Here is a 49,678-nt window from a genome sequence, read left to right on the forward strand (position 1 = left end):
TCGAGGGATCAAGACCGACCATCCTTACCTGTCCGCTCAGACAGTTGACGCCCATGCGCATGTCTGTCGGATGTTGGGACATCACTATACGGTTGTTTTCATTCAGATTGAACATAGCTTTTTTAACTGCAAAGTTTGCAATCAAAAATGCTATGGAAAAGTCGGCCGATTTCGGACGGATACCGTAAGCTGACGGGGGGCGATCACATAAAAAAGGGCGGGACCCTTCCGGATCTCGCCCCTTTCATATAGATGGTTCTTTATTAACCCAGGAATCCGAGCAAGATACCGGCAGCTACAGCGGAACCGATTACACCCGCTACGTTCGGGCCCATGGCGTGCATCAACAAGTAGTTGCTTGGATCGTATTCCAAACCTACGTTCTGGGAGATACGGGCAGCGTCTGGAACGGCGGATACACCGGAGTTGCCGATCAACGGATTGATCTTGTTGCCCTCTTTCAAGAACAGGTTGAAGAACTTAACGAATAATACGCCGGCACAAGTAGCGATAACGAATGACAACGCGCCCAGACCGAAAATCTTGATAGAGTTCAATGTTAAGAACTGGGTAGCTTGTGTAGAAGCACCTACCGTGATGCCCAACAAGATCGTGATAACATCGATCAGCGGGCCGCGGGCGGTCTCCGCCAAGCGGCGAGTCACGCCACTTTCCTTGATCAAGTTACCGAAGAACAACATTCCTAACAGTGGCAAACCGGACGGTACCAAGAAGGCTGTCAACAATAAACCCACGATCGGGAAAACGATTTTCTCCGTCTGTGAAACGGCTCTTGGAGGTTTCATTCGTATCAAACGTTCTTTCTTCGTTGTAAGCAATCTCATAAACGGAGGCTGGATAATAGGAACCAATGCCATATATGAGTATGCGGATACAGCGATAGCACCCATCAAGTTAGGAGCTAACTTGGATGACAAGAAGATCGCGGTTGGACCATCCGCTCCTCCGATAATACCGATAGCACCGGCTTGGCTCGGGTCAAATCCCATTTGCAAAGCAATGATATAAGCGCCGAAAATACCAAACTGGGCGGCGGCTCCGACTAGCATTAACTTGGGGTTGGATATCAAAGCGGAGAAGTCTGTCATGGCACCGATACCGAGGAATATCAAGGGGGGATACCAACCTTGTTTCACGCCTTGGTACAAAATGTTCAATACAGAACCCTCTTCGTATATACCTAATTGTAATCCGGCGTCCTTGAAGGGAATATTTCCGATCAAGATTCCGAAACCAATAGGGATCAGGAGCATCGGCTCGAATTCATATTTAATCGCCAGGAATATGAACAGCAAACCCACCAACAGCATCACGATATGCCCCGGAGTCGCGTTCGCAAATCCTGTATAGGAGAGAAATATTTGGATATTTTCTCCTAGGAATTGTAAGAAACTTTCTTGCATATCATTAACCGATTACAACGAGGTCTGCACCTTCCAATACAGAGTCGCCTTTGTTTACTTTAATTTCTACGATTTTACCGTCACGATCGGCATTGATGTTGTTTTCCATCTTCATGGCTTCCAATACCAAGATCTTTTGGCCTCTCTTAACTGCATCGCCGACTTTACAGTCTACACTTAAGATTACACCTGGCAGCGGAGATTTAACAGCGCCAGCCACGCTTGGAGCTGCTTGACGGGTGATGACGGGTTCACCACTGGCATTGGTCGGAGCTTGAGCCGGACGTTTCAATGTAACCAATTGCTTTTTCGCGGGTTTCTCCATTTTTACGTTATAAGGAGTTCCGTTTACCTCTACCTCTGCCACATCATCTACAACTGAGTTGATATGTACTTTATATGTATTACCGTTAATGGTATATTTAAAACTTTTCATTCGTCAATTGGATTTTAGGATGATTACTTTTTATTTGGAGTCTGACGCAGGGAATAAAGCTTGGAACTCCAGGGTGAATAGCTGCGTTGTACCTTGCGGATCGTTAATACCGTATGCTCGATGTCGTGATTGTCATCGCTCATCTCATAGAGAGCGGTAGCGATGGCGGCGAATATCTCACCGGATTCTTGTCCGGCATTAGCGGAGACAGCGATACCCTCGCCTGCGGCTCTCTGCGCGTTACGTTTGCTGGTACGAATCGCCGCGTTACCGATTTGCTTAAATACAAGGAACAAGATCATCAAGCCGATGAACACAACTGCCATCGCCGTGATAGTCATGCCGATACCGAGGGAGTCGTTCTTTTGGAAATTCTCGATCTTCTCGTTAGAGTCTAATGTTACATTATTCGTACTGGGGGTTACCTTGTCCAAGATCGCCCACTTCCCAATGCCATCTATATCCAATCCGTAGCTTACGTCTGCTCTTTGCCCGGCGGGGATCGTGATCTCGTCGATCAATGTCGTTCCGTCGGAATCATACAAAGCGAGGTAATTGTCTTTGTTCGGATCGAACGTGAAGTTTACGTGGAATGTTCCTTTCGTGGGAGCATTGTCCGCCCAAAAAAGTATATGTTGACGAGGGGGCACCTTTGTCAATACATCTCCCTTCGGGATCATATATTTCCTGGGGTCGCTTTTGTCGTTGGTCAAGAAACAGCCGCGCAAATCTACTGTACCTGCCGAGTTATTATACAACTCGAACCAAGGATGGTGTTTCCCGTAGTCATCAACGAAGTTATCCTCGTTGACAACCAATACTTCGTTTAATTTAACGGAGGTAGTCAACTGTGCTTGGGCTCCCATGCTGAAGAGAACCATGAGCAGTAGTAATACCCCTATCTTCTTATTTATCATATTCATCTCCTGTTTTACGGATTATAGAGGCAGGTTATCATGTTTCTTAGCAGGATTACTCAACTTCTTGGTCTGCAATTGCTGCAAAGCACGAATAATACGGAAACGTGTGTTACGCGGTTCGATAACATCGTCGATATAACCGTATTGAGCTGCGTTATAAGGATTGGCGAATGCTTTCTTATATTCAGCCTCTTTCTCTGCCGCACATGCTTTCGGATCTTCAGCGGCTGCTACTTCCTTGGCGAAGATAACCTCTACGGCGCCACTCGGACCCATAACGGCGATCTCGGCTGTCGGCCATGCGTAATTCATATCACCGCGTAAATGTTTAGAACTCATCACGCAATAAGCTCCACCATAAGACTTACGCAATGTAACGGTAATTTTAGGAACGGTAGCCTCGCCATAAGCATAAAGCAATTTAGCGCCATGAAGGATGACACCGTTGTATTCCTGACCTGTACCCGGAAGGAATCCCGGGACGTCGACCAACGTTACCAAAGGAATATTGAAAGCGTCGCAGAAACGAACGAAGCGACCTGCTTTACGAGATGCGTTGCTATCCAAGCATCCTGCCATAACCTTCGGCTGGTTCGCTACGATACCGACAGACTGTCCGTTGAAGCGTGCGAAACCCACGATGATATTCTTGGCGTAATCCGCGTGAACCTCGAGGAACTCATTGTTATCGACGATCGTACCGATAACCTCATACATGTCGTAAGATTGGTTAGCATTATCAGGAATGATCTCGTTCAAAACGTCGTCTAAACGATCAATCGGATCCTTGCATTCGATCAATGGAGTTTCCTCCAAGTTGTTCTGTGGCAAGAAGCTGAGCAATTTACGGATTAACTGCAAACCCTCTTCTTCCGTATCAACCGCGAAATGGGCTACACCCGACTTTGTCGTATGTACGCTGGCTCCACCCAACTGCTCTTGGGTTACATCCTCTCCTGTTACGGTTTTTACCACTTTCGGACCTGTCAAGAACATGTAGCTGGTACCACGTGTCATGATGTTGAAGTCTGTCAAAGCCGGAGAATAAACGGCTCCACCGGCGCAAGGACCGAAGATGCCGGAAATCTGGGGAACAACACCGGAAGCCAAGATGTTGCGTTGGAAAATCTCAGCGTATCCTGCCAAGGCATTTACTCCTTCCTGGATACGAGCTCCACCGGAGTCGTTCAAACCGATAACGGGAGCGCCCATCTTCATGGCTTGATCCATTACTTTACAGATCTTCATTGCCAAAGCCTCAGACAAGGCTCCACCGAATACGGTGAAATCTTGAGCGAAGATATATACCAAACGTCCATCGATCGTACCATAACCTGTCACGATACCATCGCCCAAGTATTTGGTTTTCTCGATACCGAAGTTTGTACAACGGTGTTGAACAAACATGTCGAATTCCTCGAAACTACCTTCGTCAAGCAACATGGCAATACGCTCACGAGCGGTATACTTGCCTTTTTTGTGCTGTGATTCGATTCTTTTCTCTCCTCCACCCAAGCGAGCTTGCTCACGAAGTGCGATGAGCTCTTTTACTTTTTCAAGCTGGTTACTCATTGTATTTTGATTTGTTGTTAAAAATGAACGGATTAATTATTTGTTGCCCGGCATGCAAAGTTCTGTCAATACGCTGCAAGTTGATTTCGGGTGAAGGAAAGCGATGCTCAAACCTTCCGCACCACCGCGGGGAGCTTTGTCGATTAATTTGACGCCTTTTTCCTCAGCCTCGTTCAATGCGGCCTGTACATCAGGTACCGCGAATGCGATATGATGGATACCTTCCCCTTTTTTCTCGATGAATTTCGCGATCGTGCTATCTTCGCTAGTCGGCTCTAGTAATTCAATCTTAGTCTGTCCTACCTTGAAAAACGCGGTTTTTACTTTTTGGTCCGCTACTTCTTCGATATTGTAGCATTTTAATCCAAGAACGCCTTCATAATAGGGTAGACAAGCCTCGATACTCTTCACTGCGATACCTAAATGTTCGATATGTGTAAGTTCCATGTCAATAATAATTTAAAGATTTAGTAAATGTTTGTTTCTATTCTCCGCAAATGTACACTACTTTTTACGAATGAGGAAATAAATCCTTATTTTTTGTTGAGGTAATTATGCCAAACTGCATTTCTATTTTTACCGCAATCCGCCTTGCGGGAAAAGGTCTTTAGTAGGTCTTGCTAGAAATCAACAATCAACCGCACGTTTAGCTGCCGTCCAGTCAGATAGTTTGGAACGGCGTATTGGACATTATACACGTCTGTTATCCAATAGTAGGAACTAACGTTTTTGATGTCTAATATGTTAAATACATCCAGACCCAGCCAAATGTTTCTCAAATGGCGGAAGAAGCCTCTGTCCATGATAGCGTCCGTACCTCCTGCCAATTGATAGGAGAGGCCGATATCCACACGTTTGTAGGCGGGCGTACGGAAATAGCCGGCTTCGTATCCTTTGCCCGGGATTGTCTGGGGAAGTCCTCCGGACAGAACTCCTTTCAGATTTAGCTTGACGCGTTTATAGCCCGGGAAATAATCTTGGAAGAAGAGTGAGATGTTGTAGCCTTGGCTATTGGCCATGGGTACGGTCGTCGTTTCTCGGATGGTTTGCTGGGCTTTCATCAAGGAGAAGCTGATCCAGGAGTCGGTACCCGGTACAAATTCACCGAAGAATTTGACATCGAGTCCCATGGCGTAACCCTTGGCGCAGTTCTCGCCGTAATAGCGGATCTTGACGTTATCTACGGTGTAGGGGTTCAGATTGTCCAGCTTTTTATAGTACATCTCGGCGGTTACCTTGAAATTCCGGTCTACGGCACGGAACGTATAATCTCCTCCCAAGATGAAATGGATGGAGCGTTGTGACGTTAGATCTTTGTTCAATACTGTGATGTTATTGCCGTTCTCATCTTTGCCTACTTTACGCAATTCCTTGTAGAAGGGCGATTGATAATACAGTCCGGTGGCGAAACGGAGCGTTAAATCTTGGTCGAAGTTCGGGATAAAGCCCAATGAGGCGCGGGGACTGAAAAGGAACTCTTTATTATAAGTCCAATAACTACCTCTAATTCCTGCGACTAACGTGAACAGACCTTGCTTAGTCCTGAATTTGAAAGCATCTTGCGCATAAGCGGAAAAGCGTGTGCTTTCTATCTGATTATCAGAAAAGAGGTTCGAATATACACTTACGTTATTACCAGTTTGAGGCAAAGAATAACCCGAGGAATCCCTTTTTTCCCACTCGCTGATCTTATCATTGATCTTCTCCATTTGTACCGTGGCTCCCCATTTCAACGTATTGTTTAAAAGGCGGGCCATCCCATAATGCCCGACATTCATGACTGTCGAGTTTAAGCGGTTTCGTGCGTGCTCGTGATAACGGCCTACGGACATGGCGGCTGACGCGTCGTCATCCGGATTTTCCGCTCCGTTCTCGCTCAACCAATATTCTCCGGCGATATCGTATCCCTCTTCTTCCTTGCTCTTGAAAGCGGAGGATTGAAGTCCCAACTCTGTGTTCTCATTGAGGTTGTGTTTCAATGTCAGCGCGCCGAATAAGGTTTGGAAACGATCTCTTTCCCTTCCGTCGAAATAGACTTTGAAGTTCTTGGGATGCTCGGCTGTACCGAAAGAGGTTTCCCTGCTATAAGGAGTGAATTTATAATTATTGTTAGCGAGGTTTCCCAAGAAATTGATTTCCCATCTAGGGGCCAATTGGTATGTGATGTAGGTTTGCAGATCGATAAATTTGGGGTCGTATTCAGCGTCTGTATCCATGGTACCCAAAATGGACCGACCGCTTTTAAAGCGTAAACCCGTTACTTGGGTAAATTTACCGATAGAACTGCCCACGTAAGCATTCGCTCCCAACAAACTTGCGGAAGCTGAGCCTTCGAACATCTTAGGTTTTTTATAGGTAATATCCAGCACGGAACTCATCTTGTCCCCGTAACGAGCCTCGAAGCCACCTGCGGCGAAATTGACCGCCTCTGTCAGATCCGGGTTGATAAAGCTAAGGCCCTCTTGTTGCCCCGAGCGAATCAGAAGCGGACGGAATACCTCGATTCCATTCACATATACGATATTTTCATCATAACTACCCCCCCGTACGGAATATTGGGAACTTAACTCGTTATTGGACGATACGCCGGCAAACGTAACGACCAAGCTTTCTATGCTACCTCCGGAGGGATCGGGTAATAATTTGATTTTATCCGCGTTTAAAGACTCCATGGTCGTAGTCTGCTTGCGGATGGCAGTAACAGATACTTCTCCTAGATCAAATGAGGTATAGTTCATCTGTACGTTCAAGCGCATGTCCGCTTGTGCCGAAGGAATGATACGCTCTGCCTTATTATATCCCAGACAAGAGTAAATTATGGAGATAGAATCCCCCGGCGATAGGGAAAATGAATAATATCCCTTCTCGTTGGTCATGGAGCCGATCAATGTGTTCTTAACCCGGACATTCACTAATTCCAGAGGGTTGCCGTCGGCGTCATGGACATAACCGGTGATTTTTATGTGGCCCTCGCCAAAGGCGCTCACGGAAATAAGTATAAATAGCAGCGCGGCTATCGCACGAATCTTCATAATCTATTGTTCAATTGTAAAAGTACTAACGAGAAAAAAGAATGATACGTATACATGGGTGCAAAAAAATATGTTTATATTTGCGAACCCTAATATTAAAGGAGTACAAAGAACGAAAAAAATGGAGAGTTTCGCAACACTTATACAAAATAGGAGAAGCACGCGTAAGTTTACCGAACAACTACTTTTACCCGAGCAGGTAGAGCTGATCTTGAAAGCGGCGTTGATGGCTCCGGCCTCAAAACGCAGTAATCCTTGGCAGTTCGTGGTCGTGGAAGATAAGGGAATGTTGAAGAAGCTTGCCGGGTGTAAGAAAAATGGTTCCGCCTTTCTGGAGGGGTGTGCCTTGGCCGTGGTTGTCTTGGCGAATGTGATGGAAAGCGATGTTTGGATCGAGGACGCTTCGGTCGCTTCCATTTATATGCAATTGCAAGCGGAGGATTTGGGATTGGGCAGTTGCTGGTGTCAGATCCGGAACCGGCTAACAGAAGACGAGGCGGATTCGAATGATTATGTTCGTTCGTTGCTGGATATCCCTTATCAACTGGATGTCTTGTCTATCATTGGTATCGGTTATAAGGATCAGGTTCGTAAGCCTTTTGATGAATCCCATTTACAATGGGAGAAGATACATATAGGAAAGTTCTCTCTTCCGGAAGAAAATAAAGAGGCGGGAGAATGAGAGTCGTATTTGTTGGTGCCGGAAACTTAGCTACCTGGCTTTCGTTGGAAATGCGTAAGTCAGGAATGAGTATCGGGCAAGTGTATAGTCACACAAGTGAGCATGCTAAGATTTTAGCTGATGAATTGGGATGTGGGTGGACTGTTGTCCCGGAAGAGATTGTGGAAGATGCCGACTTGTATGTTTTCTCTTTGAAAGATGCCGTGCTCCAAGATGTTATCGCCCGTGTAAAACCGAATAACGGTTTGTGGGTGCACACGGCGGGGAGTATGCCTATTTCTGTCTTTGAGGGCTTCACGGCTAGATATGGGGTGGTTTATCCGTTACAAACGTTTAGTAAGAGTCGGGAGGTGGATTTCAAGAATATACCGTTCTTTTTGGAGGCGAGTTCGTCTGAAGATGAGAAGGTGCTGGGAGAGGTGGCTAGGGCACTCTCCCGCGAGGTTCGCTTTCTCTCATCCGAGAAACGAAAGAGTTTACATCTAGCGGCCGTTTTCGCTTGCAATTTTACGAATCATATGTATGCGTTAGCTGAGAAAATCTTGGAAGAACAGCAAATACCGGGAGAGGTCTTGCTACCTTTGATAGACGAGACAGTTGCTAAGGTGCATGTGATGTCGCCGGTGCGAGCCCAAACGGGACCGGCTATACGATATGATGAAAATGTGATAGACAAACATATGGATATGCTTAAAGATCCGGATATGCGAGATCTGTATGAGCGGATTAGCCGAAATATACATAAGGAGGCTCGACATGAGTAGTATAAACTATGATTTGACAAAAATAAAGGCTTTTGTTTTTGATGTGGACGGGGTATTATCTTGTGATGTGATTTCACTTTACCCGAATGGAGATCCGATGCGTACCGTCAATATCAAGGATGGTTATGCCTTGCAACTGGCCGTGAAGAAAGGATATGAGGTCGCTATAATTACGGGCGGATATACGGAAGCCGTACAGATTCGCTTTTCTCGTTTGGGAATACAATATATTTATATGCGTAGCGCTGTAAAGGTGCATGACTTTAAGGATTTCATGGAAAAAACGGGCTTGTCTTCTGAGCAAATCATGTATGCGGGTGATGACATTCCTGATTATGAGGTAATGACGCAAGTCGGATTGCCGGTGGCACCAGCGGACGCGGCGCCGGAGATCAAGGAGATAGCGAAATATATCTCCTCCCGGCGAGGCGGTGAAGGCGTAGCTAGGGACGTGATCGAGCAAACGATGCGGGCGCAAGGACACTGGTTCGGTGAGGAGGCTTTTGGGTGGTAAAACTTTGGTGAATGTGTAATGCTTAATCGAATAGGTTATGTTAGAGAATTTAAAAAAGTACAAGATCGTCTTAGCTTCTAATTCTCCGAGACGGCGGGATTTGTTATCTGGTCTGGATATCGACTTCGAGGTGAGAATAATACCCGATATCGACGAGTCTTACCCAGATTCTATTGACTCCATGGAGATCCCATTATATATTGCCCGTTCGAAAGCTGAGGCCTATAAGTCGACTATGGCGGATGATGAATTGCTGATTACGGCGGACACGATCGTCTGGACGTTTGACGGGGTTATGGGGAAGCCTGCGAACCGAGAGGAAGCTTATGCCATGCTTCATGCTTTGTCGGATCACGTACATCAGGTAATAACCGGTGTTTGTATCATGACAAAGGATAAGAATGTCGGTTTTTCCGTAGAATCCGCGGTTTGTTTCGCTAAATTGGGTGACGAAGAGGTTAACTATTATTTGGATAAATATCAACCTTATGATAAAGCCGGAGGGTATGGTATTCAGGAATGGATCGGTTATGTCGGGGTAGAGGCTATTAATGGTAGCTTCTATAACGTGATGGGATTACCGGTGCGAAGGCTTTATCAGGAGTTGAAACATTTTTAATCTCAACCTAAGATAAAGCATTCCGCTATATGTGTCCCTCCTTGGCTGTAAATAGTAAGTTTCCTCGGAAATATGAAAATCAATTCATGTAGGAATTTACGGATTTTCGAGGATAGCCAATGTTTTTCTGTTAGGAAGGTATTCCAACATACCTTTTGAGTAGGTGACTTTCCGCTGTCCGTTGTTGTCCGCATAAATAATGAAATACTCTATCTGGGGGGTAGATTGTGCCAATAGCTTCGCTTTTTCGACTCCCAAAACCATGAAAGTCGTAGCGTAAGCGTCTGCTGTCATGCAGTCTTCCGCTACGATTGTCGCGCTAAGAATATTTTGTCCGGCGGGATAACCGGTCACTGGATTGATCGTATGGGCATATTTCTTACCATCCTTGATGTAGAAATTTCGGTAGTCACCGGAAGTGGCTATCCCTCCCCCCTTGCATAATTGTACGATCTCTTCCACATCATTTGTCACGTCGCTTGTCCCTGTTTCCGGTTTGTTGATTCCAACTCGCCAGCAGTCACCTTGTTGATTGACCCCTTTTAGGGCGACCTCACCTCCGATTTCTACCATGTAATTCTTTACGCCTTCCCTTTCTAGCAGGCGGGCGATAATATCACAAGCATAACCTTTTGCGATAGAGGAACAATTCAATAGAACCCGGGGATCTTCTTTGATGATTTTCTTTCTTTCCAGTCTTACTTTTTGATAACCGACGAAAGTCTTGATGCTATCGATCATTTGCGGAGTTACACTGTCCATCTTACTGAAACCGAATCCCCATAGGTTAATTAAGGGAGCGCAAGTAATGTCAAAAGCACCTCCTGATTTTTTGGAGATATCTTCTGCCTTATTGAATACTTCGGTAAACCATTCGTCTACCTCCACATCCTCATTATTATTGACTTTCGCGATCGTGGAGTTAGGGTTGAAAGGATTTAAGGAGAGGTTAAAGCGTTGCAGCTCGCTGTCGATCTTATCGGTTAGGATTTGCTTGGCCTTGTATTTTATGTGATAACTTGTATGAAAAACAGAACCACTTTCTTCGAAGTATGGATCCTTGTTCGAGCAAGCCGTAAGCGATAAGACCAGCAGGCTGACTAATAGGGTAATATTCTTGCGCATCTTTAAGAAAATTTGTATCGCGAACTTACATAAAAAATTCCATATATGTCCCCTTCATGGGGCAGACGCTATCGTGTGTATAAATATCTTCCACGCTTCTCCCGGATGGCTGTGTCCGTAACCACTTTCTACAATGATTTCCTAGCTAAAGAATACATGCTCTATCAAAATCTTTGTACCGATACCGATTAAGATCAAACCTCCGATGAGGTCCAGCTTCAAGTCGATTCTCTTACCGAACCGGTTTCCGAAATAGACACCGAAGGCAGAGATGGTGAAGGTGACAACACCGATCGTCGAGGCTTGTAACAAGAGCGGTGATTTCAAGATCGCCAGAGAGATTCCTACGGCGAGGGCATCGATACTTGTCGCTACTCCCAATCCGCATAATGTCCGGCTGCATAAAGGATCGAATTTCCTATCTTCTTCCTCTTCCGTCGTGCTGTCGTACATCATTTTTCCTCCTAAGTAAAGTAAGAGGGTAAATGCGATCCAATGGTCGAAGGCGCAAATGTATTTTTCGAATCCTAATCCCATCGTATAACCGATCACGGTCATTCCGGCTTGGAATATACCGAGCACGCCCGCTATCTTAATAATATTACCGGCGGTGCAGTTGTTTTTAAGAACTGCGCCGCCGGTAACCGATACTGCTAGACTATCCATGGATAAGCCTATCGCTAGTAGCAGAACTTCAATGTATAACATACTAGAACGATTCCCGTTTAATGATTTCTTCCCTGGACTTACGTTTCTTTGGAGTCTCTTCGAATAATGCCGGTTCGGAAGGGTAGCCGAACGGTATCAATGCAACGGGCTCGATCGTTTCCTGAATTTTAAAATGTTTCCGGCAAAGCTCCGTGTCGAAATTGCAAACCCAGCAAGTTCCCAACCCTTGTTCGGCAGCGGCTAAACAAATATGTTCCGTGGCGATAGCCGCATCGATATCCATATGATCCTTATGATCGCTTCGTTTCCAAGATTGCTGATGATCTCCGCAAACAATCAGGTAACAAGGCGCTTGTTTGAACCATTCCCGAGGATAGCATTCTTGTAATTTCGCTTTTCCTTCCGCACCCTGAACCAATACAAAATACCAAGGTTGGCAATTTACCGCCGAAGGAGCCAAACGAGCTGCTTCTAGGATATAATCAATTTTTTCTTGCTCTACGTTTTGGGAAGCATATTTGCGGATAGAGCAACGTTTTCTCGCTAATTCCAGGAAACTCATATCTCATCCTCTATTTTATAGTTATTGCGATTCGGAGAATTACGGGAAATCAACTCCCCGATAAAGCCCGCTAAGAACATTTGGGTTCCCAGGATCATCGCTGTCAATGAAATATAGAAATAGGGGGAACTTGTAACCAAAGGCCTTAAATCTCCAGAGTGCATCGAGATCAATTTCATGCTGAGTACGATTACTAGAGCGATAAAACCTATGAAGAACATAGCGCTTCCCCATAAACCGAAGAAGTGCATCGGTTTCTTTCCGAACTTGGAAGTAAACCAAAGCGTGATCAAATCAAGATAACCGTTCACGAAGCGATCCAACCCGAATTTGGTAGTTCCGTACTTGCGGGCTTGATGTTTTACTATTTTCTCGCCAATCTTGTGAAATCCGGCAATCTTAGCCAAATAAGGTATGTAGCGGTGCATATCGTTATACACCTCTATATTTTTAATTACAACGTTCTTATACGCTTTCAATCCGCAATTGAAATCGTGCAAGTTCTTTATTCCCGAGAACTTACGAGCTGTCGCATTGAATAATTTCGTGGGGATCGTCTTGGAAAGCGGGTCATATCTTTTCTTTTTCCAGCCGGATACTAGGTCGTACCCGTCCTCGGTGATCATCCGGAAAAGCTCGGGGATCTCATCCGGACTATCTTGCAGATCGGCGTCCATGGTAATGACCACGTCACCTTTAGCCCGTTGGAATCCGCAGTGCAATCCAGGCGACTTACCGTAGTTGCGACGGAACTTGATTCCTCGGACATGTGGAGAACGTTGCTTCAACTCCTCGATCACTTCCCAAGAATTATCCGTACTGCCGTCATTCACGAAAATTACTTCGTAGGTATAATTATGTTCTTTCATCACCCGCTCTATCCACGAGAATAACTCGGGTAAAGACTCGGCTTCGTTATACAACGGGATAACAACTGATATGTCCATTATTTGTCTGTAATTAACTTTTTAGCGGTTCTCAGTGATGGAACCTGTCGAATTGTTCCTGCACAAGAGTGCCGCTACCGGTATAGAAAGTATGATGCCGTAAAATACGTTGTTGAATATTCCTTGTATAGCCATATGGATTGGCGAGATACGAATCTTGCTGAGCGAGTCGATCATCTCCGAGTTGACTTGGCTATCTTTTAGTACAGCCGTTAACTGTCCGATCGCGTTCGCCACGAAATCAGGTGGAGCGATGAACTGGTAAAAGACAAAGTATTCAAGCGAGACAATCAATGCGGCGAAAAAATACAACATCGTGCCGAATCTCCAAGCATGAAAGAAGCTGATTCTTCCACCGATGTCCCGCCGATACCTTTTCGTCATGTAGTAGGCGATGAAAGGGACGGCAAGCGTCAATAGCCAATAGACAAAACTCAAGGAGGGGACGGAAACACTGAAGATGAAGAAGACATATTTCACTACCCAATATATGCCCATGGCCAAGCCATAAGTCATAGCGCCTTTTAAAAGTAAATTCTTATTCTCTTCCATGATGCTGCAGTTTTGAATTCTTTCAGCAAAGTTAATATATTAATGCAAATGCGCAACTATATTACGCCTAAAATGCGAAAAAGGAAGCCTATGTATAAGCTTCCTTCTTCATGATGCGTCTTATCTGAGCCTCTTGTCGGATTCGAACCAACGACCCCGAGATTACAAATCACGTGCTCTGGCCAACTGAGCTAAAGAGGCAGGTGGGTAAGCTTACTACATCGCGCCGCTACAACCAAGTACCCTTGCTGCGGTCAAGCCCTGGGGGATTCCGAGGGAGCATGCCGTGTAGGACTTACCCGGGCGCAAAGGTAGATATTATTTTTTACTTTGCAAGCGTTTTATTGCTCTTGGAATGATAATTGTTTATAAAGAACTGGAGCCCTTACGTTTTTTGATAGTGTTAAAGAATGTTTTTATGGTTGTGGTCGACACTAATACCATAACTTGTTTTTTATTTGGATTTACCTTCAAACAGCGATGCGATCCTTTTTGTTCAAGAAGAATTTTAGAGGTTATACGGCGTTTTTGCGTGTTATTTCATCATTTTTGTTTTTCTTCGCGGAAAATATCAGAGAAGTGAATCTTATTATAGAACAAGGAAACACGTCATCAAAGGTGGCTGTGTATAGAAATGGGCATATAGAGGCTTCTTTTGTATACAAGCAATTCGGTGTATCTGTGGTCGCTGCTCTTTTTGAGAAGTACGCTTTTACGCAAGGCATTTTATCTACGGTGATAGACACGGACGATGAGTTGGTCGCTTATCTAAAGTGTAAGCTTCGGCGTTTCGTCTTTCTGGATGAACATGTGGCTTTACCGATCAAGGTGGAATATGAGACTCCGAAAACACTGGGCAAGGATCGTTTGGCCGCTGTCGTGGGGGCGAGTTATTTGCGGCCTGGGAAGAACCTGTTGGTTATCGATGCCGGAACCGCTATCACGTATGAGGTGATAGAAGCGTCGGGTGTCTTTCTGGGGGGGAATATCTCTCCGGGGATGACAACTCGTTTTCGAGCGTTGAATCATTTTACGAAGAAGCTGCCTTTGGTAACGGAAGAGGATGATATACCGCTTATCGGGACGAGTACGGAAACGGCTATCCAAGCGGGGGTGGTGAATGGAATTGTTCACGAGATGGATGGATATATTGATGAGCTGAAAGTAAAATATCCGGATCTTTTGATTTTTTTAACAGGCGGTCATTCGTTTTATTTTGAAAGACGGCTAAAAAACTCCATCTTTGCAGACATTAATTTAGTGTTGACAGGATTAAACAGAATCTTAGAGTATAATGTTGAAAATTAATAAGGTAGTAATAATAATAAGTTTTCTTATCTTTGCACAATTGCCGTTGTGGGCTCAAAATAACACGAACTCGCCTTACACGAGATTTGGATATGGAGAGTTGGCGGATCGATCTTTTGGTGCCGGAAGAGCAATGGGTGGAGTCGGTTATGGATTAAGGTCTTCCAAACAGATAAATCCCTTAAATCCCGCATCTTATAGTTGCATGGATTCGTTGACATTTCTTTTTGATTTTGGTGCGTCCGGTCAGGTATCTTGGTTCTATGACGGTACGAACAAGCAACGACAGATGAATGGAAACGTGGAGTATATCGCCATGCAATTTCCGATCACCCGGCGTTTAGCGATGAGTATTGGTTTATTACCTTATTCGTATGTAGGATATGATTTTGGCGGGAGCCATACCGAAGGCGGTCTAAGTTGGGGAGAAAGCTTTAGCGGCGAAGGTGGCTTAAGCGATGCCTATTTAGGACTCTCCTATGATATTTGGAAGAAACGTCTTTCTATTGGTATGAACGCCGGATTTTTATTTGGAAATATAACACATTCCCGTAACTTGATTTTCCCGAGCTCGACGGGAGCGGACAATGTGTATAGAAACCAACGTTATGAGATTCGTGATTTAAAGCTAGATTTTGGTATTCAATACACGCACCCTTTGAGTAAGACGGAGCATGTCACGGTAGGTTTCGTTTATTCTCCTGGGAAGAAGTTGAATACGACTGTGTATGATACTCAGCTTGTCGGTTCCTCGGCTACGTCCGGATATACAAGAAACGACACGATTAAGAATTATCGGTTTGATATGCCGAACTCTTATGGAGTGGGTATCTCTTATGTAAAGGAGAACCGGTTGACGTTAGCCGCGGATTTCTTATATGAGGATTGGACTGACGCTTATTTTGATAACGAGAAAGGTCAATTCAAGAATCGTACACGTGTAGCGGCTGGTGCCGAGTTTATTCCTCGTTATGATAATCGTAATTATCTGGGACGTATCAGATATCGTGCCGGTTTTCATTACAGCAATTCGTACTTAAGGGTAAGTCGCTCCGAGGAGAATGGTTATAAAGGTCATGATTATGATGAATATGGGGCGAGTGTCGGTTTTGGGTTTCCATTGATCGATAACCGTTCGTTAGTGAATCTGTCATTTGAGTACGTGAAGATCCGTCCGGAATTACGTACGATGATTGATGAGCAGTATTTCCGGTTTACGGTGAACTATACATTTAACGAATTATGGTTTTTTAAACGGAAAGTGGATTAAACCGGGAATGGCCGAAAGGGTCTAATGAGTATGAGACTTTTTTGAAGGAATATAAACATTATAGCTAACTTTAATAGAAAGAGATATGAAGATCAGAGTTTTATTACTAGCGCTTGGATGTACTATGGGTACGTTGGGCGCTTATGCGCAGAAAGGAGTGGATAATGGTACACGGTTCGGTTCCGGTGAGGATAGCGTGCGTTGTATTACCAATATCAGCTTGTTTGTTCCTTACGCGAAAGCCGGAAACTTCAAAGATGCTTATGATTTCTGGAAGATCGTGTACGATGAGTGTCCTGCCGCTACAAAAGACATCTATTTGTACGGTGTGAGAATTATGGCCTGGAAGATCGCCCAAGAGAAAGATCCCGCCAAGAAGAAGGCGCTTATTGGTGATTTGATGGCTGTTTATGATAAGCGTGTCAAGTACTTTGGAAACGATCGCCGGTATGGAAAGGATTGGATCGTGGCTCGTAAAGTACAAGATTATTTCGCACAGACGGGTGATAACGTTGATTACGACCGAGCTTATAACTGGTTGAAGGAAATTGTGGATGAGAAGGGCGAGAATACGGAAGCTCTAGGTCTCTCATTGTTCGCTTTTGCGTCTATGAAGAAAATGGTGAACGATCCGAATTTCAAGGAACAATATATCCAAGATTATTTGAAGGCTTCCGGGGGCTTGGATGCTCAGTTGAAGGCTGCCCAGGCCGCGAATAACCAAAAAGAGGTTGATGCGGTGACTGCCTACAAGTCTGGCGTAGATAATGCTTTCGCAAATAGTGGCGCTGCGGATTGTGAGACATTGCAAGGTCTATACGCTGCGAAGATCGAGGAGAATAAGGATAATTTGGAATACTTGAAGCAAGTGGTCTCTTTGTTGAGAAGAATGCGTTGCCAAGAAATTGACGCTTACTTTGCCGCTTCCGGTTATGCTTATAAATTGGAGCCCAGCGCTGACGCTGCTCTTGGTTTGGGAAAGCAAGCTGTAAAGGCTAAGGATTATGATACGGCTATCAAGTATTTTGAGGAAGCTGCTAATTTGGAAACGGAGAATTCCGCGAAGGCTGATGATTATTACATGATCGCTTTGCTTTTATTCGAGCAAAACTCTTATTCTAAAGCTAGACAATATTGTCAGAAATCGGCTGAGATGAATCCGGCTTCCGGAGCTCCTTATCTGTTGATCGGTAAGATGTACGCGGCTACGGCTAAGTCTGTTTATCCGAATGATGGAGTGTTGGCGAGAGCTGCTTATAATGCCGCTATCGATAAGTTCGAGAAAGCGAAACAAGTAGATCCGAGTGTCGCTGAAGAGGCTAATACTTTGATCTCATCTTATCGCGCTCACCTTCCTTCTACGGAGGAGATCTTTATGCACCCGGATTTGGAGAAGGGCAAATCTTTCACTGTTGGTGGCTGGATCGGAGAGCGTACAACGATTCGGTAATTATGATAGGACATCGTTTTCATTGTAAAACGGGAAATAGGGGCATAACAACCACCTTCGCGGCGGTTGTTGTGCTCCTTTTGTTTTCTGCCTCTTGTGGCAAGGAGCATAAGGAGGTGGTCGATGTTGAGTTTGATCCGGACAAGACCTATACGATGAAGGCTACGGATGTCTCATCCTTGATCTCCGATTCCGGTATCACGAGATATCGCTTGAAAGCGAAAGAATGGCGGATTTACGGGAAAGCCGCGGAACCCCATTGGTATTTCCCCGAGGGGATCTACGTGGAGAAGTTCGATACCTTGTTCCAAACAGAAGCGAGTATCAAGGCAGATACAGCCTATTATTATGATAAAAAAGGCCTTTGGGAGCTGATCGGTAATGTAGAGGTGGAAAGTCTGCAAGGGGAGCACTTTGAGACTTCCCAATTGTTCTGGGACCAAAAGCAAGAGAAGGTTTATTCCGATAAGTATATGCGTATCGAGCAAGAGGATAAGATCATCACAGGCATAGGCTTTGAGTCGAACCAAGATATGACTCAATATAAGATATTTAACTCACAAGGTATTTTCCCGGTAAGCGATGCTCCGGCCGATACGACACGGGTAGCAGCGCGGGGGGATAGTGCCCGGGTAGATGTGTCACAAATAGATTCAATAAAAAGTAATTAAGGTGGGGACGTTGACTTACATTTTAATTTCCCTCGCGTTTTCCGCATTCTTTTCCGGGATGGAGATCGCTTTTATCTCCTCCAATAAGCTTCGTTTCGAGCTGGATAAGAAGGAGCGTAGTCTATCCAGTAAGATACTGGGAATTTTCTATCGCAATCCAAATTTGTTTATCTCTACCATGTTGGTAGGAAATAACATCGCGTTGGTCGTTTATGGCCTTCAGATGGCAATCGTGTTGGAGCCGTTTATAGCCAAGGTGGTCGCGAATGAGGCATTGATCGTTTTTATCCAATCCGTGCTATCTACGATCTTGATCTTGTTTGCCGGGGAGTTTATTCCCAAGACCATATTCAAGTTGAATCCAAATTTGTCACTCAATATATTCGCGATACCATTGTTCATTATGTATATCATCCTCTATCCGGTTTCCAAATTCTCATCCCTGCTATCTTTTTTGATTTTGAAGTTAGGGGGAGTGAAGAACTTGAAAAGTTCGCCTCAGGCATTAGGTAAGGTGGACTTGGATTATTTTATACAGCAAAGTCTGGAAGATGCACCTCAAAATTCGGATATGGATACGGAGGTCAAGATTTTCCAGAACGCCTTAGATTTCTCGAATGTCCGGTTGAGGGATTGTATCGTGCCCCGGACGGAGATCGTAGCCTGTGATACGTCGGCTACGATAGAGGAATTGCGTTCTAAGTTTATCGAGACGGGGCTTTCGAAGATATTGGTGTATAACGAGAATATTGACAATATTATCGGGTATATCCACTCTTCCGAGCTTTTCAAGAATCCGGAGGATTGGACCCAGCATATCCGTAGTGTATCGATCGTCCCGGAGACGATGGCAGCGAATAAACTGATGAAACTGCTGATGCAAGAGAAGAAGAGCTTGGCTGTTGTCGTGGATGAGTTTGGCGGTACGTCGGGTATCGTGACACTTGAGGATTTGGTAGAGGAGATTTTCGGGGAGATTGAGGACGAGCATGATATGAAGTCGCATGTAGCTAAGAAAGTATTGGACAATGAGTATTTGCTTTCGGGTAGGATGGAGATTGATACTTTGAACGAGATGTTCGGGTTGGATCTTCCAGAGTCGGATGATTATGTCACCATCGCCGGTTTTATCCTGCACTTCTATCAAAAATTCCCGAAATTGAACGAGACGGTCCAGATCGATAAATATTCGTTTAAGATAATCAAAGTAACGGCTACGAAGATTGAACTTGTACGTATGAAAGTGGGGATTTGACAATTTGACATTTTGTAAACGGAAGTCCCGGAGGATTGGGTTACGACTGGGTTCTAACGGGGTTACAATGCCTATTCACGGCCGTTTACAACCCTATTCAAGGCGGTTTATAATGCCCGGCGGCAGCATTGGCATTGCCCAACGCGACTATACGCAAGGCTTTTGCCCCCTTTCGTGCCTGAAAACGGGGATATTCCCACCTAAAAGAGCCTTTTGTGGCTCCTCTTGGCTTCCGGTTCGGCCGATCTCAGGAACATCGCTGTCACGATTTGCCTATAAAAAGAATCAGAAAGAAAGGAAGAGAACGATTTGGGCGCCTTATTGATAATGGAATTTACCTATAACCATCCTTGCCATAAGATAAGAGCCTTTTTGAGAAAACAAAAGCATTTTAAATGAGAGAGCCGTGGGGATTTGATAAAAAAAAGGATTATATGCTGTGAAATTTCCTTTTTTTCATATCTTTGTGCCCTTAAAACGTGGAATAATAAACTTAAAAAAAATAATAGAGATAAATGGCTACGCTGGAAAAAATTAGAAGCAAAGCAGGACTGCTGGTACTCGTGGTGGGTTTGGCATTGTTCGCTTTTATCATTGGAGACTTTTTAAACTCTGGTTCTACTTATTTTAGGCAATCACAGGAACGGATCGCCGAGATTGATGGAGAGGTTGTGAAAATTCAAGATTATCAAGGTCGTGTCGATGAGATGGCTGAGATGTATAAGATGCAATCTGGTTCAGCCAGCCTGCCCGAGGAATATATGACACAGATTCGCCAGTCCGTATTCGATGCGATGGTACAAGAGGTCGTGTTGGACGAGGCTACCGCTGAATTAGGCATGGAAGTAAGTCCGGAGGAATTGTTTGATATGGTTCAAGGTGAGAATATCTCTCCGTTGATCCAGCAAATGCAAATGTTTACGAATCCCCAGACAGGTGCTTTTGATAAGGCTGCCTTGTTGAATTTCTTGAAACAAATCGATTCCGATAATATCGCCAGCTATCCGGCAGATCAACAGGCACAGCTGCTTCAAGCCAGGAACTTCTGGCTGTTTTGGGAGAAGAACATCAAACGTCAGCGTTTGGAGCAAAAATATACGACCTTATTGAGCAAGGCTGTTTCCGCGAATTCATTAGACGCGAAGGAAGCTTACAATGATAATGCCGAGAATTCGGATATCATTTACGCTATGCAATCATATGCTACGATTCCGGATTCAACGATTGAGGTAAGCAAGAGCGAGATCGAGAAATTGTATAATCAACGCAAGGAGCTGTATAAACAGAAAGAATCCAAGGTGATTAAATATATCGCCGTAGATATCCGTCCGAGTAAAGCGGATTATGATAAGGCACAGAGCGAGATCGAGAACTTGAAAGAGGAGCTGGCCACGTCTGAGAGAGTGGCTGATGTAGTAAACGAGAGCTCCGAGGTCCCTTATGTTGACGCTTTCTTCACGGAGAAGGCCTTGGATCCGGAGATGAAACAATTCGCTACGACTTCTGAGGTTGGCGCTGTCTATGGTCCTGTATTCGAAAATGACAAATATAGAATGTTTAAGCTTGTCGATAAGACGATCGCTCCGGACTCGGTAAAAGTGAGTCACATCATGTTAGCCGGTAAGTCCGAGGCTGAGACGGCCGCTTTGGCTGATAGCTTGACGGGGGCATTGAAAGGGGGTGCTGATTTCGCCGAGTTAGCTAAGAAATACTCAGCGGATCAAGCTGCCGAGAATGGAGGTGAACTAGGTTGGTTTACCGAGGTTACTGCTTTGAGAGGTGTGAACGATGACTTCAAGAAAGCTGTATTCTCGACTCCGTTGAATGAGGTAGCGGTTGTGAAATCTCTGTATGGAACTCACCTTGTGAAAGTAACAGAGAAGACCGGGAATGTGGAAAAATATAAGATCGCTGATATCGACATGACGGTATCTCCTAGCTCTAAAACCTATAGCGATATCTATAATGAGTTGAATCAGTTCGTGTCGAAGAACAATTCCATGGATAAATTGGAGGAGAATGCGAAGGAAGCCGGTTATAACTTGGTTTCAGGCGCGACGGTTACTACGGATGATCAATTGTTAGGTTCTATCAAGAATTCACGTCCGGTAATTCGTTGGGCGTTCCAGAACGATAAAGGTTCTATCTCTGAGATCTTCGAATGTAGTGATAAATTTGTCGTGGCTGCTGTAGAAGGAAGCATTTCCGAGGGGTATCGTCCGGTTGACAGGGTCGCTCCGGCTTTGAGAGCTGAATTGGCTGCTCAAAAGAAAGGCGATAAGATCGCTCAAGAATTAGCCTCTAAGAATTTGACCTCAGTTGAGGCATATGCTGAGACGATGGGTTCTTCCGTAGACTCAGTTAAGTTCGTGAACTTTGGCACTCGCCGTATCGCCGGTGTCGGTATCGAACCGAATTTGAACGCTATGGTTTCCATGGCTCAGGTTGACCAAGTAAGCGCTCCGGTTAAAGGGAACAACGGTGTATATGTGTTCAAGGTATATGCGAGAAGTAAAGATGGTAAAGAGTTCAACGAGGCTGAGGAAATTCGCGCGTTGGATGCTTCGAACGCATATCGTGTAGGATTCCAGGCTATCCAATCTATGGTTAACAACGCCAAGGTGGAAGACAACCGTATCCGTTTCTATTAATAAAGCGTATTTCTACTGAAGATAACTGGTTCCCTGTTTCGCGGTCAAGATATATTTATTTTGACCGCGAAACAGGGAACCTTTATTTTGTGGAATATTTCTCGTACTTTCGCGAGTGAGAAAGTATCGATAGCATGGTTGATAAAAGACAATTAGTGGGGATGACCTTGGAGGAACTGAAAGGTGTGGTGTCAGAGGTGGGTCTTCCAGCATATGCGGCTAAGCAAATGGCCGATTGGATTTATAAGAAAAAAATAACCCGGATTTCGGAGATGACGAATATAGCGGTAGCCAAACGCGCTTTATTAGAGGAATCGTTCGAGATAGGGGCTTATCCGCCATCTGAATATCAAAAGTCGAAAGACGGTACGATCAAGTATTTATATGCCGCCGGACCGGGGCGTTTTGTTGAGTCGGTTTATATTCCTACGGATGACCGGGCGACGCTTTGTGTCTCTTCTCAAGTCGGATGCAAAATGAATTGCTTGTTCTGTATGACGGGAAAACAAGGTTTCACGGCAAACTTGACAGCGAACCAGATATTGAACCAGATCCAGTCCTTGCCGGAAAACGACTCATTGACGAATATCGTTTTCATGGGAATGGGGGAACCTCTGGATAACGTAGACGAGCTTTTCAAGGTTTTGGAAATACTCACGGCTCCGTATGGGTATGCGTGGAGTCCGAAGCGTATCACGGTCTCAACTATCGGTGTGATGAAAGGCTTGAGACGCTTCTTGGCGGAGAGCGAATGTCATCTGGCCGTAAGTCTGCATTCTCCCTATCCTATGGAACGTCTTTCCTTGATGCCGGTTGAAAAGGCATTCCCGGTGAGAGAGGTGATCGATTTAATCAAACAATATGATTTTTCGCATCAACGACGGGTCTCTTTCGAGTACATCGTTTTTAAAAATTTAAACGATAGCCTGAAACATGCTGAAGCTTTGAGTTGTTTACTAGGTGGAATTCCTTGTCGGGTAAACTTGATCCGTTTTCATGCGATACCGAATGTGCCTTTGGAGACTTCCGATATCACTAAAATGGAGAGGTTCCGGGATTTCTTAAACGCTAAAGGAGTTGTATGTACGATAAGGGCATCACGAGGGGAGGATATTTTCGCCGCTTGTGGAATGCTTTCTACCGCGAAAAATGTTACATTTGTATAATATAAAACACATGGTATGAAAACACGTTCTTTATTCATCGGTATGTCGCTGCTTCTTGTTTTGATGGGAGCATGTAATTCAGGTTCTGTGATGACCCGAGCTACGGGCTTTGCGTATGAGGTTGTCGTGGTTATGAATCAAAAGGATTGGAAAGGCCTTGCGGGAGAATTTATAAAGTCTGAGTTGGCCTCTTCGGTGCCCGGACTGCCGCAAGCTGAGCCTTCCTTGAAGATTACCTACGTACAACCCAAGGATTTTACAGGCCTGTTACGGTATGTAAGGAATATATTGGTGGTTACGGTAGATCCAACCGCTTATACGAAAGTTTCTGTAGACTACGAGAATAATGTCTGGGCTAGAGGACAGGTAGTCGTTTCGTTGAAAGCCCCTGATACGGAGTCGATCGTCGAGTATTCAAAGACCCATGAGAAGGCGTTGGTCGATTTCTTCGTGAAGGTGGAGATGAATCGTGCGATAGAGCAATTACAAAAGGAGTACAGTGTGGTGGTTATGGATAACCTGAAAAGTGACTTGAACGTGATGTTAAACGCTCCGGCAAACTTTACGCACTATAAAGATACAACTGATTTCTTCTGGTCTTCCAATAACGCTAACACCGGTCGTATGGACTTGATTGTATATACTTTCCCGTATACTGATCCGAATACGTTTACGGAGGAATATCTGGTCGCTAAACGAGATTCTGTATTGAAGGCGAATCTGCCGGGTTCATTCCCGGGTTCCTATATGCAGACGGAAACGCGTGCGGGAGTGGAGTATACGCCGATAACCTTAAAGGGTAAATATTGCGGCGTAATGCGTGGCCTGTGGAGAATGCAAGGTGATATGATGGGAGGTCCCTTCGTAAGCCACACCCGTTTGGATGAAAAGAACCATCGTGTGGTTGTAGCCGAGGGATTTGTGTATGCTCCGGAGACAGACAAGCGTAATTTCATGCGTAGAATGGAAGCTGCCTTGTTTACGTTACGTTTACCGGGTGAATTCGATGAACCGGTAACAGAGACATTGGATATCCCGGAAGAGAAAAAGTAATAAACAAACAAAATATATGGAAGAACGACCGATTAAAGTGGGGATCACCCACGGAGATATAAATGGTATCGGCTATGAGGTGATATTAAAAACCTTTTCCGATACCCGCGTGGCGGAGCTTTGCACGCCGATCATCTATGGCTCGTCCAAGATAGCCGCCTATCACCGGAAGGCATTGGCGCTTCCTCCTGTCAATATGAATATTATTTCACATGCGGAGGAGGCGGGAGTAAACCGGGTGAACATTATTAACTGTGTGGAAGACGATACCAAGGTGGAGCTGTCTAAGTCTACTCCGGTTGCCGGTGAGTCGGCTTTCAAGGCATTGGAAGCGGCAGTTACGGATATGAAGCGGGGAGTCGTGGATGTACTGCTTACCGCCCCGATCAATAAACATACTATCCAGAACGAGGATTTTCATTTTCCCGGACATACCGAGTATTTGGAGAAATGCTTCGGTGGATCGGATAAAAAAGCCTTGATGATCTTGATGAAAGATGATCTTCGTGTCGCTTTGGTGACAGGGCATATGCCATTGTCGCAAGTAGCGTCTTCCATCAATGCGGGCGATATAGCGAATAAGCTGCGTATTTTCAATAAGTCGCTAAAGCAAGACTTCGGTATCGTGAAGCCTCGTATCGCGGTTCTTTCCTTAAATCCTCATGCTGGTGATGCCGGATTGCTGGGTACGGAAGAGGAGACGATTATCATACCGGCAATGCAGGAGGCCGAGAAAAAAGGCGTAATCTCATTTGGCCCTTATGCGGCTGATGGTTTCTTTGGTGCGCAGATGTATGATAAATTTGATGGTGTCTTAGCAATGTACCATGATCAAGGGCTCGTTCCCTTCAAGACGTTGGCAATGGATGACGGGGTGAACTATACGGCAGGGTTGCCGATCGTACGGACTTCTCCGGCACATGGAACAGCTTATGACATCGCCGGGCAGAACGTGGCCTCGGAAGAGTCGTTCCGACAAGCCTTATATGCGGCGTTGGATGTCTACCGGAACCGGCTGCGTTATCAGGAGGCTACTGTTAACCCGTTGCGTAAGCAATATTTCGACAGGGGGGGGGATAATGAGAAATTAGACTTGACGAAAGATGGCGATACGGACGGATTATAGCAGATCTTTCCGGACAAGTTTCAATAAATACATAAAATGTCATGTTAATAACGAACGCATGTTATTGACATGACATTTTTGTATGGAGCATGGGACGCTTTTTGGTTTTATACTTTTAAGATAGGAAAAGTTTGCGTAAATTCGCAGTTTAAAACGAAAATTACGATTATGTTTAAAGACAAAACGATAGTATATACATCCGGAACGTTTGATATGTTCCATTATAATCATCTTCGGATGATCAATTATGCCCGTAGTTTGGCGGATATATTGATTGTTGGGGTTAGTACAGATGAGTTGGTCTCTTCTTATAAGGCGAAGCCGATCATTCCGTTCCATGAACGTTTGCAGATCATCGAGGCGTTGAAGACTCCCGATATCGTTATACCACAACATTCCTTGGATCACACGGAAATCGTGAGGAAACTGAACATCGATGCTTTCGTGGTAGGTGATGATTGGTTCGGGAAGTACGACTATCTGAAGGATCTAGGTGTTCAGGTATTTTATTTCCCTTATGGGACGGGGGTTTCCTCCTCGAACCTGAAAAAAACGATACATGATTCTTATGAGGCGAATCTGACGACTCAACGTCAGGCGAAGCCGGAAACGGTGAAAGGATTAGCCGCTAAATAACGATCGTTTTCATGGATAAATTTATTTTAATTACCGGTGGAACAAAAGGAATAGGAAAGGCGGTAGCGTTCTGTTTAGGGAAGGCCGGGTATAACCTTATACTGACTTTCGCTTCTGATCGTGTGGCGGCCGAGGAGACGCGTGGCGAGTTGGTGGTTCGTTTCGGTATACAAGTTTTTATTTTGAGGGCCGATATCTCGGATCGGAATACGATCGGGATTATCGATTCTTTTTTGGCGGAGAATAGACTACGTCTGGACGGCCTTGTGTTCAATGCCGGAATGACTTGCCGTGATCCTTTTGAGGAACTTTCATTCGAGGATTGGGACCGGGTTTTCTTCGCGAATGTTCATTTCCCGGTTTTCCTTTTACAAAAGCTTGTCGGGCGGATTAATAAGGGGGGAAGTATCGTGTTTACGGGCTCCTTGATGGGGATAAAGCCTCATTCGGTGTCCTTGGCATATGGGGTGACGAAAAGTGCGGTCCATGCGCTGGTCAAAAACATGGTGAAGTTCTTGGTTCCCTATGCACTGCGTGTGAATGCCGTGGCTCCTGGCTTTGTCGATACGGAGTGGCAGAAGACAAAGCCTGCCGAGATCCGTCGGAACATAGAGGACAAGGTCTCTTTGGGGCGGTTCTGCGACCCGGATGAATTGGCGGAAGTTTATAAAATGTTGATAGAAAATAGTTATTTTAATGGTGAGGTAGTCGTCGTGGATGGCGGTTACTCGTATAAATAAGAAACAAATGAGCGAGTTGGATAAGGAATACGAAGCATCGTTAAAGTCAATAGAAACAGAAAATAAGATAGATCGAATTTTTTATCGCCCGATAGGATTTCGTATTGCTTGTATGTTGCGAGGCACGGGGATTACCCCGAATATGATTACGGTTATCTCGATCTTCGTGGGTGCGGCGGTCGGGTTTATGTTTTATCACGATAACCTGGCGTATAATATCTGCGGTATATTGTTGTTGGTATTTGCCAATATCCTCGACTGCGTGGATGGACAGCTGGCACGTCTTACCGGAATTAAGTCCGCGATCGGGCGTATCTTGGACGGGTTCGCCGGGGATATTTGGTTCGCTTCGATCTATATCGGATTCGCCCTTCGTCTGTCGCATGATTACGGTACGGACTGGTTTTTTGCCTTGGCGGTCTTATCCGGCCTGTCTCATTTAGTCCAAGCGAATATCACGGACTACTATAAGACGCTTCACCTTTATTTTATCAGTAAGGACAAAGGCTCGGAGTTTCAGTCTTTGGAGCAAGTGGAGGCGAAACACAAGGAGATGAAGTATGGTATTAACAAGTTTTTCTATTTCTTGTATCGTTGGTATACGATGTTGCAAGTAAAGGCTACGCCTACCTTACAGAGAATGTTACAAAATTTGCATGCGAAGTATGGGGATGATATACCGGAGAAGATCCGCGTAGACTTTCGTAAACAGAGCCGTCATTTAATGCGTTACATAGACTTGTTGACCTTTAATGGCCGGACGATGGTTATGTTTGTAATCGTACTAACGGGACGGGTATGGGCTTATTACCTATACGAGATCATCGTGTTGAACATCGTGCTGGCGATTGCGATGAAGAAACACGAGAAGATGTGTGCCTCGTTTTTAGGATAAAGTATGAAGAAGAGTGTAGTTGACATTTACGATCTGCAAGAGATGGTCCCGTTCTTCAAGGGACGAGTGGGGACATGGTTGGGTAAGTTGTTGATAAAGTGCTTACGCATGGATCTGGTTAATAAGGTACATGCCCGGAATTGTCATTTACGGGGCGCAGAGTTTACTTCCGCCTTATTGCGCGATCCCGGTATTGATCTCCGCTATGAGGTTCATAATAAAGAAATTTTAGATCATCTGCCGGAAGGGGCTTTTGTTACTGTTTCTAACCATCCGATCGGTTCGTTGGATGGAATCATGCTGATTGATATTTTTGCTTCCCGCCGTCCGGACTTCAAAGTGATGGTGAACGGCATCTTGACCAAGATCGGGGCGATGGAGGATAATTTCATATCCGTGGTGCCCGATTCCCACAAGCGGGGGGCGAATCCGGCGAATGTTAATGGCGTGAGACTATCCCTGCAACGCCTGAAAGAAGGTCATCCGATGGGTTTCTTCCCCGCTGGAGCAATCTCATTTTATAATAAAAAAGAGAAACAGATACGGGATTTGTCGTGGGCGCATAGCGTGATCCGCTTGGTTCGTAAGGCGAAAGCATCGGTATATCCTGTTTATTTTGATTTTCAAAATACCCGTTTCTTCTATTGGCTAGGAAATATCAGCTGGCAAATACGAACCTTGCGTATTCCTGCCGAGGCTTTCAATAAGCGTGGAAAGAAAGCGGATGTATATATCGGTGAGCCTATCTCTCCGGAGGAGATCGCCGCCATCCCGGAAGACAGGGATCTTGCCGAGTTCTTGTATAAACGTACGTATGGTGCTAAAAAATAAGAAACGACCGATAGAATCTGTTATCAATAGTGATAGTTTGAATTAAGATTTGTAATTTTGGCAGAGTAACTGAAATAATTACAGATTTTAAAAGTGAAAGAGAGATGAAGGTTGATGTACAACAGATAAAACAGCGTTTCGGGATTATTGGTAATAATCCGGGGTTAAATCGTGCGATCGACGTTGCGCTTCAAGTAGCGCCAACCGACTTATCTGTTCTTATTACAGGTGAGAGCGGAGTCGGGAAGGAGACTTTTCCACAAATTATTCACCAGAACAGTCTGCGTAAGCATGGACAGTATATAGCCGTAAACTGTGGCGCCATTCCGGAAGGGACGATAGATTCGGAGCTTTTCGGGCACGAGAAAGGTTCTTTTACCGGGGCATTGGCCGATCGTAAAGGATATTTCGAGGTAGCGGACGGTGGAACGATCTTCTTGGATGAGGTCGGAGAGCTGCCAACTCCTACGCAAGCACGCTTGCTTCGTGTGTTGGAGACGGGTGAGTTTATCAAGGTCGGTTCCTCTAAGGTGCAGAAGACAAATGTGCGTATCGTTGCCGCTACGAATGTGAATTTAGCGCAGGCGGTTTCGGAAGGTAAATTCCGTGAGGATTTGTACTATCGTTTGAATACGGTGCCTATTCAAGTGCCTCCCTTGCGGGAACGTCCGGAAGATATCATCTTATTGTTTCGTAAGTTCGCCGGCGATTGCGCCGAGAAATACCGGATGCCGCCGATCCGCTTGGATGATGAGGCTCGTCAATTATTGGTTTCTTACCGTTGGCCGGGTAACGTGCGAGAGTTGAAAAACATCATGGAACGTATCTCCGTGATTGAGGAGGGACGGGATATAACGGCGGATATTCTGCGTCTTTATCTACCAAACTTGAACGTTGAGAAATATCCGGTATTGGTGAAGCAAGATCCGGATCAAAAGATATTTAATAGCGAGCGGGAGATTCTTTATCAAGTCTTATTCGATATGAAGAAGGACGTGAACGAGCTAAAGAAGTTAGTGCATGATATCATGGGAGGGAATATCCCGATGCCAACGGTGGCGGACGATACCCCTTATGCGCATCCGATTCATCCGGCTGCGGTTCATGCGATGCACCCGACGATCCAAGATGCCGAAGATGTAGAAGAGGAGACTTTATCCTTGGAAGAGGTGGAGAAGGAGATGATCCGTAAGGCTCTGGAGAAGCATAATGGGCGGCGGAAGAACGCTGCGGCTGCCTTGAAGATATCGGAACGTACGTTATATCGAAAAATCAAGGAATACAATTTAGAATAATAATATGTTAAAGAAGATTGTCAACATACGCTTGTCGGCAGCCAATGGGCTTATACTCTCATTTTTGACGGTATTGGTTACGGCCTGCTCTATCTCCTATAAGTTTAATGGTGCCTCTATCGATTATACGAAGGTGAAGACCATTACGATTCGTGATTTCACGAACCAAGCTCCCTACGTGAATCCGACTCTTGCGCCGCAGTTTACAGAGGATTTGAAGGATATTTACATCCGTCAGACTCGTCTGCAACTGGTTCCAGGCAATGGCGACCTTGAGTTGGAGGGTGAGATTACAGGTTACGATTTCGCTCCAATGGCCGTAAAGGAGGATGCTATCGCCTCGCAGACGAGGTTGACGATCACGGTGCGGGTTCGTTACTCTAATCGGGTTAACTCGGACGAGGATTTCGAGCAGTCGTTCTCCGCTTACCGCGAGTTCGACAGCAACTTGATGCCGCAGCAGGTAGAAGGTACATTGTGCGAGGAGATCATTGAGGAAGTAGTAGACCAAATCTATAACGCTACGGTTGCCAATTGGTAGAATGAGGGTGGAGGATTTATATCGTTTGATGGAGAATCCTTCGGAATTGACCGAGGGCACTCTTCTTGAATTGCGACGAATCGTGGAGGATTACCCGTATTTTCAAGTGGCACGGATGCTTTATCTAAAGAATCTGGCCGTATTAAATGATATGAGTTTCGCCTCGGAGCTGGAGAAGATGGCGATATTCTTGCCGGACCGGAAAAAACTGTTTCAACTGATAGAGGGAGATAAATATGGCTTGGGCTCCCATGTGGAGCATGAGCCGGATATACGAAAAGAGGATACTTTCTCCTTGATAGACGCATTCCTCTCTAACCGTAACGAGGAACCGGAGTCTCAGAAAGAAGCCCCGTTCCTGTTCCAGCCATCGGTATCGTCGGACTATATGTTTTGGTCTTTATCAAAGGAGGACGGGGAGAAGTCATCTGTAGAGGGTGGGGAGAATAAGCTTCGGCATCACGACTTGATCGACTCATTCATTAAAAATGATCAACAGCGTATGCCGGGTAGCGGGTTGGAAATCCGGGAGGAAAACGGCCGTGCGGAGACTCCCGAATCGCTGAAAGATTGGGATGATGAGCGGTCCAAATCGCTGGAAGACTCGTGTCTTACGGAAACTTTAGCCCGGATTTATATAAAACAGAAGAGATATGATAAGGCTTTGCAAATTATTAAAAACTTAAGCTTGAAATATCCAGAAAAAAATATTTACTTTGCGGACCAAATCAGATTTTTGGAGAAGTTGATTATTAACACTAAAAAATAAAACTAAGATGTACGTATTTATTTCTATCTTAATCCTGATCGCCTCTATACTATTAATCTTGATCGTGTTGGTCCAGAATTCAAAAGGTGGAGGTTTGGCTTCAGGATTCTCTTCTTCTAACCAAATCATGGGTGTGCGTAAGACCACAGACTTTTTGGAGAAAGCTACTTGGAGTTTGGCGGGTACCGTAATCGTGTTGAGCATCTTGATTACCGCATTTATCCCCAGAGCGGAGCATGCTACTCAATCTGAGATCAGACAACAAGTAAATGAAGCTATCTCTATCGATCCGAGCACGATTGCTCCGGACTTTGGTACAGCGCAACAACCGGAAGTTCCGGCAGAGGAAGCTCCCGCTACTACTACACCTGCGGAGGGAAGCAACGAGTAAGATCCGATTCGAAAATGATATAAAAAGCCATGTCCGATAATAAAGGGTGTGGTTTTTTTGTACTATCTCAAGCGGGAACTTTACCATTGTTTTTTGACCACTAAGATATAGAGTGGGTGGTAAGTTAGTGTGACCCCACCCTCCGCCGATGGGAATCTCTCTTGATAATCCCGGCAGAAACGTTCCTGTTTTCCCCGTGTCCAGATGCAAGAGGCATTGGCCGTGACACCCGTGTACTTTAGATGTCTCAGCACTTCCAGCGGATGCCGGAAGGTCAGGGAAATATTGCCTTCCTCTTCATGGACGATCTGGAAATCGGCGGATAACCACTCCCTTAATTGTCCGGTGGCAGGATATGGAAGTCCTTCTCCGGTCAGCTCCTTGATCTCGTGGAGGTTGCTTGGCGTGAAGGTATTGAAGGCCAGCACGCCCCCGGGTGATAGAATGGACGATAGCTTATGGAGGAAACACGGAAGGTCTTTCATCCATTGCAGGGCGGAGGCGGAGGCGATCAAGTCGAACCTGCCGGGGAAAGCCAGTCGCTCTGCATCACCGGCCAAAAATAGAGGAGGGGCAGAAGGAAATAACTCATTGATGGCGTTTTGCCAAGTCTCGCAAAGATCGTTGAGTATCCATTCCTCGATCTGGCATTCTTGTTTCAACAAACGAGTGAATCCGCCACTTCCACAACCGATTTCCAGCACTCTGCGGAAATGGGAGGAGGTGTATGCGGTCAATAGCTGTACCAGATGGGCGCAAATTCGTTTCTGGGCTTCCGCATGATCATCGTATGTATTCACCGCTTGGCTGAAACGCCGGTGGATCCGTTCTTGTTCGATTACTTCCATAGTTCATCCCATGCTTGATAGTGGTAAAAGGGAAGATGAGGTGTCTTGATCTCTTGGATGGGACAACGGCCTCGCCAGTAGTTACGGAGGTTGGTTGCCGGGAATATCTTATCTTCGGTGGATAGGATGGCCTGATCCCAGAAGGTGGATATCTGCGGATCGGCTGATTCGAGCTTTTCCGGGAGGATCAGGTTGTATAGAGATTCCAGCTCCTCCTTGATCTCCTCCAGCGGACGTGTGGGGAGTTCCGAATAGCGATTGAAAGTCTCCTTGTCTCCGCACATCCTGCGGTTGAAGCGACGCATACCTTCCTCGCTGATATGACTGAGGGTTCCCTCGAAGATCGCGGTAGGGATGCCAAGTGTATCGTGCATGGGAAAAGGGGTACCGTTCAGGGCAGTCGCCGTGGTAAAGGATCGGTGGCCTGCCCAAAGATGGGTGGCTACCCATACGCCTAAAGACCAAGCGATCAGATGAACCTCTTTATAGGGAGCGAATGTCTCTTCGAACGCAAGCGTCCTGTAGTCGTAAGCAATCCATAGGTCTGTCCGCTCCGGTACTTCCAGATGGCGGAAAAGGACCGGCGAGATGGACCAGCCGGCGAGGCAGAGGATCAGACTCGGGGATCGCTTATCTATTATTTTATCTATATACATACTATCATCTAATTTATATACATATTATCTGTCTGGGGTTGCAGAGACAGTGCACGCCTCGGTGGAAGACGAGGCACACCCCGTCTCTACAATCAGTTGATGCATATTTTTTATTGTGAGGTTTGCCGTAAGGGAGAAGCGGATACGGGAGGTGCCTTTGGGTACTGTCGGGGGGCGAACCGGGAGACAGTAAAAACCTTTTCGTTGTAGCTCTTCCGCTTTCCGCACGCAATCCTCGCTTTCTCCCACGATGAAAGGAATGATATGGCTTTGGCTGATCTCACCGCCTTTGCCCGTTAAAGCCTCCGCTAACAATCGGCTATACGCTAGAAGATTCTCTCGTTCCTTCGTGAGCGAGGGGAGTTTCTCCCATATGAAGGAAGTCCATGCGATTTGGAACGGTGGTAGAGCCGTACTGAATATGAGTGGTCGCATCGTATTGACCAGATATTCTCGTATCACACGGGAACAAACCAAATAGGCTCCCATGGACGCTAACGCCTTGCCGAAAGTACCGACTAATAGATCGATCTCTTGGATACAGCCTTGTTCCTCGGCGATACCTAGCCCCGTCTTTCCGCGGGCTCCGATGGCGTGAGCCTCGTCCACGTACAATAGGACATCGGGATATCGCCTTTTGATAGCTATCAGGCGATTTAAGTCGGTTATATCCCCGTCCATGCTGAAAATGCTTTCGGTCAGGATGATGATCGTCTCGTATTGACCGGCGTTCTTTTGTACGATACGTTCCAGTTGATCATAGTCGTTGTGGCGGTAACGGAGGAAAGGGGAACCACTCAATAAGACGCCATCGATAATGCTGGCGTGCACCAGCTTGTCGGCGAGTAATAAGGTCTGCTTATCGGCTAAAGCCGGGAGGATTCCGGTATTGGCATGATAGCCGCTGTTGAAGATCAACGCGGCTTCTCGGTCGAAGGAGCTGGCGATCAGCTTCTCCAGTTTCGTATATACGGAGAAATTGCCCGTCAACAAACGGGATGAGGAGGATGAGTAGGGGTAGAAGTGACCTTGTGTGGATGCTTGAAACTCCTCTTGTAAATCCGGCCGGCTGGCCAGTCCCAGATAATCGTTGGAAGAGAGATTCAGCATACGTTTTCCCTCCTTCAATATCCATTCCCCTTGATGCTCTACTTCCGTTAAATGCCTGAGATTCCCGGAGGCTCGTAAAGCCGTAAGTTGCTCGTTATATGATTTCATCTATTTATATATTACCCGGTTGCAGATAGGTTAATTATGCGTTAATACTTTCAATAATCCGGAGGTTAGTTTGGATAGTTCATTCGTGGAGATAATGAAAGGAGGCATGAGGTAAACCAACCGTCCGAATGGACGTACCCATATCCCTTCCTCTACGAAACGGCGTTGCAATACCGCCATATCCACCGGATGCTTCATCTCGATAACCCCGATCGCCCCCAATACCCGTACCTCAGCGACTTCAGGTAGCTTGGTGGCTGGCGCTAATTCCGCTCGTAATTGCTCCTCTATAAGCTTCACCTTCTCCTGCCAATGACTGTTGGTCAATAATGAGATCGAGGCCGAAGCGATAGCGCATGCCAAGGGGTTTCCCATAAATGTAGGCCCATGCATAAAGCATCCTGCCTCGCCGGAACAGATCGTGTCGGCTATCGGCTTTGTCGTGATCGTGGCAGAAAGCGTAAGGTAACCTCCCGTCAATGCCTTTCCGATACACATGATATCGGGTTCGACTCCCGCATGTTCCCATGCGAACAACTTTCCGGTACGCCCGAAGCCGGTCGCTATCTCATCGAATATCAATAAGACGTTATACCGGTCACAAAGTTCTCGGGTACGAACGAGGAAAGTGGGGGAATAGAAATACATGCCTCCAGCTCCCTGTACGATCGGTTCCAAGATCAAGGCAGCGATCTCGTCCGCATGTCGTTCTAATAAATCCCGCAAAGGGGCTATGGCCTCCTCTCTCCACTCCTCGCCGAATCGGACCGAAGGTTGAGGCAGGAAGTATTGGAGGGGTAGGCTTTTCGAGAAGATCCCATGCATACCCGTTACCGGGTCGCATACCGACATGGCATGCCAAGTATCCCCGTGATAACCACTACGGATCGTGGCGAAGGTATGTTTTCCCGGTATGCCTCTGGACTGCCAGTACTGGATCGCCATCTTTAAGGCAACCTCCACGGCTACCGAGCCGCTATCCGCTAGGAATATCTTTTCTAGGGAAGGGGGCAATAGCGGTAGTAATTTAGAGGCCAATTCGACAGCCGGCTCGTGCGTAAATCCCCCGAACATGATATGGCTCATCTTATCCAGTTGGGTTTTAGCCGCCGTGTTAAGTACCGGATGGTTGTATCCGTGGATTGCGGCCCACCAAGAAGACATTCCGTCAATTAACTCTCTACCGTCCGCAAGGGTTATTGTCACACCCTCTGCCTTGGCTACTGGATAAACAGGAAGCGGATCGATGGTCGAGGTGTAGGGATGCCATAGATGATCTCGGTCGTATTGTAAAAGTTCAGTTGTTGTCATTTTTCCCAATCGGTGTTTTCGGTGAGTGAATAGCCTTCGGAGGTAAATAAGACATTGTCTTCCTTTACCTGGCTTCCGATAGTCGTCAGTAAGTCTCCGATGATTGCGGAGTTAATCCCGATATATAGGGATTTTCGTTGCGTGACCTCGCTCAATTGTGCCCGTCCACCGGAGAAGCGGAGAAATGCGTTTGGATTGATCAAGCGGAAAAGGGCGATCGTTGTCAGCCATTCCCCTTCTTGTAAGATCCGTGTATGCTCCATAGGAGTTCCCGGTATCGGCTGTAATAAATTGAGAGGAATGGATAAGATACCTTCTTTCCGTAAGAAACAAGCCATCTCGATTCGCTCCTTCATCGTCTCACCCATGCCGATAATACCACCACAGCAGATGCGGTAACCGATTTCTCGGGCGGCATGTATGGTTTCCATCTTCTGTTCGATTGTATGCGTGGAACAGAGTTGACGGAAATAGGAAGGGGCGGTCTCGATATTGCAGTGATAGTTCTCCACTCCGCTATCGTAAAGCGATTGGAGTTGGGAGCGGGTGAGCAATCCCATGGAGGCGCAGCATTTAATATCGCATTGCCGCTTGATTTGCCGGATTGTGTCGGTAATCTGTCCCATTTCTTTGTCCGATATTCGCTTGCCGCTAGTAACCAAGGCAAAACGCTGGATGCCCTGTTTTCGGTTGTATACCGCATGGCGGACACATTCCTTGGTCGGAAGCAAAGGATATAAGTTTATGAGGGTCTTGTAATGTCCCGACTGCGCGCACCATTTGCAATCCTCGCTGCAATTGCCGCTTTTGGCGTTGATGATGGAACAAGTGTCGAACTTATTCCCCATAAAATGGCGGGTGACTTGGTGGGCGGCCTCGTAAAGCGCCTCTTTGTCCGGGTGATTCGCCAAGCTTAAAGCCTGTTCCTCGGTAATCTTCCCACCTTCCAGGATGTACAGTTTTGCTTCTTCTATTGTCATTTTCTCCAATTTAATAATTTTACGTATATATACCCCGTCCCCACAACCAAGTGGAAATAATAAAGGCGGGAAATATCCTCTCGGATATCTCTCGCCTTTACTATATTATACAGTGTATAGTGGGCTACACGATGAACCGGATGAGCGATCTCATTGGAAGCCAATACCGGCAGTAATGTCGTAAACAGTCCATACGATGTAACAAAACTCCATCTATCTTTCCCTGTACGCTCCATCTTCTCATCATTCACTTCGAAAAATCCAGCCATAAACGTACCGATTCCGTTATGTAAAGACTGATTCTTTTTCTCGAAGCGATCGGCTACGGAAAAAGACAATTGTCCGATCGTAACAGCCCTCTGTATACTAATGAAAGCCGCATACGCCTTCCGGCTCCATCTTCTGAAACGGAGTGCCTGCGAACGAAATATATACGACTTTCTCATCTTACTTCTCAATTATCAAGCCACTTTCTCCAGTTTCTTCATGATAGAAAACATGAACAACGCAGACAGTAAGCAAAGAACGATCAACACGCTCCATACCATCCATAACTGCATGCCTCCCCACAAATAGCCGATGATGGCGACCAGATAGTTGCCGATAGCCGTAGCCACGAACCATCCACCCATCATCATACCTTTATATTTAGGAGGAGCCACTTTGGATACGAAAGAGATACCCATCGGAGAAAGCAATAATTCGGCGAAGGTCAATACCAGATAAGTCGAGATCAACCAGTTTGGAGAAACCAATACCTGCAATTTGCTATCCGCCGCTAAAGCGTCCGGTGTAGGCAAACCCGTAGAACCGATCGCCAAGATCAAGAAACCGCAAGCGGCGATCATCATACCCAATCCGATCTTACGAGGAGCGGACGGCTCTTTCTTCTTATTAGCCAGATAACCAAAGATCGCCAATGATACCGGAGTCAATACAACCACGAAGAACGGGTTAAATTGCTGGAAGGTCTGCGGAAGGATCGTTACGGTTTCCGGCATAGCCATATATTTGATACCTAGAGCGGCTAATGCGGCCACGGTCACGATGCCGGCGACCGTTTTGCCTTTGCTCGTTGTGGATTGTGCGATAGCAAATCCTCCATACACGGCGATAACCAATAATGTTAAGTTAATCACATCAAAGCCGATACGATCCAGTCCGGTCACTTGGTTGACCGTATAGTCACGAGCGAAGAACGTCATTGTCAGACCGTTTTGATGGAAAGCCATCCAGAAGAACAATACCACGGCGAATACCAGCAGCAAGGCGGTGATACGTTGTTTTGTCTCGGCGGGTGACAATTCCTCTTGCGGAGCATGGGCAGCCTCTGCCTGTTTGGTGTTGACATCCGCATGCTTAAAGGTAGAGCGGAATCCCATATAGATAGCCATCGATACGATTAATGAGATACAAGCCACACCGAATCCATAGTTGTATGCCTCAGACAACTTCTCGATATAGGTGGAACAGAACGTAGCCATATCACCGGTGAAACCTTGTGCGCTTTGCAGAGTGGCGAGTACCTCTTTGTTCTCTGCGGAGATCGTTCCGTTTAAGAATTGGTGAGCGAGCGCCGGGATTTGTGACTCGTAGAAAAGGTTGTACTTACCCAACATCCAGTCTGTCATTTTAGTGGCTGCCGTAGGTGCGTACATGGCACCGATATTGATCGCCATATAGAACAAACTAAAGGCTTGGTCACGTTTACTTCTGTATTCCGGTGCATCATACAGATTCCCTACCATCACTTGTAAGTTACCTTTAAATAATCCGGTGCCGCAAGCGATCAGAGCGAGCGATCCGAACATCATGATTTTTCCCGAGGCGGCATCTGTTGGGATGGCTAATAAAAGATAACCGACAAACATGATGATGATACCCGAGGTAACCATCTTTCCATAGCCGAATTTATCGGCCATCATACCGCCAATCAATGGCATAAAATACACGAACGCTAAGAAGCTAGCGAAAATCGTTGATGTCTCAGCGGCCGTATAGCCGAATTTCGCTTGCAAGAATAATGTGAAAATCGCAAGCATAGTGTAATAACCGAAGCGTTCGCCCGTGTTTGCGAGCGCTAGAGCATAGAGACCTTTAGGTTGTCCTTGTAACATGTGTTTTAAATAATATTAGTTTATACTTATTGAATAATTTGCTTTATTGCACCGGTTTCCGGATAGAAAAGAACCTTGACGGGGGCTTTCTTATCTTCAAACATAACAGGAGCTAATCCTTCCCGTGTCCCGAATTGGGTGATTTGAACCTCTCCTTTGTAGAGTGTTTTTTTGTCCATTCGTATTTCTATGCGGGCTTTGCCTGGGACATTGTAGACGATTCCTCTCAATGATTTGTCTTTCTTCTCAGCCTCCTTGGCATCTAGAATCGGAGCTCTTTCTGTCGCTTTCAGGCTCATATAGACAGGGATACCGCCCAAATCATCAGCGTCTACGATACCTAGTTGCTTGGAGAAACGGAACAAAACTTCTTTATCCAAGTCATCGTGAGGGATAATGCTTACCTCATAATGCTCGGTTTCTTTGGTCAAGATCCCGGTAAAAAGGTTTGTCAATGCTTTTTCTTGCTCTTCCAACTGCTGGATCACCAGTTTCATGGATTCACCATCGGGAGGTAAATTATCCGCTTCCCCGGTCAAGATATTCAAACGGCTTTCTCGAATACGGTAAATTTGCTTAGCGGCTACCTCTGCTTGCTTTGCCGTAGACCCAGCCATCAGTAGCTCTTCGGAGAATACGGATGCGTCCGTTACTTTCTGTTGGGTGCCTTTATTTTTCTTTACGGCATCAAGCTCCGACTCTACCGGTGTATATTCTGCGTTTATCGAGCATAATAGTCCATCTTCAGTAAGGCAAGCGTAGGGGGCAACCGTGCCTTGCTTGAATTCTACGATATAGGTATTATCCGCATCGGGTAATCCCCGGTTGATCAGACTGATTTTTCCGAGATCGAAATAAACCTTGTCTTCGGTGACCGCATCTTTCACGCCTAAATACTTCTCAGTATATTGATAGTAAGGCCCGGCTTTGCAGGTCACTTTCGTCACTTCGGCATCAACGACCAGCGAGGTTTTGGGTAATGAGTAGGTGATTCCGAAATTATTTGCTTTTATGGCGTTCTTTTTCACTACCTTGGTTTGTGCCATAAGCGGCATCCCGAGAAGTAAACTAGCTATAATGATTATATTCTTCATATCCCAGTTTATTTAATCTGTATATTATTGCGCAAAACTATGAAATATTTTGCGTAAAACCAATTGGAAACATTAGAAAAGTGGAGCGTACATATAGGAACTTAGCAAGTGGCTGCGTCCGGAAATATTAAAAGGTTATCTTGGCATATCCGGCAAAGAAAAACCGTTGTTATACGTATGCTTGATCCATTCGTTGGCCATCTCCGCAGCGTTAAACTCAGCGAAGCGACGGTCGAAACGAGGGTCTCCGTCAATTACCTTGAAATCATCCACCGTGACGATCTTGATCTTATCGTTTGGGGAGATGTTCGTAAACCGCATATTCTCTCCATCCCATTGCAACTCACGATGCAAACCTTGCAGTCCGGAGAGGCGAACGGCCAAAACTCCCATCACGACCATCTCGTTGAATGGACCGGAGAACTGGAAATTGGAAGAGGCCTCCGTACGATTTTCCGGGGATTCCTTGCAAGCGCGGATCCAGTCTTGCTCGTGGGCGTTGGTAGACCAGATGTCTCCATTGCCGCCTTTCACTCTCGGGATCGTAGGTTTGGGCTGGTTGAAATGCTCCATGTCGGAAACCGGTAATAGGGTCGGGTTCATTCCGTAACAGCCTGTCATGATTTTTCCTTTTGTACCAATGAAGATGATACCGCCGTTCTCGTCGCCCATCATCTGTCCATCTTTCAATTCTTCCGGACGGGGGGGCATCAGACCGCCATCGTACCAATAGACCTTCACTTCCGGCATCTTGACATTCCCTTTGGGCGGACGTGCGGGGAATGTATAGGTTACGATCTGTGCGTGAGGAGGGGAGTACAGGTTACTCAAAGTAGAGCTGCCGATTACGTTGGTCGGATATTTTAAGTCGAGTGCCCAATACAACGGGTCCATGATATGGCAAGCCATATCGCCTAAGGCTCCGGTTCCGAAGTCCCACCATCCACGCCAGTTCCAAGGGGTATAAACCGGATTATAAGGCCGCTTTTGAGCCGGGCCGATCCATAAATCCCAATCCAGAGTCTTCGGACACTTTGGGGTATCGCTCGGTTTCACCAAGCCTTGGGGCCAGATAGGGCGGTCTGTCCAACAATGTACCTCATATACATCGCCGATTACGCCGGACTGTATCCATTCTGAGATCTGCCGGCACCAGTCGAATGAGTTACCTTGGTTACCCATCTGAGTGGCTACCTTATATTTCTTTGCCAGTTTGGTAAGCAAACGCGATTCGTAAACGGAGTGGGTGAGCGGTTTTTGTGTATAGCAATGTTTTCCTAGTGTGATTGCGTGGGCGGTTACGCCGGCATGTGAATGGTCTGGAGTGGCAACCATAATCGCATCGATAGACTTACCCATTTCATCGAACATGACACGCCAGTCTTTAAAGCGTTTAGCCTTCGGGTAATCCTTGAAAGTCTTGTCCGCATAATGCCAATCTACATCGCATAAAGCTACGATATTTTCCGTGTTCATATTGGCTAGGTTCCGACGTCCCATACCGCCGATACCGATACCCGCGATATTCAGTTTGTCACTGGGAGCTGTATAACCAAAGGATTTACCGAGCACGGAACCCGGAACGATCGTTAGTCCGGCTGCCGCTACGGCTCCGGTTTTGAGGAAACTTCTTCTCGAAATGTTTTTCATAACTATTAAATTTTAAGAAAACGATATACTATAGTGTTCGTAAATGAAGGTTGCGCCAAAGAACCTTGATGCCGCCACTATTTTCCCGTCTCGTCCGGGATCTGTATCCTGTCATATGATGTAGCCAAACGGTGCTATAAGAGTTATTGTAGCAAACGAAAGTAAAAACGCCCGTTTTGTTTTTGCTGGATTCATTTGATTTGCTTAAACGCTTTTCCGAGCATATCTGTGATATCGCTGGCGATCATGCTCTCTTCCGAATGGAAGGCGGCTGCGAGATCACCGGCTGTGCCGTGCAAGAATACGCCGACTACGGCGGCAGTCTCAGGAGAATAACCTTGCGCCAATAAACTGAGGATGATACCCGTCAGTACATCTCCGCTACCAGCGGTTGCCATACCCGGATTTCCGCAACTATTGAAATAAATGTTTCCTGCTGGAGAACAGATAGCGGTATAAGCACCTTTCAATACGATACAAATCTTATGTTCGGTGGCGAAAGATTGCGCTTTCATCAAACGGTCGTATGCGTTCGTGCTCTCGCCTGCTATCCGGTCGAACTCCTTCGGATGGGGAGTAAGGATACTTCGTGGCGGGATCTTATTGAATAAGTCCTTGTTAGACGCCATAATATTAATAGCGTCCGCATCGATAACGACCGGTTTTGCGCTGGATTGCAGGAGGCGTTCGATCACGGCTGCGGATTCCAAGTGTTGTCCGAGTCCTGGTCCCATACCGATAGCGGAGTAGCTACCGATTTCGGGAACCGTAGAGAAATAATCCGGATTTGCGTCAAAACTTAACATCGCTTCCGGGAAAGCGGTTTGGAAGATCGATTCGCCTCGGGTTGGGATATGTACGGTCAATAGTCCGGCTCCACTTCGTAAACAGGCCTTTGCGGATAATAGGGCGGCTCCCATTTTTCCTTTACTTCCGGCGATCAACAGGGCATGTCCGAATGTTCCTTTGTGTGAGAAACGTTTGCGAGACTTTAACGAATAGGATATATCTTCTTCCGTGACCAATGAGTAAGGCGAGTCCGTCTCATAAATCGCGTCCGGATGGATTCCGATATCCAGTATTTTCCACTCGCCTACGTATTGTTCATTCTCTGGGAAAAGAAACGCCAGTTTTGGGAAACCGAATGTCAAGGTTAGGCTGGCCTTGATGATCGCCTCCGAGTCATTTTTTCGATTATCTTCTCCGAATAAGCCTGAAGGAATATCGATCGCTACGACTTCTGCCTCGGATTGGTTAATATAATTGACCATAGCGGCGAAACCTCCAGTGAGAGGACGGTTTAATCCCGAACCGAACAAGCCATCGATCACCACGTCTCGGTCGGTTAGCGTCGGCGGTTCAAAGTCTCGGACCACTTCCGTAAATTCAATTCGTTCGATGTCGAGCAGACGCTGCTTGTTTTGCTCGCACTCTACGGACAGATGCTCCGTCGGGTTGAATAAATAGGTCTCTACCCGGTATGATTCCTCGTTCAAAAGGCGGGCGATAGCTAAAGCGTCGGCTCCGTTGTTGCCTTGACCGGCGAAAATCACGATGCGTATTTGCTTGGAGTAGCGCCGGCAAAACTCATGGACGAACATCGTGGCGGCACGTTCCACTAAGTCGATCGAGCTGATTGGTTCGTGTTGAATCGTATATTGGTCGAGCTCCTTTACCTTGTCTGTTGCGAATATCTTAATCATAATTCTAAATGTCTGGGGTTTTATTCTGCTTACAAATGTATAACAAACTTTGGTATGTTGCTACACTTTTTTGCGCATCGCCGAAAAAGTTGTACATTTGTCCCTTCGAAAACCGAAAGATTTATGGACAGGATTCGTCTAAAAGACAAAGAATTTGAACTGTTTATTCCAGAGTCGGATATTCAGGCGGCTATCGCTAAAATGGCCGTTCAGATTAAAGCGGATGTGGAAGGGAAGAATCCCCTATTCGTGGGTGTGCTAAACGGGGCTTTTATGTTTGTCGCCGAGCTGATGCGTGAGTTAGATGTCCCGTATGAACTGACATTCGCTCGTTATTCCTCGTATCAAGGAACTTCCAGTACGGGCATATTGAATGAGGTCATGCCTGTGCAGGCTGATATTCGTGGACGTGTGGTGATCTTGTTGGAAGACATTATCGATACGGGCCTTACGATGAGCTACGTGATGGAGAAGCTTCGGAGTGAGGGTGCCGCTGATGTGAGATTGGCAACAATGCTTTTCAAGCCGGAATCCTTAAAATGTGAATTGACCCCGAATTATGTAGGCTTGCAGATTCCCGCTGATTTTATCGTGGGACATGGTTTGGATTATGATGAGTTGGGCCGTTCGTATAAGGATATCTACAAGGTCGTGGAATAAAGTAGTATACATTAATACATAATAAAGAAACAGTCGTATGTTGAACGTGGTTATTTTTGGTGCTCCCGGTTCAGGTAAGGGAACACAAAGTGAGCTGATTATTAAAGAATACGGTTTGGATCATATCTCTACTGGCGACGTGTTGCGTGGTGAGATGAAGGCTGAGACTGAACTGGGTAAGATCGCTAAAGATTATATCGAGAAGGGACAATTGGTTCCGGACGAGCTGATCGTTGATATGTTGGCGAATGTATTGGATAGCAAGAAGCCTGCCAAGGGCGTAATCTTCGATGGTTTCCCTCGTACGATCCCTCAAGCAAAGGCTTTGAAGAAGATGTTGAACGAGCGTGGAACCGATGTTTCCATCATGTTGAACCTTCAAGTAGAGGAAGAGGAGTTGATCAAGCGTTTATTGGAGCGTGGTAAAGTATCCGGACGTTCTGACGATAACTTGGAGACCATCAAATCCAGACTGGATGTTTACCATACCCAAACAGCTCCCTTGGCAGACTACTATGTAGGCGAAGGCAAGCACGTAGCCATCAAAGGTATGGGAACAATCGAGGAAATCTTCGGTCGTATCAAAGAGGCGATTAATAACGTGAAGTAATTGAGATAAACTGATATGGCTGAATCGAACTTTGTAGATTATGTCAAGATCTATTGTCGCTCGGGAAAGGGCGGAAGAGGGTCTTCTCACTTCCGTCGTGAGAAATACATTCCGAAAGGAGGTCCCGACGGGGGCGATGGAGGGAGAGGAGGTCATGTGTATCTCCGTGGCAACCGGAATTACTGGACGCTCCTTCATTTGAAATATGAGCGTCATATCATGGCTACCCATGGAGAGAGTGGTGGTGCGAAGCGTAGCTCGGGCAAAGACGGGGAGGATCGGGTAATCGAGGTCCCTTGCGGTACGGTCGTTTACGACGCTGAGACCGGCGAGTTTATCTGCGATGTTACGGAAGACGGTCAGCAGGTGATGTTGCTGAAAGGCGGTCGTGGCGGCCTGGGAAATTTTAATTTCAAGACGGCTACCAATCAAGCGCCCCGTTATTCGCAACCGGGTGAGCCTGCATTGGAACGTACGGTGATTCTTCAGTTGAAGTTGCTGGCCGATGTTGGTTTGGTAGGCTTCCCCAATGCGGGTAAATCTACTTTGCTTTCTGTCGTATCCGCCGCTAAGCCAAAAATCGCCAATTATCCTTTTACTACGTTGGAGCCTAATTTAGGCATCGTGAGTTATCGCGATAACCGTTCGTTCGTAATGGCCGATATACCGGGTATTATCGAAGGAGCGAGCGAGGGTAAAGGCTTGGGACTGCGTTTCTTGCGCCATATCGAGCGTAACTCGTTATTATTGTTCATGGTTCCCGTGGATGCGGATGATATCAAAAAAGAGTACGAGATCTTGCATAATGAGTTGGTGAAATATAATCCGGAATTGCTGGATAAACGCCGTGTACTGGCGATCACCAAGAGCGATATGCTGGATGAGGAATTGATCGAGGCTTTGTCGCAAGACTTGCCGGAGGGAATACCGTATGTCTTTATATCTTCTATCACAGGGCTGAATATCGTCGAGCTGAAAGACCTTTTATGGAAAGAGCTGAATAAGGAGAATTTCCATGAGGCTGAGCGAATTGTTCATAAGAGCATAGATGTAAGTACGTTGGAGTTTGAGGATGATGATGAATACATCTTCCCCGTGGATGAGAATGAGGACGACCCGGATGAGGAATACGAGGAATATTGGGACGATGATGAAGATGAGTATACAAGAAAATAAGCAAATAGAGGTGTCATGGGATCAAACGTATAATAGACATGATTTCAATCACTCTTTCATCTGAGATATCGGAGGCTTGCCCCGATCTTCATGTGTTGGCTATCGCTTGCCAAGTAAAGAATACGGAGCCCGATGAGCGGCTTTGGGAAGAAATAACCCGTGTTGAGGAGGAGATCCGCTCTACCTGTAGGATAGAGGATATTAATAAGTGGAGCCCTATTTCCGCTACCCGTCAGGCTTATAAACGTCTGGGGAAAGATCCGAACCGGTATCGCCCTTCCGCCGAGGCGTTAAGACGGCGAATCCTTCGCGGACTTCCTTTATATAAGATAGATACCTTAGTGGATATCATCAACCTGGTTTCTATCCGTAGTGGTTATTCTATCGGAGGATTTGATGCGGATAAGATTGTCGGCGGATTGGAACTGGGTGTTGGAAAAGAGGGGGAGCTTTATCACGGTATCGGGCGAGGTGAATTGAACATCGCCGGTCTGCCAGTCTACCGGGATGCGATAGCGGGTGTCGGAACGCCTACCAGTGATGAGGAGCGCACTAAGATAGAAAGGTCGACTACTTCATTGTTAATGATTCTGAATGGTTATTCCGGTAAGGAGGGCTTATTGGATGCGGGTCGTTATTCGATCGACTTATTAAGAAGATATGTTTCAGCGGTAAACGTGGAAGCGGAACTAATATGCCGAGAAAGCGGAGGAAAAATAACGTTATAATCGTGTTAAATTTGTTTATAAAGTAAAAAATCCCCGTCTTTTATGCTAAAAAACATCTATAATCTTTTGTTTTAACCATTTAATCTATAAATTTGTCCCCTGTAATCAAATGTTATCATAAAATGATCGAGTTAATTGGTACGAATGCCGGCCTTGTATGGAACGCTTTAAATGAAGGCGGCAAAATGAGTTTTAAGGCAGTGAAGAAAGCCACGAAGATTAAAGCGGAAAAGGATATGTACGCCGCTTTGGGCTGGTTGGCAAAAGAAGGCAAATTGGCTTTCGAGGAGATTGAAGGTGAAATGTACGTTTCTTTGGTGTAAACAAGAGGGACGTTTACAAGAATTAGGGAGGGCTGTTCGATTTTTGGACGGCCTTTTTATTTACCCGTACGTTTTCTGTCAAAATAATTAAGGCTATTGTTGGTTAATTCAATTCAAAAACTTACTTTTGTGTAGAATTTGGTGTGAAATGACCGAAGATCATAAGAGATTGTTAGCTGTGTTTGAGGTTAGGGTTCGAGATTTGATGGTGTTATGCGATCAGCAGAAACGTAGAATTGACGAACTTACAGCTGCTTTGAGCCTTAAAGACGAGGAGTTGCGGCAGGCGAAGGATATGATTGACGGATTGAATGCCAAATGTGATAACATGCTAACAGCGCGAATTGTTTCCACGAATGAGGAAGAGATAAGGAACGCCCGGATGCGGTTATCGAAGTTAGTGCGGGAAGTAGACAAGTGCATCGCACTTTTAAATGAATAAAAGCGATGGACGAAGAATTTCTTATAAACATTGATATTGCCGGAAAGAAGTATCCCCTTCTGATTAACCGGGCGAGAGAAGAGCTTTATCGTAAGGCAGCGAAGTCGCTTCAATCGAAGGTTTTTGCGTATAGTGAAAATTATAACAAGAATGGGGAGTTGGATACGAAAGACTTGTTAGCAATGGCTGCTTTTGACCTTGCGCTGCAAAATGTGGAGTTGAGGGAGCGGAATGAGACAAGTCCTTTTACGGATAAGATACAGGAGCTTACAACTGAGTTGGAAGGATATCTGAAGAAGTAATACCTATTGTAAGAAGAGAGTTTTCCGCACTGCTTTACACGGTGAGACCGTGTGATGGAGTGCTTTTTTGTATATAAATAAATGAATCTTAAATTATTAGTTAAATGGTTGGAATGTATATAATCATACCGATAGTAACCTTCATCATTGGCGGGTTGCTTGCGTGGCTGGGCATGCGTTTCCTTCTGAAGTCGAAGTACGACTCTGTGCTTCAAGAGGCGGAAAAGGAGGCCGAGGTGATAAAGAAAAACAAGATGCTGGAAGTGAAGGAGAAGTTCCTTCATTTGAAAGCAGACTTGGAAAAACAGGTATCACAGCGTAACGCTAAGATCCAGTCTGTTGAGACTAAATTGAAGCAAAGAGAACTGACGATGAATCAACGTCAGGAAGAGTTGCAGCGTAAGAATAACGAGGTAGAGGCTGTGAAGGAAAATTTATCTTCCCAGTTGGAGTTGGTGGAGAAGAAGAAGCAAGACTTGGATAAACTTCATCAGAAGGAAGTGGAGCATTTGGAGGCTATCTCCGGGTTGTCCGCAGAGGAAGCCAAAGAGCGTTTGATCGAGTCCTTAAAAGATGAGGCAAAGACGCAAGCCGCTTCTTACGTCAACGAGATCGTTGAGGAGGCGAAGATGACCGCTAATAAGGAGGCGAAAAAGATCGTGATCCAGTCTATCCAGCGTGTAGCGACGGAGACGGCTATCGAAAACTCTATCACCGTGTTCCATATTGAATCGGATGAGATCAAAGGCCGTATCATCGGTCGCGAGGGACGTAATATCCGTGCTTTGGAGGCCGCTACCGGTATTGAAATCGTGGTGGATGATACGCCAGAGGCGATCGTTCTTTCCGGATTCGACCCGGTTCGCCGTGAGATCGCTCGTTTGGCCTTGCATCAATTGGTGCAGGATGGCCGTATCCATCCGGCTCGTATCGAGGAGGTGGTAACGAAGGTGAAGAAACAAGTGGAAGACGAGGTCGTAGAGACTGGTAAGCGTACCGTGATCGATTTGGGTGTACACGGTTTGCATCCGGAATTGATCCGTATGATCGGAAAGATGAAGTATCGTTCCTCTTATGGACAAAACTTGTTGCAACATGCTCGTGAGACGGCCAACCTTTGTGCCGTGATGGCTTCTGAATTGGGCTTGAACCCGAAGAAAGCGAAACGTGCCGGATTGTTACATGATATTGGTAAAGTGCCCGACGACGAGCCGGAATTGCCGCACGCAATCTTGGGCATGAAGCTTTGTGAAAAATATAAGGAGAAACCGGATATTTGCAATGCCGTAGGCGCTCATCACGATGAGGTGGAGATGCAGACGCTATTGGCTCCGATCGTACAGGTTTGCGACGCTATTTCAGGCGCACGTCCGGGCGCACGTCGCGAGATCGTTGAGGCTTATATCAAGCGCTTGAACGATTTGGAACAATTGGCTTTATCGTATCCGGGTGTTGTCAAGACTTACGCTATTCAAGCGGGTAGAGAGTTGCGCGTAATTGTTGGTGCTGATAAGATTGATGATAAGGATACTGAGAACCTGTCCGCTGAGATCGCTAAGAAGATTCAAGATGAGATGACTTATCCGGGACAGGTTAAGATCACGGTGATTCGTGAGACTCGTGCGGTAAGCTACGCAAAGTAATAAAATCGCTTTGAGAGATATATACAAAAGGCCGGCTTGTGTGAGTCGGCCTTTTGTAGTATGACGGGCATGCCATACATCTGTGGTGAAAGTCCATGCGGGGCGTGGTTGCCGACGAACCCCAAAGCGACTTGCATTAGGCAGGAAAACCTATTTTGTTTCCCTACCTGCTCGATTTATTTGATCTCCAACTCGAAGGCAGGCGATGAGGGGGCTTATCGCCTGTAAGCGTCCAAGCACAGCCTGAGTAAAACCGACTACATTCGCGGCTGTAACATTAATCTTGATAAATTATGTATTACAGCAACGAAGATTTTGAAAACTTTTACATTCGCTACAAGGCGGAGGGTC

At 45.9% G+C, this 49,678-nt stretch carries 50 protein-coding genes and 1 tRNA gene; 29 read left to right on the plus strand and 22 right to left on the minus strand.

Annotation, left to right across the window (positions count from 1 at the left end):
* Positions 1 to 263: 263 nt before the first annotated feature.
* From G7Y39_RS07305 to G7Y39_RS07330, 6 genes are all read right to left on the minus strand, one after another.
* Positions 264 to 1,424: a sodium ion-translocating decarboxylase subunit beta gene (locus G7Y39_RS07305; RefSeq protein WP_165156518.1), complete on the minus strand. Its 1,161-nt coding sequence runs from the start codon at positions 1,422 to 1,424 to the stop codon at positions 264 to 266.
* Between the two features lie 4 nt (positions 1,425 to 1,428).
* On the minus strand, positions 1,429 to 1,860 hold the full coding sequence (locus G7Y39_RS07310; protein WP_165156520.1) for a biotin/lipoyl-containing protein: 432 nt from the start codon (positions 1,858 to 1,860) through the stop codon (positions 1,429 to 1,431).
* Between the two features lie 23 nt (positions 1,861 to 1,883).
* Positions 1,884 to 2,777 (minus strand): OadG family transporter subunit, encoded by an 894-nt coding sequence (locus G7Y39_RS07315; protein WP_165156522.1) that lies wholly within the window; start codon positions 2,775 to 2,777, stop codon positions 1,884 to 1,886.
* A gap of 21 nt (positions 2,778 to 2,798) precedes the next feature.
* Complete coding sequence (locus tag G7Y39_RS07320) at positions 2,799 to 4,352, minus strand: acyl-CoA carboxylase subunit beta (RefSeq protein ID WP_165156524.1); 1,554 nt, start codon at positions 4,350 to 4,352, stop codon at positions 2,799 to 2,801.
* 36 nt (positions 4,353 to 4,388) lie between these two features.
* Positions 4,389 to 4,799 (minus strand): methylmalonyl-CoA epimerase, encoded by a 411-nt coding sequence (gene mce / locus G7Y39_RS07325; protein ID WP_165156526.1) that lies wholly within the window; start codon positions 4,797 to 4,799, stop codon positions 4,389 to 4,391.
* A gap of 173 nt (positions 4,800 to 4,972) precedes the next feature.
* Positions 4,973 to 7,384, minus strand: coding sequence for a TonB-dependent receptor (locus G7Y39_RS07330; protein WP_165156528.1), 2,412 nt, complete (start codon positions 7,382 to 7,384; stop codon positions 4,973 to 4,975).
* A 121-nt stretch (positions 7,385 to 7,505) separates the two neighbouring features.
* On the opposite strand from G7Y39_RS07330, the gene G7Y39_RS07335 reads away from it, so the two are divergent.
* Genes G7Y39_RS07335 through G7Y39_RS07350 form a run of 4 tightly spaced genes read left to right on the plus strand, consistent with a single transcriptional unit; the run spans position 7,506 to position 9,963 of the window.
* Positions 7,506 to 8,066 carry a nitroreductase family protein gene (locus G7Y39_RS07335; RefSeq protein ID WP_165156530.1) on the plus strand — a complete coding sequence of 187 codons (561 nt, stop codon included), beginning with the start codon at positions 7,506 to 7,508 and terminating at the stop codon, positions 8,064 to 8,066.
* Entirely contained in the window at positions 8,063 to 8,830 is a 768-nt protein-coding gene (locus G7Y39_RS07340; RefSeq protein WP_165156532.1) for a Rossmann-like and DUF2520 domain-containing protein, read from the plus strand. The genes G7Y39_RS07335 and G7Y39_RS07340 overlap by 4 nt, the downstream gene beginning before the upstream one ends.
* A complete protein-coding gene (locus tag G7Y39_RS07345) occupies positions 8,823 to 9,344 on the plus strand; it encodes an HAD family hydrolase (RefSeq protein ID WP_165156534.1) in 522 nt (173 codons plus the stop codon). Before G7Y39_RS07340 ends, G7Y39_RS07345 begins: the two co-directional genes overlap by 8 nt.
* A 37-nt stretch (positions 9,345 to 9,381) precedes the next feature.
* Entirely contained in the window at positions 9,382 to 9,963 is a 582-nt protein-coding gene (locus tag G7Y39_RS07350) for a Maf-like protein (RefSeq protein WP_165156536.1), read from the plus strand.
* Positions 9,964 to 10,059: 96 nt separating this feature from the next.
* Here the strand turns inward: G7Y39_RS07350 and G7Y39_RS07355 are convergent, their stop codons facing one another.
* The 6 genes from G7Y39_RS07355 to G7Y39_RS07380 form a co-directional block, all read right to left on the minus strand.
* A complete protein-coding gene (locus tag G7Y39_RS07355) occupies positions 10,060 to 11,088 on the minus strand; it encodes an FAD:protein FMN transferase (protein WP_165156538.1) in 1,029 nt (342 codons plus the stop codon).
* Between the two features lie 141 nt (positions 11,089 to 11,229).
* The gene (locus G7Y39_RS07360) at positions 11,230 to 11,796 is read right to left on the minus strand and encodes a manganese efflux pump MntP family protein (RefSeq protein WP_165156540.1); all 567 of its coding nucleotides are present in this window, start codon (positions 11,794 to 11,796) and stop codon (positions 11,230 to 11,232) included.
* Position 11,797: 1 nt separating this feature from the next.
* A complete protein-coding gene (locus tag G7Y39_RS07365) occupies positions 11,798 to 12,319 on the minus strand; it encodes a nitroreductase family protein (RefSeq protein ID WP_165156542.1) in 522 nt (173 codons plus the stop codon).
* The gene (locus G7Y39_RS07370; protein ID WP_165156544.1) at positions 12,316 to 13,266 is read right to left on the minus strand and encodes a glycosyltransferase family 2 protein; all 951 of its coding nucleotides are present in this window, start codon (positions 13,264 to 13,266) and stop codon (positions 12,316 to 12,318) included. The genes G7Y39_RS07365 and G7Y39_RS07370 overlap by 4 nt, the downstream gene beginning before the upstream one ends.
* A 21-nt stretch (positions 13,267 to 13,287) precedes the next feature.
* Positions 13,288 to 13,818: a DUF4199 domain-containing protein gene (locus tag G7Y39_RS07375; RefSeq protein ID WP_165156546.1), complete on the minus strand. Its 531-nt coding sequence runs from the start codon at positions 13,816 to 13,818 to the stop codon at positions 13,288 to 13,290.
* 127 nt (positions 13,819 to 13,945) lie between these two features.
* A tRNA-Thr gene (locus G7Y39_RS07380) sits at positions 13,946 to 14,019 on the minus strand.
* A gap of 279 nt (positions 14,020 to 14,298) precedes the next feature.
* Between G7Y39_RS07380 and G7Y39_RS07385 the strand changes: the two genes are divergently transcribed.
* The 17 genes from G7Y39_RS07385 (at position 14,299) to secG (ending at position 31,866) form a co-directional block, all read left to right on the plus strand.
* On the plus strand, positions 14,299 to 15,126 hold the full coding sequence (locus tag G7Y39_RS07385) for a type III pantothenate kinase (protein ID WP_165156548.1): 828 nt from the start codon (positions 14,299 to 14,301) through the stop codon (positions 15,124 to 15,126).
* A complete protein-coding gene (locus G7Y39_RS07390; protein WP_165156550.1) occupies positions 15,113 to 16,396 on the plus strand; it encodes a hypothetical protein in 1,284 nt (427 codons plus the stop codon). The genes G7Y39_RS07385 and G7Y39_RS07390 overlap by 14 nt, the downstream gene beginning before the upstream one ends.
* 85 nt (positions 16,397 to 16,481) lie before the next feature.
* Positions 16,482 to 17,846 carry a lipopolysaccharide assembly protein LapB gene (locus G7Y39_RS07395; RefSeq protein ID WP_165156552.1) on the plus strand — a complete coding sequence of 455 codons (1,365 nt, stop codon included), beginning with the start codon at positions 16,482 to 16,484 and terminating at the stop codon, positions 17,844 to 17,846.
* A gap of 2 nt (positions 17,847 to 17,848) precedes the next feature.
* Positions 17,849 to 18,517 carry an LPS export ABC transporter periplasmic protein LptC gene (lptC, locus tag G7Y39_RS07400; protein ID WP_165156554.1) on the plus strand — a complete coding sequence of 223 codons (669 nt, stop codon included), beginning with the start codon at positions 17,849 to 17,851 and terminating at the stop codon, positions 18,515 to 18,517.
* Position 18,518: 1 nt separating this feature from the next.
* Complete coding sequence (locus G7Y39_RS07405; RefSeq protein ID WP_165156556.1) at positions 18,519 to 19,772, plus strand: hemolysin family protein; 1,254 nt, start codon at positions 18,519 to 18,521, stop codon at positions 19,770 to 19,772.
* A 515-nt stretch (positions 19,773 to 20,287) separates the two neighbouring features.
* Positions 20,288 to 22,423, plus strand: coding sequence for a peptidylprolyl isomerase (locus G7Y39_RS07410; protein ID WP_165156558.1), 2,136 nt, complete (start codon positions 20,288 to 20,290; stop codon positions 22,421 to 22,423).
* Between the two features lie 134 nt (positions 22,424 to 22,557).
* On the plus strand, positions 22,558 to 23,589 hold the full coding sequence (gene rlmN / locus G7Y39_RS07415) for a 23S rRNA (adenine(2503)-C(2))-methyltransferase RlmN (RefSeq protein WP_165156560.1): 1,032 nt from the start codon (positions 22,558 to 22,560) through the stop codon (positions 23,587 to 23,589).
* 15 nt (positions 23,590 to 23,604) lie between these two features.
* Positions 23,605 to 24,642: a DUF4837 family protein gene (locus G7Y39_RS07420; RefSeq protein WP_165156562.1), complete on the plus strand. Its 1,038-nt coding sequence runs from the start codon at positions 23,605 to 23,607 to the stop codon at positions 24,640 to 24,642.
* Between the two features lie 16 nt (positions 24,643 to 24,658).
* On the plus strand, positions 24,659 to 25,768 hold the full coding sequence (gene pdxA / locus G7Y39_RS07425) for a 4-hydroxythreonine-4-phosphate dehydrogenase PdxA (RefSeq protein WP_165156564.1): 1,110 nt from the start codon (positions 24,659 to 24,661) through the stop codon (positions 25,766 to 25,768).
* Positions 25,769 to 25,936: 168 nt separating this feature from the next.
* Positions 25,937 to 26,404, plus strand: a complete 468-nt coding sequence (locus G7Y39_RS07430; RefSeq protein WP_165156566.1) for an adenylyltransferase/cytidyltransferase family protein — start codon at positions 25,937 to 25,939, stop codon at positions 26,402 to 26,404.
* An 11-nt stretch (positions 26,405 to 26,415) separates the two neighbouring features.
* Positions 26,416 to 27,144 carry an SDR family NAD(P)-dependent oxidoreductase gene (locus G7Y39_RS07435; protein WP_165156568.1) on the plus strand — a complete coding sequence of 243 codons (729 nt, stop codon included), beginning with the start codon at positions 26,416 to 26,418 and terminating at the stop codon, positions 27,142 to 27,144.
* 7 nt (positions 27,145 to 27,151) lie between these two features.
* Positions 27,152 to 28,039, plus strand: coding sequence for a CDP-alcohol phosphatidyltransferase family protein (locus G7Y39_RS07440; RefSeq protein WP_165156570.1), 888 nt, complete (start codon positions 27,152 to 27,154; stop codon positions 28,037 to 28,039).
* A 3-nt stretch (positions 28,040 to 28,042) separates the two neighbouring features.
* Positions 28,043 to 28,870 carry a lysophospholipid acyltransferase family protein gene (locus G7Y39_RS07445; protein WP_165156572.1) on the plus strand — a complete coding sequence of 276 codons (828 nt, stop codon included), beginning with the start codon at positions 28,043 to 28,045 and terminating at the stop codon, positions 28,868 to 28,870.
* 104 nt (positions 28,871 to 28,974) lie between these two features.
* Positions 28,975 to 30,165 carry a sigma-54-dependent Fis family transcriptional regulator gene (locus tag G7Y39_RS07450; RefSeq protein WP_165156574.1) on the plus strand — a complete coding sequence of 397 codons (1,191 nt, stop codon included), beginning with the start codon at positions 28,975 to 28,977 and terminating at the stop codon, positions 30,163 to 30,165.
* Between the two features lie 4 nt (positions 30,166 to 30,169).
* The gene (locus G7Y39_RS07455; RefSeq protein ID WP_165156576.1) at positions 30,170 to 30,706 is read left to right on the plus strand and encodes an LptE family protein; all 537 of its coding nucleotides are present in this window, start codon (positions 30,170 to 30,172) and stop codon (positions 30,704 to 30,706) included.
* Between the two features lies 1 nt (position 30,707).
* Positions 30,708 to 31,475 carry a hypothetical protein gene (locus G7Y39_RS07460; RefSeq protein WP_165156616.1) on the plus strand — a complete coding sequence of 256 codons (768 nt, stop codon included), beginning with the start codon at positions 30,708 to 30,710 and terminating at the stop codon, positions 31,473 to 31,475.
* A 7-nt stretch (positions 31,476 to 31,482) separates the two neighbouring features.
* The gene (gene secG, locus G7Y39_RS07465) at positions 31,483 to 31,866 is read left to right on the plus strand and encodes a preprotein translocase subunit SecG (RefSeq protein WP_165156578.1); all 384 of its coding nucleotides are present in this window, start codon (positions 31,483 to 31,485) and stop codon (positions 31,864 to 31,866) included.
* Between the two features lie 80 nt (positions 31,867 to 31,946).
* Here the strand turns inward: secG and bioC are convergent, their stop codons facing one another.
* The 10 genes from bioC to G7Y39_RS07515 all read right to left on the minus strand — a co-directional run bounded on the left by bioC (position 31,947) and on the right by G7Y39_RS07515 (position 43,443).
* Positions 31,947 to 32,714, minus strand: coding sequence for a malonyl-ACP O-methyltransferase BioC (bioC, locus tag G7Y39_RS07470; protein ID WP_165156580.1), 768 nt, complete (start codon positions 32,712 to 32,714; stop codon positions 31,947 to 31,949).
* Positions 32,705 to 33,370, minus strand: a complete 666-nt coding sequence (locus G7Y39_RS07475; protein WP_165156582.1) for a DUF452 family protein — start codon at positions 33,368 to 33,370, stop codon at positions 32,705 to 32,707. The genes bioC and G7Y39_RS07475 overlap by 10 nt, the downstream gene beginning before the upstream one ends.
* A gap of 24 nt (positions 33,371 to 33,394) precedes the next feature.
* A complete protein-coding gene (locus G7Y39_RS07480) occupies positions 33,395 to 34,588 on the minus strand; it encodes an 8-amino-7-oxononanoate synthase (protein WP_165156584.1) in 1,194 nt (397 codons plus the stop codon).
* A 30-nt stretch (positions 34,589 to 34,618) separates the two neighbouring features.
* Complete coding sequence (bioA, locus tag G7Y39_RS13650) at positions 34,619 to 35,899, minus strand: adenosylmethionine--8-amino-7-oxononanoate transaminase (RefSeq protein ID WP_165156586.1); 1,281 nt, start codon at positions 35,897 to 35,899, stop codon at positions 34,619 to 34,621.
* Entirely contained in the window at positions 35,896 to 36,879 is a 984-nt protein-coding gene (gene bioB / locus G7Y39_RS13655; protein WP_165156588.1) for a biotin synthase BioB, read from the minus strand. The genes bioA and bioB overlap by 4 nt, the downstream gene beginning before the upstream one ends.
* A complete protein-coding gene (locus G7Y39_RS07495) occupies positions 36,876 to 37,325 on the minus strand; it encodes a hypothetical protein (protein WP_165156590.1) in 450 nt (149 codons plus the stop codon). The genes bioB and G7Y39_RS07495 overlap by 4 nt, the downstream gene beginning before the upstream one ends.
* 15 nt (positions 37,326 to 37,340) lie before the next feature.
* On the minus strand, positions 37,341 to 38,996 hold the full coding sequence (locus G7Y39_RS07500; RefSeq protein ID WP_165156592.1) for a peptide MFS transporter: 1,656 nt from the start codon (positions 38,994 to 38,996) through the stop codon (positions 37,341 to 37,343).
* A 26-nt stretch (positions 38,997 to 39,022) separates the two neighbouring features.
* Positions 39,023 to 40,090 carry a DUF4831 family protein gene (locus G7Y39_RS07505; RefSeq protein ID WP_165156594.1) on the minus strand — a complete coding sequence of 356 codons (1,068 nt, stop codon included), beginning with the start codon at positions 40,088 to 40,090 and terminating at the stop codon, positions 39,023 to 39,025.
* A gap of 135 nt (positions 40,091 to 40,225) precedes the next feature.
* The gene (locus G7Y39_RS07510; protein ID WP_165156596.1) at positions 40,226 to 41,740 is read right to left on the minus strand and encodes a Gfo/Idh/MocA family oxidoreductase; all 1,515 of its coding nucleotides are present in this window, start codon (positions 41,738 to 41,740) and stop codon (positions 40,226 to 40,228) included.
* 191 nt (positions 41,741 to 41,931) lie between these two features.
* Positions 41,932 to 43,443, minus strand: coding sequence for an NAD(P)H-hydrate dehydratase (locus tag G7Y39_RS07515; protein WP_165156598.1), 1,512 nt, complete (start codon positions 43,441 to 43,443; stop codon positions 41,932 to 41,934).
* 123 nt (positions 43,444 to 43,566) lie between these two features.
* Between G7Y39_RS07515 and G7Y39_RS07520 the strand changes: the two genes are divergently transcribed.
* The 8 genes from G7Y39_RS07520 (at position 43,567) to rny (ending at position 49,327) form a co-directional block, all read left to right on the plus strand.
* A complete protein-coding gene (locus G7Y39_RS07520) occupies positions 43,567 to 44,103 on the plus strand; it encodes a phosphoribosyltransferase (protein ID WP_165156600.1) in 537 nt (178 codons plus the stop codon).
* 37 nt (positions 44,104 to 44,140) lie between these two features.
* A complete protein-coding gene (locus G7Y39_RS07525) occupies positions 44,141 to 44,713 on the plus strand; it encodes an adenylate kinase (protein WP_165156602.1) in 573 nt (190 codons plus the stop codon).
* Between the two features lie 15 nt (positions 44,714 to 44,728).
* Positions 44,729 to 45,889 carry a GTPase ObgE gene (gene obgE, locus G7Y39_RS07530; protein WP_165156604.1) on the plus strand — a complete coding sequence of 387 codons (1,161 nt, stop codon included), beginning with the start codon at positions 44,729 to 44,731 and terminating at the stop codon, positions 45,887 to 45,889.
* 38 nt (positions 45,890 to 45,927) lie between these two features.
* Positions 45,928 to 46,617, plus strand: a complete 690-nt coding sequence (locus tag G7Y39_RS07535) for a B3/4 domain-containing protein (RefSeq protein WP_165156606.1) — start codon at positions 45,928 to 45,930, stop codon at positions 46,615 to 46,617.
* A gap of 122 nt (positions 46,618 to 46,739) precedes the next feature.
* Positions 46,740 to 46,940, plus strand: a complete 201-nt coding sequence (locus G7Y39_RS07540; RefSeq protein WP_165156608.1) for a winged helix-turn-helix domain-containing protein — start codon at positions 46,740 to 46,742, stop codon at positions 46,938 to 46,940.
* Positions 46,941 to 47,088: 148 nt separating this feature from the next.
* On the plus strand, positions 47,089 to 47,382 hold the full coding sequence (locus G7Y39_RS07545) for a hypothetical protein (protein ID WP_165156610.1): 294 nt from the start codon (positions 47,089 to 47,091) through the stop codon (positions 47,380 to 47,382).
* 5 nt (positions 47,383 to 47,387) lie between these two features.
* Positions 47,388 to 47,684: a cell division protein ZapA gene (locus G7Y39_RS07550; RefSeq protein ID WP_165156612.1), complete on the plus strand. Its 297-nt coding sequence runs from the start codon at positions 47,388 to 47,390 to the stop codon at positions 47,682 to 47,684.
* Positions 47,685 to 47,788: 104 nt separating this feature from the next.
* Positions 47,789 to 49,327 (plus strand): ribonuclease Y, encoded by a 1,539-nt coding sequence (gene rny / locus G7Y39_RS07555; protein ID WP_165156614.1) that lies wholly within the window; start codon positions 47,789 to 47,791, stop codon positions 49,325 to 49,327.
* Positions 49,328 to 49,678 lie beyond the last annotated feature (351 nt).

The sequence above is a fragment of the Parabacteroides sp. ZJ-118 genome (assembly GCF_011038785.1).
GTDB lineage: Bacteria > Bacteroidota > Bacteroidia > Bacteroidales > Tannerellaceae > Parabacteroides.

Excerpts from the sequence above, each read along its gene's own strand:
- G7Y39_RS07305 (WP_165156518.1), bottom strand. The coding sequence starts at position 1,424 with ATGCAAGAAAGTTTCTTACAATTCCTAGGAGAAAATATCCAAATATTT.
- bioB (WP_165156588.1), bottom strand. The coding sequence starts at position 36,879 with ATGACAATAGAAGAAGCAAAACTGTACATCCTGGAAGGTGGGAAGATT.
- G7Y39_RS07375 (WP_165156546.1), bottom strand. The coding sequence starts at position 13,818 with ATGGAAGAGAATAAGAATTTACTTTTAAAAGGCGCTATGACTTATGGC.
- mce (WP_165156526.1), bottom strand. The coding sequence starts at position 4,799 with ATGGAACTTACACATATCGAACATTTAGGTATCGCAGTGAAGAGTATC.
- G7Y39_RS07410 (WP_165156558.1), top strand. The coding sequence starts at position 20,288 with ATGGCTACGCTGGAAAAAATTAGAAGCAAAGCAGGACTGCTGGTACTC.
- G7Y39_RS07385 (WP_165156548.1), top strand. The coding sequence starts at position 14,299 with ATGCGATCCTTTTTGTTCAAGAAGAATTTTAGAGGTTATACGGCGTTT.
- bioA (WP_165156586.1), bottom strand. The coding sequence starts at position 35,899 with ATGACAACAACTGAACTTTTACAATACGACCGAGATCATCTATGGCAT.
- G7Y39_RS07360 (WP_165156540.1), bottom strand. The coding sequence starts at position 11,796 with ATGTTATACATTGAAGTTCTGCTACTAGCGATAGGCTTATCCATGGAT.
- G7Y39_RS07520 (WP_165156600.1), top strand. The coding sequence starts at position 43,567 with ATGGACAGGATTCGTCTAAAAGACAAAGAATTTGAACTGTTTATTCCA.
- G7Y39_RS07480 (WP_165156584.1), bottom strand. The coding sequence starts at position 34,588 with ATGAAATCATATAACGAGCAACTTACGGCTTTACGAGCCTCCGGGAAT.
- G7Y39_RS07455 (WP_165156576.1), top strand. The coding sequence starts at position 30,170 with ATGTTAAAGAAGATTGTCAACATACGCTTGTCGGCAGCCAATGGGCTT.
- G7Y39_RS07510 (WP_165156596.1), bottom strand. The coding sequence starts at position 41,740 with ATGAAAAACATTTCGAGAAGAAGTTTCCTCAAAACCGGAGCCGTAGCG.
- G7Y39_RS07475 (WP_165156582.1), bottom strand. The coding sequence starts at position 33,370 with ATGTATATAGATAAAATAATAGATAAGCGATCCCCGAGTCTGATCCTC.
- G7Y39_RS07460 (WP_165156616.1), top strand. The coding sequence starts at position 30,708 with ATGAGGGTGGAGGATTTATATCGTTTGATGGAGAATCCTTCGGAATTG.
- G7Y39_RS07420 (WP_165156562.1), top strand. The coding sequence starts at position 23,605 with ATGAAAACACGTTCTTTATTCATCGGTATGTCGCTGCTTCTTGTTTTG.
- G7Y39_RS07515 (WP_165156598.1), bottom strand. The coding sequence starts at position 43,443 with ATGATTAAGATATTCGCAACAGACAAGGTAAAGGAGCTCGACCAATAT.
- G7Y39_RS07445 (WP_165156572.1), top strand. The coding sequence starts at position 28,043 with ATGAAGAAGAGTGTAGTTGACATTTACGATCTGCAAGAGATGGTCCCG.
- G7Y39_RS07450 (WP_165156574.1), top strand. The coding sequence starts at position 28,975 with ATGAAGGTTGATGTACAACAGATAAAACAGCGTTTCGGGATTATTGGT.
- G7Y39_RS07340 (WP_165156532.1), top strand. The coding sequence starts at position 8,063 with ATGAGAGTCGTATTTGTTGGTGCCGGAAACTTAGCTACCTGGCTTTCG.
- G7Y39_RS07540 (WP_165156608.1), top strand. The coding sequence starts at position 46,740 with ATGATCGAGTTAATTGGTACGAATGCCGGCCTTGTATGGAACGCTTTA.
- pdxA (WP_165156564.1), top strand. The coding sequence starts at position 24,659 with ATGGAAGAACGACCGATTAAAGTGGGGATCACCCACGGAGATATAAAT.
- rny (WP_165156614.1), top strand. The coding sequence starts at position 47,789 with ATGGTTGGAATGTATATAATCATACCGATAGTAACCTTCATCATTGGC.
- G7Y39_RS07365 (WP_165156542.1), bottom strand. The coding sequence starts at position 12,319 with ATGAGTTTCCTGGAATTAGCGAGAAAACGTTGCTCTATCCGCAAATAT.
- G7Y39_RS07440 (WP_165156570.1), top strand. The coding sequence starts at position 27,152 with ATGAGCGAGTTGGATAAGGAATACGAAGCATCGTTAAAGTCAATAGAA.
- G7Y39_RS07320 (WP_165156524.1), bottom strand. The coding sequence starts at position 4,352 with ATGAGTAACCAGCTTGAAAAAGTAAAAGAGCTCATCGCACTTCGTGAG.
- G7Y39_RS07550 (WP_165156612.1), top strand. The coding sequence starts at position 47,388 with ATGGACGAAGAATTTCTTATAAACATTGATATTGCCGGAAAGAAGTAT.
- G7Y39_RS07395 (WP_165156552.1), top strand. The coding sequence starts at position 16,482 with ATGAAGATCAGAGTTTTATTACTAGCGCTTGGATGTACTATGGGTACG.
- G7Y39_RS07435 (WP_165156568.1), top strand. The coding sequence starts at position 26,416 with ATGGATAAATTTATTTTAATTACCGGTGGAACAAAAGGAATAGGAAAG.
- lptC (WP_165156554.1), top strand. The coding sequence starts at position 17,849 with ATGATAGGACATCGTTTTCATTGTAAAACGGGAAATAGGGGCATAACA.
- secG (WP_165156578.1), top strand. The coding sequence starts at position 31,483 with ATGTACGTATTTATTTCTATCTTAATCCTGATCGCCTCTATACTATTA.
- G7Y39_RS07345 (WP_165156534.1), top strand. The coding sequence starts at position 8,823 with ATGAGTAGTATAAACTATGATTTGACAAAAATAAAGGCTTTTGTTTTT.
- G7Y39_RS07495 (WP_165156590.1), bottom strand. The coding sequence starts at position 37,325 with ATGAGAAAGTCGTATATATTTCGTTCGCAGGCACTCCGTTTCAGAAGA.
- G7Y39_RS07545 (WP_165156610.1), top strand. The coding sequence starts at position 47,089 with ATGACCGAAGATCATAAGAGATTGTTAGCTGTGTTTGAGGTTAGGGTT.
- G7Y39_RS07330 (WP_165156528.1), bottom strand. The coding sequence starts at position 7,384 with ATGAAGATTCGTGCGATAGCCGCGCTGCTATTTATACTTATTTCCGTG.
- G7Y39_RS07350 (WP_165156536.1), top strand. The coding sequence starts at position 9,382 with ATGTTAGAGAATTTAAAAAAGTACAAGATCGTCTTAGCTTCTAATTCT.
- G7Y39_RS07430 (WP_165156566.1), top strand. The coding sequence starts at position 25,937 with ATGTTTAAAGACAAAACGATAGTATATACATCCGGAACGTTTGATATG.
- bioC (WP_165156580.1), bottom strand. The coding sequence starts at position 32,714 with ATGGAAGTAATCGAACAAGAACGGATCCACCGGCGTTTCAGCCAAGCG.
- G7Y39_RS07535 (WP_165156606.1), top strand. The coding sequence starts at position 45,928 with ATGATTTCAATCACTCTTTCATCTGAGATATCGGAGGCTTGCCCCGAT.
- G7Y39_RS07505 (WP_165156594.1), bottom strand. The coding sequence starts at position 40,090 with ATGAAGAATATAATCATTATAGCTAGTTTACTTCTCGGGATGCCGCTT.
- G7Y39_RS07525 (WP_165156602.1), top strand. The coding sequence starts at position 44,141 with ATGTTGAACGTGGTTATTTTTGGTGCTCCCGGTTCAGGTAAGGGAACA.
- obgE (WP_165156604.1), top strand. The coding sequence starts at position 44,729 with ATGGCTGAATCGAACTTTGTAGATTATGTCAAGATCTATTGTCGCTCG.
- G7Y39_RS07500 (WP_165156592.1), bottom strand. The coding sequence starts at position 38,996 with ATGTTACAAGGACAACCTAAAGGTCTCTATGCTCTAGCGCTCGCAAAC.
- G7Y39_RS07315 (WP_165156522.1), bottom strand. The coding sequence starts at position 2,777 with ATGATAAATAAGAAGATAGGGGTATTACTACTGCTCATGGTTCTCTTC.
- G7Y39_RS07370 (WP_165156544.1), bottom strand. The coding sequence starts at position 13,266 with ATGGACATATCAGTTGTTATCCCGTTGTATAACGAAGCCGAGTCTTTA.
- G7Y39_RS07355 (WP_165156538.1), bottom strand. The coding sequence starts at position 11,088 with ATGCGCAAGAATATTACCCTATTAGTCAGCCTGCTGGTCTTATCGCTT.
- rlmN (WP_165156560.1), top strand. The coding sequence starts at position 22,558 with ATGGTTGATAAAAGACAATTAGTGGGGATGACCTTGGAGGAACTGAAA.
- G7Y39_RS07310 (WP_165156520.1), bottom strand. The coding sequence starts at position 1,860 with ATGAAAAGTTTTAAATATACCATTAACGGTAATACATATAAAGTACAT.
- G7Y39_RS07335 (WP_165156530.1), top strand. The coding sequence starts at position 7,506 with ATGGAGAGTTTCGCAACACTTATACAAAATAGGAGAAGCACGCGTAAG.
- G7Y39_RS07390 (WP_165156550.1), top strand. The coding sequence starts at position 15,113 with ATGTTGAAAATTAATAAGGTAGTAATAATAATAAGTTTTCTTATCTTT.